At 64.4% G+C, this 57,042-nt stretch carries 50 protein-coding genes (1 of these 50 cut by a window edge); 14 read left to right on the forward strand and 36 right to left on the reverse strand.

Annotated elements, in window-relative coordinates; translation table 11 throughout:
• The first annotated feature begins 40 nt into the window (after positions 1-40).
• Positions 41-964, forward strand: coding sequence for a YihY/virulence factor BrkB family protein (locus ACRWQA_RS11790; RefSeq protein WP_434232196.1), 924 nt, complete (start codon positions 41-43; stop codon positions 962-964).
• 2 nt (positions 965-966) lie between these two features.
• Here ACRWQA_RS11790 and ACRWQA_RS11795 read toward each other — a convergent pair whose 3' ends face one another.
• The 17 genes from ACRWQA_RS11795 to ACRWQA_RS11875 form a co-directional block, all read right to left on the reverse strand.
• The gene (locus ACRWQA_RS11795) at positions 967-1,185 is read right to left on the reverse strand and encodes a LapA family protein (RefSeq protein ID WP_263583695.1); all 219 of its coding nucleotides are present in this window, start codon (positions 1,183-1,185) and stop codon (positions 967-969) included.
• 119 nt (positions 1,186-1,304) lie between these two features.
• Complete coding sequence (locus ACRWQA_RS11800) at positions 1,305-1,904, reverse strand: HupE/UreJ family protein (RefSeq protein ID WP_434232193.1); 600 nt, start codon at positions 1,902-1,904, stop codon at positions 1,305-1,307.
• A 41-nt stretch (positions 1,905-1,945) separates the two neighbouring features.
• On the reverse strand, positions 1,946-2,584 hold the full coding sequence (gene ureG, locus ACRWQA_RS11805) for an urease accessory protein UreG (RefSeq protein WP_434232190.1): 639 nt from the start codon (positions 2,582-2,584) through the stop codon (positions 1,946-1,948).
• Positions 2,585-2,607: 23 nt separating this feature from the next.
• Positions 2,608-3,300 (reverse strand): urease accessory protein UreF, encoded by a 693-nt coding sequence (locus ACRWQA_RS11810; protein ID WP_434232213.1) that lies wholly within the window; start codon positions 3,298-3,300, stop codon positions 2,608-2,610.
• Complete coding sequence (gene ureE, locus ACRWQA_RS11815; RefSeq protein WP_434232188.1) at positions 3,290-3,847, reverse strand: urease accessory protein UreE; 558 nt, start codon at positions 3,845-3,847, stop codon at positions 3,290-3,292. Before ureE ends, ACRWQA_RS11810 begins: the two co-directional genes overlap by 11 nt.
• A gap of 249 nt (positions 3,848-4,096) precedes the next feature.
• Positions 4,097-5,806, reverse strand: coding sequence for an urease subunit alpha (gene ureC, locus ACRWQA_RS11820; protein ID WP_434232185.1), 1,710 nt, complete (start codon positions 5,804-5,806; stop codon positions 4,097-4,099).
• Positions 5,803-6,123 carry an urease subunit beta gene (locus ACRWQA_RS11825; protein WP_434232183.1) on the reverse strand — a complete coding sequence of 107 codons (321 nt, stop codon included), beginning with the start codon at positions 6,121-6,123 and terminating at the stop codon, positions 5,803-5,805. The genes ureC and ACRWQA_RS11825 overlap by 4 nt, the downstream gene beginning before the upstream one ends.
• A 10-nt stretch (positions 6,124-6,133) precedes the next feature.
• Positions 6,134-6,436, reverse strand: a complete 303-nt coding sequence (gene ureA, locus ACRWQA_RS11830) for an urease subunit gamma (protein WP_263583689.1) — start codon at positions 6,434-6,436, stop codon at positions 6,134-6,136.
• A gap of 17 nt (positions 6,437-6,453) precedes the next feature.
• Positions 6,454-7,347, reverse strand: a complete 894-nt coding sequence (locus tag ACRWQA_RS11835) for an urease accessory protein UreD (protein ID WP_263583688.1) — start codon at positions 7,345-7,347, stop codon at positions 6,454-6,456.
• A gap of 262 nt (positions 7,348-7,609) precedes the next feature.
• A complete protein-coding gene (gene urtE / locus ACRWQA_RS11840; protein WP_263583687.1) occupies positions 7,610-8,308 on the reverse strand; it encodes an urea ABC transporter ATP-binding subunit UrtE in 699 nt (232 codons plus the stop codon).
• Positions 8,308-9,147, reverse strand: a complete 840-nt coding sequence (urtD, locus tag ACRWQA_RS11845; RefSeq protein ID WP_263583686.1) for an urea ABC transporter ATP-binding protein UrtD — start codon at positions 9,145-9,147, stop codon at positions 8,308-8,310. Before urtD ends, urtE begins: the two co-directional genes overlap by 1 nt.
• Positions 9,144-10,286 carry an urea ABC transporter permease subunit UrtC gene (urtC, locus tag ACRWQA_RS11850; RefSeq protein WP_434227178.1) on the reverse strand — a complete coding sequence of 381 codons (1,143 nt, stop codon included), beginning with the start codon at positions 10,284-10,286 and terminating at the stop codon, positions 9,144-9,146. The genes urtD and urtC overlap by 4 nt, the downstream gene beginning before the upstream one ends.
• A gap of 3 nt (positions 10,287-10,289) precedes the next feature.
• Positions 10,290-11,906 (reverse strand): urea ABC transporter permease subunit UrtB, encoded by a 1,617-nt coding sequence (gene urtB / locus ACRWQA_RS11855; RefSeq protein WP_434227427.1) that lies wholly within the window; start codon positions 11,904-11,906, stop codon positions 10,290-10,292.
• A gap of 157 nt (positions 11,907-12,063) precedes the next feature.
• On the reverse strand, positions 12,064-13,389 hold the full coding sequence (gene urtA / locus ACRWQA_RS11860) for an urea ABC transporter substrate-binding protein (RefSeq protein ID WP_263583955.1): 1,326 nt from the start codon (positions 13,387-13,389) through the stop codon (positions 12,064-12,066).
• Positions 13,390-13,762: 373 nt separating this feature from the next.
• Complete coding sequence (locus ACRWQA_RS11865) at positions 13,763-15,295, reverse strand: tripartite tricarboxylate transporter permease (protein ID WP_263583684.1); 1,533 nt, start codon at positions 15,293-15,295, stop codon at positions 13,763-13,765.
• A complete protein-coding gene (locus tag ACRWQA_RS11870; protein ID WP_263583683.1) occupies positions 15,295-15,747 on the reverse strand; it encodes a tripartite tricarboxylate transporter TctB family protein in 453 nt (150 codons plus the stop codon). Before ACRWQA_RS11870 ends, ACRWQA_RS11865 begins: the two co-directional genes overlap by 1 nt.
• A complete protein-coding gene (locus tag ACRWQA_RS11875) occupies positions 15,747-16,733 on the reverse strand; it encodes a Bug family tripartite tricarboxylate transporter substrate binding protein (RefSeq protein ID WP_434227180.1) in 987 nt (328 codons plus the stop codon). Before ACRWQA_RS11875 ends, ACRWQA_RS11870 begins: the two co-directional genes overlap by 1 nt.
• A 194-nt stretch (positions 16,734-16,927) precedes the next feature.
• On the opposite strand from ACRWQA_RS11875, the gene ACRWQA_RS11880 reads away from it, so the two are divergent.
• Genes ACRWQA_RS11880 through ACRWQA_RS11895 form a run of 4 tightly spaced genes read left to right on the forward strand, consistent with a single transcriptional unit; the run spans position 16,928 to position 20,629 of the window.
• Entirely contained in the window at positions 16,928-17,530 is a 603-nt protein-coding gene (locus ACRWQA_RS11880) for an IclR family transcriptional regulator (RefSeq protein WP_263583681.1), read from the forward strand.
• Positions 17,527-18,189, forward strand: a complete 663-nt coding sequence (locus tag ACRWQA_RS11885) for a response regulator transcription factor (RefSeq protein WP_263583680.1) — start codon at positions 17,527-17,529, stop codon at positions 18,187-18,189. Before ACRWQA_RS11880 ends, ACRWQA_RS11885 begins: the two co-directional genes overlap by 4 nt.
• A complete protein-coding gene (locus tag ACRWQA_RS11890) occupies positions 18,186-19,559 on the forward strand; it encodes a sensor histidine kinase (RefSeq protein WP_434227183.1) in 1,374 nt (457 codons plus the stop codon). The genes ACRWQA_RS11885 and ACRWQA_RS11890 overlap by 4 nt, the downstream gene beginning before the upstream one ends.
• Positions 19,556-20,629 carry an ABC transporter substrate-binding protein gene (locus tag ACRWQA_RS11895; RefSeq protein ID WP_434227185.1) on the forward strand — a complete coding sequence of 358 codons (1,074 nt, stop codon included), beginning with the start codon at positions 19,556-19,558 and terminating at the stop codon, positions 20,627-20,629. Before ACRWQA_RS11890 ends, ACRWQA_RS11895 begins: the two co-directional genes overlap by 4 nt.
• Before the next feature lie 77 nt (positions 20,630-20,706).
• On the opposite strand, the gene ACRWQA_RS11900 is transcribed toward ACRWQA_RS11895, so the two are convergent.
• The 4 genes from ACRWQA_RS11900 to ACRWQA_RS11915 form a co-directional block, all read right to left on the reverse strand.
• A complete protein-coding gene (locus ACRWQA_RS11900) occupies positions 20,707-21,144 on the reverse strand; it encodes a septal ring lytic transglycosylase RlpA family protein (RefSeq protein ID WP_434227187.1) in 438 nt (145 codons plus the stop codon).
• 68 nt (positions 21,145-21,212) lie between these two features.
• A complete protein-coding gene (locus ACRWQA_RS11905) occupies positions 21,213-22,673 on the reverse strand; it encodes a sodium-dependent transporter (RefSeq protein ID WP_263583677.1) in 1,461 nt (486 codons plus the stop codon).
• 161 nt (positions 22,674-22,834) lie between these two features.
• Positions 22,835-23,935 (reverse strand): 4-hydroxyphenylpyruvate dioxygenase, encoded by a 1,101-nt coding sequence (hppD, locus tag ACRWQA_RS11910; protein ID WP_434227189.1) that lies wholly within the window; start codon positions 23,933-23,935, stop codon positions 22,835-22,837.
• A 250-nt stretch (positions 23,936-24,185) separates the two neighbouring features.
• Positions 24,186-24,794: a LysE/ArgO family amino acid transporter gene (locus tag ACRWQA_RS11915; protein ID WP_263583675.1), complete on the reverse strand. Its 609-nt coding sequence runs from the start codon at positions 24,792-24,794 to the stop codon at positions 24,186-24,188.
• Positions 24,795-24,889: 95 nt separating this feature from the next.
• Here ACRWQA_RS11915 and ACRWQA_RS11920 point away from each other — a divergent pair, with 95 nt between their 5' ends.
• The gene (locus ACRWQA_RS11920) at positions 24,890-25,822 is read left to right on the forward strand and encodes a LysR family transcriptional regulator ArgP (protein WP_434227191.1); all 933 of its coding nucleotides are present in this window, start codon (positions 24,890-24,892) and stop codon (positions 25,820-25,822) included.
• A 21-nt stretch (positions 25,823-25,843) separates the two neighbouring features.
• Here ACRWQA_RS11920 and ACRWQA_RS11925 read toward each other — a convergent pair whose 3' ends face one another.
• From ACRWQA_RS11925 to ACRWQA_RS11955, 7 genes are all read right to left on the reverse strand, one after another.
• Positions 25,844-26,149: an MTH1187 family thiamine-binding protein gene (locus ACRWQA_RS11925; protein WP_263583673.1), complete on the reverse strand. Its 306-nt coding sequence runs from the start codon at positions 26,147-26,149 to the stop codon at positions 25,844-25,846.
• 48 nt (positions 26,150-26,197) lie between these two features.
• Entirely contained in the window at positions 26,198-32,209 is a 6,012-nt protein-coding gene (proA, locus tag ACRWQA_RS11930; protein ID WP_434227193.1) for an anti-phage protein ProA, read from the reverse strand.
• Positions 32,210-32,407: 198 nt separating this feature from the next.
• Positions 32,408-33,523: a Wadjet anti-phage system protein JetD domain-containing protein gene (locus tag ACRWQA_RS11935; protein ID WP_446326182.1), complete on the reverse strand. Its 1,116-nt coding sequence runs from the start codon at positions 33,521-33,523 to the stop codon at positions 32,408-32,410.
• 3 nt (positions 33,524-33,526) lie between these two features.
• Complete coding sequence (locus ACRWQA_RS11940) at positions 33,527-38,431, reverse strand: hypothetical protein (RefSeq protein ID WP_434227197.1); 4,905 nt, start codon at positions 38,429-38,431, stop codon at positions 33,527-33,529.
• Positions 38,428-39,264, reverse strand: coding sequence for a hypothetical protein (locus ACRWQA_RS11945; protein ID WP_263583669.1), 837 nt, complete (start codon positions 39,262-39,264; stop codon positions 38,428-38,430). The genes ACRWQA_RS11940 and ACRWQA_RS11945 overlap by 4 nt, the downstream gene beginning before the upstream one ends.
• Entirely contained in the window at positions 39,261-40,673 is a 1,413-nt protein-coding gene (locus ACRWQA_RS11950) for a hypothetical protein (protein ID WP_434227199.1), read from the reverse strand. Before ACRWQA_RS11950 ends, ACRWQA_RS11945 begins: the two co-directional genes overlap by 4 nt.
• A gap of 108 nt (positions 40,674-40,781) precedes the next feature.
• Positions 40,782-41,363: an endonuclease dU gene (locus ACRWQA_RS11955; RefSeq protein WP_434227200.1), complete on the reverse strand. Its 582-nt coding sequence runs from the start codon at positions 41,361-41,363 to the stop codon at positions 40,782-40,784.
• Between the two features lie 60 nt (positions 41,364-41,423).
• On the opposite strand from ACRWQA_RS11955, the gene ACRWQA_RS11960 reads away from it, so the two are divergent.
• The gene (locus ACRWQA_RS11960; RefSeq protein ID WP_434227202.1) at positions 41,424-43,430 is read left to right on the forward strand and encodes a RecQ family ATP-dependent DNA helicase; all 2,007 of its coding nucleotides are present in this window, start codon (positions 41,424-41,426) and stop codon (positions 43,428-43,430) included.
• Here the strand turns inward: ACRWQA_RS11960 and ACRWQA_RS11965 are convergent.
• Positions 43,403-44,965, reverse strand: coding sequence for a sigma-54-dependent transcriptional regulator (locus ACRWQA_RS11965; protein WP_263583665.1), 1,563 nt, complete (start codon positions 44,963-44,965; stop codon positions 43,403-43,405). The genes ACRWQA_RS11960 and ACRWQA_RS11965 overlap by 28 nt on opposite strands.
• 304 nt (positions 44,966-45,269) lie before the next feature.
• Between ACRWQA_RS11965 and phhA the strand changes: the two genes are divergently transcribed.
• The 3 genes from phhA (at position 45,270) to ACRWQA_RS11980 (ending at position 47,035) form a co-directional block, all read left to right on the forward strand.
• Positions 45,270-46,100: a phenylalanine 4-monooxygenase gene (gene phhA / locus ACRWQA_RS11970; protein WP_263583664.1), complete on the forward strand. Its 831-nt coding sequence runs from the start codon at positions 45,270-45,272 to the stop codon at positions 46,098-46,100.
• A 70-nt stretch (positions 46,101-46,170) separates the two neighbouring features.
• Complete coding sequence (locus ACRWQA_RS11975) at positions 46,171-46,515, forward strand: 4a-hydroxytetrahydrobiopterin dehydratase (protein ID WP_263583663.1); 345 nt, start codon at positions 46,171-46,173, stop codon at positions 46,513-46,515.
• A 253-nt stretch (positions 46,516-46,768) separates the two neighbouring features.
• Positions 46,769-47,035 carry a ComEA family DNA-binding protein gene (locus ACRWQA_RS11980; protein WP_263583662.1) on the forward strand — a complete coding sequence of 89 codons (267 nt, stop codon included), beginning with the start codon at positions 46,769-46,771 and terminating at the stop codon, positions 47,033-47,035.
• Between the two features lie 94 nt (positions 47,036-47,129).
• Here the strand turns inward: ACRWQA_RS11980 and ACRWQA_RS11985 are convergent, their stop codons facing one another.
• Positions 47,130-47,891 carry an SDR family oxidoreductase gene (locus tag ACRWQA_RS11985; RefSeq protein ID WP_434227204.1) on the reverse strand — a complete coding sequence of 254 codons (762 nt, stop codon included), beginning with the start codon at positions 47,889-47,891 and terminating at the stop codon, positions 47,130-47,132.
• Positions 47,892-48,141: 250 nt separating this feature from the next.
• On the opposite strand from ACRWQA_RS11985, the gene ACRWQA_RS11990 reads away from it, so the two are divergent.
• The 4 genes from ACRWQA_RS11990 (at position 48,142) to ACRWQA_RS12005 (ending at position 51,725) form a co-directional block, all read left to right on the forward strand.
• Positions 48,142-48,660 (forward strand): FxsA family protein, encoded by a 519-nt coding sequence (locus ACRWQA_RS11990; protein WP_263583660.1) that lies wholly within the window; start codon positions 48,142-48,144, stop codon positions 48,658-48,660.
• Between the two features lie 222 nt (positions 48,661-48,882).
• Complete coding sequence (locus ACRWQA_RS11995; RefSeq protein ID WP_104204123.1) at positions 48,883-49,176, forward strand: co-chaperone GroES; 294 nt, start codon at positions 48,883-48,885, stop codon at positions 49,174-49,176.
• Positions 49,177-49,235: 59 nt separating this feature from the next.
• Positions 49,236-50,879: a chaperonin GroEL gene (groL, locus tag ACRWQA_RS12000; RefSeq protein WP_263583659.1), complete on the forward strand. Its 1,644-nt coding sequence runs from the start codon at positions 49,236-49,238 to the stop codon at positions 50,877-50,879.
• Between the two features lie 111 nt (positions 50,880-50,990).
• Positions 50,991-51,725 (forward strand): RNA methyltransferase, encoded by a 735-nt coding sequence (locus ACRWQA_RS12005; protein ID WP_263583658.1) that lies wholly within the window; start codon positions 50,991-50,993, stop codon positions 51,723-51,725.
• Between the two features lie 229 nt (positions 51,726-51,954).
• Here ACRWQA_RS12005 and ACRWQA_RS12010 read toward each other — a convergent pair whose 3' ends face one another.
• From ACRWQA_RS12010 to ACRWQA_RS12035, 6 genes are all read right to left on the reverse strand, one after another.
• A complete protein-coding gene (locus ACRWQA_RS12010) occupies positions 51,955-52,950 on the reverse strand; it encodes an Lnb N-terminal periplasmic domain-containing protein (protein WP_434227207.1) in 996 nt (331 codons plus the stop codon).
• Between the two features lie 118 nt (positions 52,951-53,068).
• Positions 53,069-54,037: a branched-chain amino acid transaminase gene (locus tag ACRWQA_RS12015; protein WP_263583656.1), complete on the reverse strand. Its 969-nt coding sequence runs from the start codon at positions 54,035-54,037 to the stop codon at positions 53,069-53,071.
• Between the two features lie 15 nt (positions 54,038-54,052).
• Positions 54,053-55,171 carry a class II histone deacetylase gene (locus tag ACRWQA_RS12020; protein WP_434227208.1) on the reverse strand — a complete coding sequence of 373 codons (1,119 nt, stop codon included), beginning with the start codon at positions 55,169-55,171 and terminating at the stop codon, positions 54,053-54,055.
• Positions 55,168-56,109, reverse strand: a complete 942-nt coding sequence (gene lhpI / locus ACRWQA_RS12025) for a bifunctional Delta(1)-pyrroline-2-carboxylate/Delta(1)-piperideine-2-carboxylate reductase (RefSeq protein ID WP_263583654.1) — start codon at positions 56,107-56,109, stop codon at positions 55,168-55,170. The genes ACRWQA_RS12020 and lhpI overlap by 4 nt, the downstream gene beginning before the upstream one ends.
• A gap of 1 nt (position 56,110) precedes the next feature.
• Positions 56,111-56,467, reverse strand: coding sequence for a RidA family protein (locus tag ACRWQA_RS12030; protein WP_263583653.1), 357 nt, complete (start codon positions 56,465-56,467; stop codon positions 56,111-56,113).
• 65 nt (positions 56,468-56,532) lie between these two features.
• Positions 56,533-57,042 carry the 3' end of a histone deacetylase family protein gene (locus ACRWQA_RS12035; protein WP_434227210.1) on the reverse strand. 525 nt of this gene lie beyond the right edge of the window, so 510 of the gene's 1,035 nt are visible here — the last part of the coding sequence; its start codon lies off the right edge, out of view — the gene reads right to left on this strand; its stop codon occupies positions 56,533-56,535.

Raw genomic sequence — 57,042 nt, forward strand, 5'->3', positions numbered from 1 at the left:
CAGCAGGAACCCCCAACCGGCACCAGGAGCAATGCTCACCATGCCTCGAGACCGCAGGTCGCAGCGCGTCATGTTCGTCCTGATTCCACGGACCGGCGCCTTCCTGTGGCGAGTTCTGGCTGCCTTCCTACGCAATCGCGGCATCCTGCTGGCCGGTGGGGTCGGCTACAACATCCTGCTCTCCATCGTTCCGCTTTTTGCCTTGCTTGCCGTACTGCTGACGCGAATCGTGGATGAGAACGTGTTGCTCGACGTGCTCAGCGTACAGTTGATTCACCTGGCTCCCGCCCATGCCGATGGCCTGATGGAGGCAGTACGCGCCCTGCTGGAATCGCGCGACGTGATCGGATTGTTCGGCATTCTGATGCTGCTGATCTTCAGCTCCTTCGTTTTTCGCATGCTGGAAGATGCCTTGGCGATCATCTTTCATACGCCGGAAGCCCATCCCAAGCGCAGGATCTGGGTCTCGGTGCTGCTTCCCTATCTATTCATGCTGGTGCTGGGTGCCGGCCTGGCTGCTCTCACCCTGATGGTGACCCTGGCCGAAGCCATCGGTACCCTGTGGCAGGTGGCGCTTGGGCGCAACATGCCCCTCGCAGGCCTCTCCGGCCCGCTGATGAACCTGTTCAGCTTCATTGGCGTCTTCCTGCTCTTCAGCGCCATTTACAAAGTGCTTCCGGTCGTCAAGATCGCACTGAAGAGAGCGTTGATAGGTGGCTTCGTCGCGGCACTTCTGTGGGAGGGGGTTCGCTTCCTGCTAATGTTCTATTTCCTCAACGTCTCGCTGGTCAACGTGGTCTACGGCTCGCTCGCCACCCTGATCGTGGTACTGCTCACGCTCGAAGTGGGGGCCATGATCGTGCTGCTCGGCGCCCAGGTGATCGCCGAACTCGAGCACAATGCCCGTCGTGGCCTGCCGTGGTACGTCGATCCACGACGCGCAGCGGTAACGCATGTGGATTGACCTCAAGAGCGCGAACGGCGAGTGCGTAGGCGAGCCAGCAAGTGGAATAGAGCCTTGCCACTGACCATACCCAGTACGTAGATCGCCAACAGCAGCAGCGCCAGCGGCATCCGCGCGCCCCAAGCCAGGAAGCGTACCTCGACCAGGACAATATTCTGCACGAAGAGAATCGCGACCAGCAGTGTGATGAGGATCTTTATCGCCAGCAGTAGCGTATCCATGCGCCCTCCTTTCCCGAATCGGCTCCCTTCAAGCTGGGCGGCGGCGCGTTTCCTGTCAATTATTGCTCATACGACACACCCGGCCGGAGCCGGGCGTGCCGCTGGCCTGCTCGCGCTACTCAACCAAAGGCGAACAGCGCACCGGCGGCGGCGATCGCCACGCCCAGAGCCCTCAGGATGCAGTTCTCACGCGCCATGAGGAATGCACCCGCCGCACGGCCCGCGTAGCTGATGGCAAGGGTCGCCAGGGTGAAGCCGGCCAGATAAGCCAGCATGGAGGCGCCATGCGGCATCTCGCTGCCGTGGGCATGGCCGTGGAACAGCATGAACAGCACCACCACGCCGGCACCGATGGCGGCGGGTACCTTAACCAAGGCGGCAATCATCACACCGGCCAGCAGCACCGTCATGGCGATGCCGAACTCCACGCCCGGAAGCGCAAAGCCGGCCCATGCCAGCCCCGCCCCCAACAGCATGCCGCCTGCGGCAAGCAGCGGTGCGGCAAGGCTGAAGGCGCGGCTTTGGCGCAGGCTCCACAGCCCCACCGCCAGCATGGCCAGCAGGTGGTCGAAGCCCAGTAGCGGATGAGACAGGCCAGCGACGACGCCGCCGTGGGGGTGTTCATGCCCAGGGTGGGCCATGGCCAGGCCGGCAACGAGCAGCAAGGCCGGCGCAGCAACCAGGGCCAAACGCGAGGTAGTAACGTAGCGATGGATCATGGGACGATCTCCTTTCCGATGACTAGCGAAGGCACGAGTGGTCAGGCGTTGGCCGGCCGGGCCTGGAGCCGACGCTCCGGCAGCATGCCGCGGTCGAGAATGAACTGAATGATCGCCTCCAGGCCGACGCCGTCGTAGAGGTTGGTGAAGACGAACGGACGCTCGCCGCGCATCTTCTTCGAGTCACGCTCCATCACCTCCAGCGAGGCGTGTACCTGCTCGGCAATATCGATCTTGTTGATGATCAGCAGGTCCGACTTGGTGATGCCCGGCCCGCCCTTGCGCGGGATCTTGTCGCCTGCGGAGACGTCGATCACGTAGAGGGTGAGATCGGAGAGTTCTGGGCTGAAGGTGGCCGAAAGGTTGTCGCCGCCCGACTCCACCAGCACCAGCTCGAGGTTCGGATGACGTGCCTGGAGTTCGTCGATGGCGGCCAGGTTCATCGAGGCGTCCTCGCGAATCGCCGTGTGCGGGCAGCCTCCGGTTTCCACGCCGAGGATACGGTCGGCCGGCAGCGCCTCGTGACGCAACAGGAAGTCGGCGTCCTCGCGGGTATAGATATCGTTGGTGACCACGGCAATGTCGTAGTGGTCGCGCAGCGCCAGGCAGAGTTGCTTGAGCAGGGCCGTCTTGCCGGAGCCCACCGGGCCGCCGACGCCGATACGTAGGCAATGTGTCATGTCGTTCTCCTGGTTATTGAGCACTAACTGCGAAATAGCCGTGAATACTGGGTTTCGTGCAGGGCACTGGCCAAGGCCAGGCCGGGCAGTGCCGGGCCGAGTTGGTCGTCACCAAGCTCGAGCGCTTCATCCACCGCGGCCACCAGCACCGGGCGCAACCGTTCAACCAGACGCTGGGCGGCGGTATGCCCCAGCGGCAGCGCCTTGCAGGCCACCGCCAGTTGGTTCTCGAGCCAGGCCCAGGCGAAGCCGAGCATGGCCTGGCGCGGCGCCACCCCACGCACCTGGGCGGCCCAGGCGTATACGGTGACGTAGCCGGCCCCCGGCGGCATGGGTACGTCTACCGGCATTAATGACAGGCTGCCGAGCAAACGGGTCAGAGACGCCCCCAGGCGTGAGTCCTCCGCCGCCAGCTCTGCAGTTTCGCGGTTGGCGGCAAGCCACTGGTCCCATTGGACTATCGCCTCGCCATCTTCTGCTGCCCAGGCTTGCTGCAGGCGCGCCAGGGCCGGCAATTCACAGCGCGTCGGGCCGTCGTCGAGCACGCCGATCAGCCACTTGCCGAGGCTTTCCTCGTCGCTGACCCAACCCAGTTCGAAGGCGCTTTCCAGGCCTTGGGAGAAGGCGAAGGCGCCGATGGGCAACGCCGGGCTGACCAGTTGCAGCAGCCCGAGCAGCGCCAAGTCGCCACCCTGCCCGACCGGCTCAATGGGCATGACTGTGGCCATGTCCATGGAGGTGGCTGTGTTCATGCTCATGCGAATGCTCGGTGTCATGGTGATGAGCATGGGCATGAGCATGGGCATGAGCATGGGCATGGCCGGGCTGGTTGTACGCGCCGGGCTCGGGGTCGAAGGGAGCCTCGTGCCGCTCAAGGATCGCCCCCAGCAGCTCGGCCAGCTCTTCCAGCACGTGGTCCGGCGGGAAGCGTACGTAACCTCCCCGCTCATCCTCCCCGAGCGCCAGCTGCACGTGGCGGTTGCCCAGGTGATAGGCGAGCCGCGCCAGCGGCAAGCCGGCGGCTACGCGCGCCGTGACCACCGGCTCGACGGCCGCCCGGATCCGCACGATCTCGCCGCTCTCGGCGCGCAGGCCCTCGCCGTCGCGCAGCACCGGGCCGCGGTCGAGGAACAGGCCCAACTCACGGCCGGCGTCGCTCATTGCCTTCAGCCTGCCGCGAATACGCAGCTCATAGGGCAGCGTCAGGGTATCGGTGGCCTGGCTTGCCTCGATGGGCCCCAGGCGTTCGATCAGTTTCAGCATTGCTATTGCCTCGTTGAATTCAGGCCATGAACCGTGCCGGCGACAGGCCGGACCCCGCTGGGCCACCTCGCGCGACCGCTGGCAGCCCGGTCGAGACGACGCGGTCGATCTTCAGGGAAGAAGATCGAGGAAAGCCGGCACAGGGATGTGCCGTCTTTCCGACCGCGGGAGTCCGGCCGGGATGCCAGGGTTTCGGGCGCGTGGCGTGGCGAGCGCGGGGTTCCGGCCATGACGCTTTCCTCAAATGCATCAAAACAGGTGGTAACGCTGCGCCAATGGCAGCTCGGTGGCCGGCTCGCAGGTCAGCAGCTCGCCATCGCAGCGCACCTCGTAGGTCTGCGGATCGACGCTGAGCTCGGGGCAGGCGTCGTTGAGCTTCATATCGCCCTTCCTTACGCCCCTGACATCTCGGCAAGCCGCCAATTGGCTCTGCAGGCCCAGGGTTTCCTTGATGCCGGCGTCCAGCGCCGCCTGGCTGACGAAGGTCAGTCGCGTCTGGCTCGCCGCCCGGCCGAAAGCGCCGAACATGTAGCGGTAGTGCACCGGCTGCGGCGTGGGGATCGAGGCATTGGGGTCGCCCATGGGTGCAGCCGCGATCATCCCCGCCTTGAGGATCAGCGCCGGCTTGACACCAAAGAAGGCCGGTTTCCACAGCACCAGGTCGGCGAGCTTGCCCACCTCGATGGAGCCTACTTCATGGGCGATGCCATGGGTGATCGCCGGGTTGATGGTGTACTTGGCGATGTAGCGCCGTGCGCGGAAGTTGTCGACGCCGAGTGCTTCGTCCTCGGGCAGCAGGCCGCGCTGCACCTTCATCTTGTGGGCGGTCTGCCAGGTGCGGCACACCACCTCGCCGACCCGCCCCATGGCCTGGGAGTCCGAGGCGATCATCGAGATCACGCCCAGGTCCTGCAGGATGTCCTCGGCGGCGATGGTCTCGCGGCGAATGCGTGAGTCGGCGAAGGCCACGTCCTCAGGAATGTTGGGATCGAGATGGTGGCACACCATCAGCATGTCGAGGTGCTCGTCGATGGTGTTGACCGTGTAGGGCCGCGTGGGGTTGGTCGACGATGGCAGCACGTAGGGCTTGGAACAGGCGGTGAGGATGTCCGGCGCGTGGCCGCCCCCGGCGCCCTCGGTGTGGTAGGTGTGGATGCCGCGCTCCTTGAAGGCAGTCAGCGTATCCTCGACGAAGCCCGACTCATTGAGGGTGTCGGTATGGATGGCGATCTGCACATCGTAGCGCTCGGCCACGCTCAGGCAGTTGTCGATGGAAGCCGGTGTGGTGCCCCAGTCCTCGTGCAGCTTGAGACCCATGGCGCCGGCCTCGAGCTGGGCTTCCAACGCCTCGGGCAGGCTGGCGTTGCCCTTGCCGAGAAAGCCGATGTTCATCGGCAGCTCGTCCACCGCCTGAAGCATCTTGCCGATGTGCCAGGCGCCCGGCGTGCAGGTGGTGGCGTTGGTGCCGGTGGCCGGCCCCGTGCCACCGCCGAGCATGGTGGTGATGCCGCTCATCAGCGCCTCCTTCACCTGCTGGGGGCAGATGAAGTGAATGTGCGCGTCGATGCCGCCCGCGGTAAGAATCTTGCCCTCGCCGGCGATCACTTCGGTACCTGGGCCGATAACGATATCCACGTCGGGCTGTGTATCCGGGTTGCCGGCCTTGCCAATGGCTGCAATGCGACCGGCCTGGATACCCACGTCGGCCTTGACGATGCCCCACCAGTCGAGGATCAAGGCATTGGTGATCACGGTGTCCATCACCGAGTCGTCGAGGCGCTGGCTCTGGCCCATGCCGTCGCGAATCACCTTGCCGCCGCCGAACTTGACCTCATCGCCGTAGTGGGTGGCATCGCTCTCCACTTCGATCCACAGTTCGGTGTCTCCCAGACGCACCCGGTCGCCCACCGTGGGGCCGTACATATCGGCATAGGCCTGCCGGCTGATGCTGGTACTCATGCCTCACCTCCATCCAGCGATCCCATCACGTCGCCGCGAAAACCGTAGATATGGCGCGTGCCGGCGAAGGGGATCAGCGCGACTTGCCGCGCCTGGCCCGGCTCGAAGCGAATTGCCGTACCCGCCGCCACGTCCAGGCGGTAGCCACGTGCCTTATCGCGGTCGAAAACCAGTGCCGGGTTGGTCTCGGCAAAGTGATAGTGGGAGCCGACCTGGATCGGCCGGTCGCCGGTATTGGCGACCTCGACGGAGATCCGCTCGCGACCGGCGCAGAGTTCGATCTCGCCGTCCTGCAATTGGTACTCACCGGGGATCATAGGGCTCTCCTCACACAATCGGTGTATGCACCGTCACGAGTTTCGTGCCGTCAGGAAACGTGGCCTCTACCTGCACCTCGTGCACCATTTCGGCCACGCCCTCCATCACCTCGTCGCGGCCGAGAATCTCGCGACCGTAGCTCATCAACTCGGCCACGCTGCGGCCATCACGAGCCCCCTCCATGATCTCGAAGCTGATAAGCGCCACCGCTTCCGGGTAGTTGAGCTTGAGGCCGCGGGCCCGACGTCGCTCGGCGAGTTGCGCGGCCGAGAACAGCAGCAGCTTGTCCTTGTCTCTTGGTGTCAATTCCATGCAAGTCTCCTGGTCAGTCAGGTAAACCAGATACGGGGAGGATGGGCAGGCACACCGGAAAGCAAAGGCCTGAGGCAAGTCCAGGCCTGCTGACACAGCTCCCAGGCCTCATTGCGCTCATGCCCCAGGTAGCGCAACAGCATCACGCCATGGCGAACGGTCACGGCCCAGCGCGGGCTCGCCGCCATGGCGTCGCGAAGTACTTCGATGGCGCCAGCCTCGTCGGCCAGCCCCACGGCCCACAGCGTGGCCTGCACGCTGGCTCCGCCCTGCCCCCAGCGCCCCATGAAGCGCGGGTGGCCGGGATCGAGCGGCTGGCGCTCGAGCCACAGCGGCTTACCGTCGCGGAGCAACTGGAAGCGCTGCTCGATGCGGCCCGAAGCGTAAGGCAAACGGCTTGCCGGGCGGCCCAGGGCCAGTACTTCCCAGCCCAGGCAACGGGCAGCGCCAGCGAGATCGATGTGCGTCGTCTGCTCGCCACGCGAACCGTCGAAGGCGATGGTTTCCTGGGGCAGCCATTCGAGAACGCCGCCGTCCTCGACCCGGAGCCTGGTGTGCTGTGCCCAGGCCACGCCATGACTGTCGGCACGGTAGAGCTTGTTGGCAGCGGGCGTGGTCAACAGCGCATGAGCGCCGGCTTCGACCCTTGCCGAGATAGCCAACGCATCGCCACTGACCAGGCCACCCGGGGGGTGCAGCATATAGACGTGACAGGCTCGGTCGCGCCCCTCGGGATAAAAGGGACGCTGCACTCGCAGCGGGCCGACATGGCGAGCCATCACCATGCGAGTCACGTCCTGCTGCAGGGCAAAGCCAAGCTGGAGCGAAGCTTCCCAGCGACGGCCGGCATCGAAGCGGTGACCGGAAGCGCAGGGAGGCTGTAGCGTCGTGGCGTCGAAGCGAGCCGTCATCGGCAGCGGCCTTCTGTCTAGGGTTTTGCCTCCTCTCGAGGCGTTGCCCTATTCTTGGCAACCGCTGTACCAGAATGGTGGATGACCGAAAAAAACAAGCATATTCATGCGCTTATTTTGTATACACAAGCGCTCTTGGCCCGAGTGGACGCACCATCATGGCGCAAGGGAACCAACAGCATGCACTGCCACGGCGCACCGGTCCTTTCCCTGGTTAGCACAATGGTGCAAAGGCTTGGTCGCAGGACACCTCAGCGAATGATTACACCGTCAAGTGCTCCTTGATCAGCGCATCGGTCAGCTCGCCGATCTCGCCCTTGGCTACCGGTCGGCCGCGATCCATGATCGCGAAACGGTCGGCGTACTTGCGGGCGAAGGGGAGCTTCTGTTCGACCAGCAGCACCGTCAGGCCGTCCTCGCCGATCAGCTTGCGGATCACCTCGCCGATGAGCGTCACGATATTGGGCTGGATACCCTCTCCCGGCTCGTCGAGAATCAGCAAGCGCGGCTCGAGTACCAGCGCCCGGCCAATCGCCAATTGTTGCTGCTGTCCACCGGAGAGATCACCGCCGCGGCGCTGCTTCATCTCCTCGAGTACGGGAAAGAGTTCATAGATGCGCGCCGGAATGGTGCGTCGACCGTCACCGCGCGCCGCCAGCCCGGTCCGCAGGTTCTCCTCCACCGTAAGAAGCGGAAAGATCTGGCGCCCTTGGGGCACGTAGCCGATACCCAGGCGCGAGCGATCCTCGACCCGCTGGCGGGTCAATTCCACGTCGTCAGCGTAGCGAATGCTGCCAGAAGTCACTGCGACCTCACCCATGATGGCCTTCATCAAGGTGGTCTTGCCCACCCCGTTGCGCCCCATCACGCAGGTGCACTGCCCCGCCGACACGCTGAGATCGAGGTCCCACAGGGTGTGGCTCTCGCCGTAATATTGATTGAGCTTGTCGATCGAGAGCATCAGACCGTCTCCTCTTCGGCTTCGGCGCCCAGATAGACCTCTACCACGCGTGGATCGCTCGAGACCTGGTCCATGCTGCCTTCTGCCAACACGCTGCCCTGATGCAGCACCGTCACCTTGCGCGCGATGGAGCGCACGAAGCCCATGTCGTGTTCCACCACCACCACAGACTGCTTGCCGGCCAGACCGGTGAGCAGTTCGGCGGTGCGCTCCATCTCCTGCTCGGTCATGCCGGCCACCGGCTCGTCCACCAGCAGCAGCCGCGGCCGCTGCATCAGCAGCATGCCGATTTCCAGCCACTGCTTCTGTCCGTGGGAAAGTATGCCTGCCGGGCGCTGGCGCAGCTCGCTCAGCCCGATGTTGGTCAGCACCTCGCCGATACGGTCACGAATTTCACCGCTCATGCGGGCCGTCAGCGTGGGCAGTATGCGCTTGTCGGCGGCCATGGCCAGCTCCAGGTTCTCGAATACCGAAAGCGCCTCGAACACCGTGGGCTTCTGGAACTTGCGCCCGATGCCCAGGCTGGCGATCTCCGGCTCGTTCATGGTCAGCAAATCATGACGACTGCCGAACCATACCTTGCCGCTGTCGGGTCGGGTCTTGCCGGTGATGATGTCCATCATGGTGGTCTTGCCAGCGCCGTTGGGCCCGATGATGCAGCGCAGCTCACCATCGTCGATCGTCAGGTTCAGGTCGTTGATCGCCTTGAAGCCATCGAAGCTGACCGTGACGTCCTCGAGATAAAGAATCGGCCCATGGCGTACGTCGACGGGCGATTCGGCCGGCACCAGGAAATCGAAGACACGGTCACGATTGGCCAATGAACCCAGGATGTTCATGCCGCCACCTCCTTGCCGGAAAGCGAGCTTTCACCGTCATGGCGGCGATGAAGCCGCAACGCCAGCAGCCCCGCCACACCCTTGGGCAGGAACACCGTGACCAGCACGAATAGCCCACCCAGGGCGAACAGCCAGGCGTCGGGCATTACACCGGTGAACACCGTCTTGGCGTAATTGACCAGTATCGCCCCGATCACCGCACCGTAGAGGGTTGCCCGACCGCCCAGCGCCACCCACAGCACGATCTCGATCGAGAACAGTGGTGAGAACTCGCTGGGATTGATGATGCCTACCTGAGGCACGTAGAGCGCCCCGGCCAGCCCCGCCAGCATGGCCGAGACCACGAACACGAACAGCTGGAAGCGTTCGACCCGGTAGCCGAGGAAGCGCGTGCGCGCCTCGGCGTCGCGGGTCGCCACGCAGACCCGCCCCAGTTTGCTCGTCACGATCGCCCGACACAGCAGGTAGCCCAGCGCCAGGGCCACGCCGGTGGCCAGGAACAGCCCAAGCCGGGTATCACCGCTACGCAGGTTGAAGCCGAGGATCTCGCGAAAATCGGTCAAGCCGTTGTTGCCGCCAAAACCCATCTCGTTGCGAAAGAAGGCCAGCATCAGAGCGAAGGTGAGCGCCTGGGTGATGATCGAAAGGTACACCCCGGTGACCCGCGAGCGGAACGCCAGGAAACCGAATACCAGCGCCAGTGCTCCCGGTGCCAGCAGCACCATGAGGAAGGCGAACCCGGCCATGTCGAAGCCCAGCCAGTACCAGGGCAGGCTGTCCCAGTTGAGGAACACCATGAAGTCGGGCAGCACCGGGTGGCCGTAGACGCCGCGGTCGCCGATCTGACGCATCAGGTACATGCCCATGGCGTAGCCGCCCAGGGCGAAGAAGGCGCCATGGCCGAGGCTGAGGATACCGAGATAGCCCCACACCAGATCCACCGCCACCGCCAGCAGGGCGTAGCTCAGGTACTTGCCGAACAAGTTAACGGTATAAGCACTGACATGGAGCGGATGCCCAGCCGGTACCGCCACATGCAGCAGCGTCACCGCCGCCATGGCGGCCAACAGCACGCCGAGGAAGATCAGCGTCGAGCGCTCGCCGAACGGCCGCAGCAGCCAGAATCGAGAAGAATCCATGGATCAGCCCTCCGCCGCCCGGCCCTTCTGCGGAAAGAGTCCACGGGGGCGCTTTTGTATGAACAGAATGATGAATACCAGCACGATGATCTTGGCCATCACCGCACCGGCCCACGGCTCCAGCACCTGGTTGATCACACCCAGCGAAAGCCCCGCCACCAGGGTGCCCCACAGGTTCCCCACCCCGCCGAACACCACCACCATGAAGGAATCGATGATGTAGTTCTGGCCCAGGTTGGGGCCCACGTTGGTGAGCTGGGACAGTGCCACCCCGGCGAGCCCCGCCACCCCGGAACCCAAGGCAAAGGTCATGATGTCGACCCGGGTGGCGCGGATGCCCATGGAGCGCGCCATGGCACGGTTCTGGGTCACCGCCCGCACCTCGAGACCGAGCCGAGTTCGGCGCATGATCAGCATCAGCACGGCAAACACCACCAGGGCAAAGCCGAGCACGTACATGCGGTTGAGCGTGAGAGAGAGTGCATCGTTGACGGCGAGCGAACCGCTCATCCATTCCGGCGTAACCACGGTGCGGTTGAGCGGCGAGATCGCGGTGCGCACCAGTTGCTGCAGGATCAGGCTGACACCGAAGGTAGCCAGCAGTGTCTCCAGCGGACGTCCTTTGAGGAACTGAATGACGCCGCGCTCGATGGCGATGCCGGCCAATGCCGCGACGAGGAAACCGGCGGGAATCGCCAGAATCAGCGCCAGCCCCGGCTGGCCAGGCAACAGTTGTTGCATGGCCCAGGCGGTGTAGGCGCCGAGCATGATCAGCTCGCCGTGGGCCATGTTGATCACGCCCATCACGCCGAAAGTGATGGCCAGGCCGATGGCGGCCAGCACCAGCACCGACCCTAGCGACAGGCCGAAGTAGAGCGTCTCCACGGCACGGTTGACCTTGAGCATCTGCTCGATACTGTTCAACGCCTCGCGGGCGGCATCGGCCACCATCGGATCATCACCGTTCATGGCGCGATTGAGAGCCACTCGCACACGGGGATGCAGGCTGCCGCGCAGGTCGCCTATCGCCTCGATCTCGCCCTGTTCGAGCCGATGAATGGCCAGGGCCTGCACCAGGCGCTCGCGCACTTGTACATCCGGCTCTTCCTCGATTACCTCGGCCAGCGGCCCCGCCAGGTCGTCATCGACTTCACCCAGCAGCCGCTCGGCGGAAGCCCGCCGCAGCCCGACGTCGGCGGCATAGAGATCGACCACGGCAATGGCGCTGCGCAGCTGGTTGCGCAGGGCATTGTTGATACCCACTCGCTCGAGCTCCCGGCGCGACATCTTTCCCAGCGCCTCGCCGGTCAGGGCATCCTGTACCGGCCATTCGCGACCTGTGTTCTCGAGCACCACCACGAAGCGGCCTTCGTCGGTACGCTGCAGGCGCCCGTCGAGCAGTGCTTGAAGCCAAGCGCGGGCGCGGGAGTCGTCGCTACGCACGATGGCCTCGATGGCCTCACCCTTGGCGGAAAAGGAGGATACTTCCAATGCCTCGAGCAACTCGATCGTATCGTCATCGCCGGCAGCAGGCTCACCCTGCGCCGCAGCGGGAGTGGCCAGCGTCAGGCCAAGTGCGAGCGCGAGGGCAACAGCGAGGACAAGCAACCACGAGCCCATCGTCACGGACACGCGATCACCGCGGGAGGCAGCGCTGCCGGCCCTCGCCCCGGCCGCCGCTGGCCCGGGCATGGGGGGATATCTCATCGGAGAGTTCCTCGTGATCGGTAGAGAAGGCGTGCTCCCCCGCTGCCACATGGCAGCGGGGGATGGGTCTTTACTCGGCCAGCGCCGCTTCGGCTTCTTCCGCAGCGGTACTGCCGCCACAGCTGCCATTGGCCACGTTGAAGTTGCCGCACTCCATGGGCTTGCGCCAGTCGGCGATCAGGTCACGCGAACCCGGCAGGTAGTCGGACCAGGCATCGCCAGCCACGCTGGAAGGCGTCTGCCAGACGATGTCGAACTGGCCGTTGTCCTGAACCTCGCCGATCAGCACCGGCTTGGTGATGTGGTGGTTGGGCATCATCGCCGCATAGCCGCCAGTCAGATTGGGCACAGTCACGCCGATGATGGCGTCCTTGACCGCATCGACGTCGGTGGTGCCGGCCTTGCGCACCGCCTCGGCCCACATGTTGAAGCCGATGTAATGCGCTTCCATGGGGTCGTTGGTCACAGCTTCCTCGTCGCCGACGTAATCGATCCAGGCGTCGATGAAGTCATAGTTGGTATCGCTGTCGACGCTCATGAAATAGTTCCACGCCGCCAGGTGACCCACCAACGGAGCGGTATCGATGCCGGAGAGCTCCTGCTCGCCCACCGAGAAGGCAATGACCGGAATGTCGGCGGCATCGATGCCCTGGTTGGCCAGTTCACGATAGAACGGCACGTTGGCATCGCCGTTGATGGTCGAGACCACTGCCGTCTTCTTGCCCTCGCTGCCGAAGCGGCGCACCTCGGCGACGATGTTCTGCCAGTCGGAGTGACCGAACGGCGTGTAGTTGATCATGATGTCCTCGTCGGCGAGGCCGTGCTCCTCCTTGAGGAAGGCTTCGAGGATGCGGTTGGTGGTGCGCGGGTAGACATAATCGGTGCCGAGCAGCACGAAGCGCTCCACGCCCACCTCGTTGATCAGGTACTCCACCGCCGGGATCGCCTGCTGGTTGGGCGCGGCTCCGGTATAGAAGACGTTCTCGGAGGACTCTTCACCCTCGTACTGCACCGGATAGAACAGCAGGCCGTTGAGCTCTTCGAACACCGGCAGCACCGCCTTGCGCGACACCGAAGTCCAGTTGCCGAACACCACATCCACCTCGTGCTGCTCGAGCAGCTCGCGGGCACGCTCGGCAAACAGCGGCCAGTTGGAAGCCGGGTCCACCACCACCGCCTCGAGCTGACGCCCCAGCAGGCCGCCCTGCTCGTTCTGCTGCTCGATCAGCATTTCGACGGTGTCCTTGAGGGTCGATTCGCTGATCGCCATGGTGCCGGACAGCGAATGCAGGATACCCACCTTGATCGGATCCTCCTGGGCCAGCGCCTGGCCGGCCGCACCGAAGGCGATCGACGCAAGCAGCGCTGCAGCAGTGGGACGAAGCGGGAAAGGCATGATGCGACGGGAAGCGTTCACTCGAACCTCCTTGCGCCCTCCTGCGGGAGGGACTTGTTGTGAAGGTCCTGCACGGCCGACATTGGCCGTGCAGCACTCGGCTCCCTGCCTTTGCAAAGCTTGCGCCATCATGCGGCATAGTCCGAAGAACGCTTTATCTACAAACCATTACGGATACCTTACAGAATTGGGTAAGCGTCCTGGCGCACCGCTGTCGTGCAAACCAGTGGCCAACCTTGCGCCGGGAAAGATCGCCTGCACCTCAAGGTCGCACCAAGCCGGTGCGTCTCGCCCGCCCTGAACGAAGCTCCCTAAACGAAGTCAGGGGCGCCGATCGCTCGGCGCCCCTGACGGATGGGTTGGTATTGTCGACTCAGTCGCCTTCTGGATTACCGCTGGCGACGGCTGTCGTCACTTTCATGCGACGCCGCAGGATGGGTCCGACGATGTAGGGCAGGATCAGCCCCACGCCGGCGAACACCCACAGTCCGATGGCCAGGCCGCTGTTCCACAGGATGGTCCAGTCGCCGTCGGAAATGTCCATGGCGTGGCTCAGGTTCTTCTCCATCTCCGGCCCCAACAGCAAGCCGAGGATGACCGGCACCAACGGGATCTCGAGCTTGCGCAGCACATAGCCGGCGACACCGAAGGCCACCATGAAGTAGAGGTCGAAGGTGGTGTTGCTGATCGAGTAGATGCCGACAAAGGCGATCATCGTCACGCACGGCAGCAGGTACATCGGCGGCACCGACAGCAGCTTGACGAAGATGCCGACCAGGGGAATGTTCAGTATCAGCAGCAGGAAGTTGCCGATCAGCAGCGCCGCGATCACGCCCCACACGATGTCCGCGTTCTGGGTGAACATCAGCGGCCCGGGGGTGATGTTGAGCGAGATCAGCAGCGCCAGCAGCACCGCGGTGGTGCCGCTGCCCGGCACGCCCAGCGTCAGCATGGGCACCAGGGCGCCGCTCGAGGCACCATTGTTGCCCGCCTCGGGGCCGGCCACGCCGCGCGGGTCGCCCTGGCCAAAGAAGCCCTTCTTGCCCACCACCTTCTTCTCGAGGGTGTAGCCGATGAAGCTGCCAAGCGATGCTCCGGCACCGGGCAGAACGCCGGCGATGAAGCCGAGGACACCGCCGCGCAGACTCGACGGCAGGATGTTGCGAATGTCGGCCCAACTGAGCTTGAGCTTGTTGACGACCATCTTCTTCTTGCCGCCGCCGGCACGCTCCTCGATGAAGAACAGCAGCTCCGAGATGGCGAACAGACCGACGATGGCGATGATGAAGTCGATACCCTCGTAGAGCTCCAGGGTACCGAAGGTGTAGCGCTGCACGCCGGTGGAGTCGATACCCACGGTAGCCACCATCAACCCGAGGCAGGCCGCCACCACCGTCTTGACGGGGTTCTTGCCGGTGATGCCGCCCAGGGTGGCGAACGCCAGCAGGAACAGCGCGAAGTACTCGGCCGGCCCGAAGGTCAGGGCGAAGCGGGCCAGCACCGGTGCCAGCAGGATCAGGCCCACCGTTGCAACCAGGCTACCGATGAAGGAGGCGATGGCGGAGATCGCCAGTGCCTCGGCGGCCTTGCCCTGCTGGGCCATGGGGTAGCCGTCGAGGCAGGTCATCATGGCCGGCTCGTCGCCGGGAATATTGAGCAGAATCGAGGAGATCCGCCCGCCGTACATGGCCCCGGCATAGACCGCCGTGAGCATGATCATCGCCGTTTCCGGCGCCAGCCCCAGGGAGAAGGCCAGCGGGATCAGGATCGCCACCCCGTTGGCCGGCCCGAGGCCCGGCAGTGCCCCGATGAGGGTCCCGAGGAAGGCCCCCATCAGGGCGAACATCAGGTTATGCGGGGCGAGCGCCACCCCGAAGCCATCGATCAGAAAGCCGAGGGTTTCCATCAGCTCACCTCCAGGAACGAGAGCAGACCCAGCGGCAGCGCGAGGTCGAGGGCGAAGTTGAACAGCAGGAAGACCACCACGCCCGCTACCGCCCCGACCAGGTAGGCGCGCAGCGGCTCGGCCCCCATGCGCCAACACAGGGTGCCCACGGCCAGCGTGGTGCTGATGATGAAGCCGAGCGGCTCGAGCAGCATGGCGTAGAACACCAGCACGACCACGGCGACGACCAGCTCGACGCCGGTACGGCTCCAGGGCCAGGCATTGTCCGGGTCAGGCCGTACGATCAGGTAGAGGCTCGACAGCCCCAGCACCACGGCCAGCAGTGTAGGAAAGGTATCGGGTCCGATCGCCTCGGACCCACCGAACGGTTCGGGAAACTGGCTGGCGCCCCAGCCGTACGCGACGGCCAGGGCAATCAGCAGAACACCGAAAATGCGGTCGTTGAATGTCATTACTGAATCAGCCCGATATCCTTGGAGAGAGTCTCGATGTCGTTGATCTGCTCGGTGACGAAGGTCTCGAACTCACCGGCGCTCATGTGGAATGGCATCAGCCCGTTGTTCGTCATGATGTCCTGCCACTCCTGGCTCTCGTAGATGGTGTCCATGGCGTCGACCCAGTACTGCTTGGCCTCGTCGGAGATATCCGCGGGCATGTAGAAACCGCGCCAGTTGGGGCCGACGGCATCGATACCCTGCTCCTTGGCGGTGGGAATGTCGGCGAAGTCGCCGGGCAGGCGCTCGTCGGACAGCACCGCCAGCACGCGCAGGTCGCCCGATTCCAGGAAACCCTGAGCCTCGCTGATGTCGCCGGTGAAGGCATCCACGTGCCCGCCCACGACCTGAGTCATGGCCTCGCCGCCGTTGTTGTACGAGAGATAGGCGATACGCGGCAGATCCTCGACGCCTGCGGCGTCCGCAGCGATCAATACCTTGAGGTGATCCCAGCCGCCCTTGGCGCTGCCGCCAGCGAACTTGACGCTGCGTGGGTCTTCCTTGAGCGCCTCCATCAGCTCGGGCAGGTCGTCGTAATCGGAGTCGGCAGCCACGGCAATGACGCCGTAGTCGGCGCCCAGCGCTCCGATCCAGTTGACCATGTCGGCGGTCATGCCGGGAAACTGACCCTGGGCCAGGCGGGTGGTGGTGGCGGTGGAAGCGGCCACCAGCAGTTGCTCGTCACCGGCGCGCTTGGACACGGTATGGGCGAAGGCAACACCGCCGCCGGCACCCGCCATGTTGACGGTTTGCACGCTGCGCGGCACCAGGTCCAGTTGCTCCATCACGTTGCCCACGCTGCGGCAGGTGAAATCCCAGCCGCCGCCGGGATCGGCCGGGGCGAGACATTCCACTTTACCCTGTGGCTCGAAAGCCATGGCGCTGCCTGCGCTCAGTGTGAAAGCGGCAATAGCGATGAGTTTGAGTGGCGTTTTCGTGGACATTGTTGTTGTCCCTCCGGTCTTGGCGTGTTGTGGGAATGTGACTTGCAGTCTTTCATGGGCTACCTTACAATTCTGTAAGGCAGAACAACGTTCTTCAGGGTAGAAACTAGGCGCGTCGACAGGCAGCGTCAATGGACGGGATCGCAATTGCGACCAAAGTTCAATAATGCCTCAAGACCCAGGAGACCCATGACATGGCCCAGGATCGCGTCGAGGCCGTCGAGCGCGCACTGACCGTACTGGAAGCGTTCGATGTCGATCAGGAAGCCTTCACCCTGGCCGAACTCGCCCAGGCGACCGGCTACTACAAGAGCACCCTGCTGCGCCTGCTCGGCTCATTGGCCCGTTTCGATTACGTGCAGCGCAGCCGCGATGGACGCTGGAGCCTGGGTAGCGCACCGCTTCGCCTGGCGCGACGCCATCCCCCCAGCCGTCATCTGACCACCCGCGTCCAGCCACTGCTCGACCGCCTGGCCGCCGAAACCGGCGAGACCGCCGCCCTGCTCGAGAACCAAGGGCGCCATGTCGAATGCCGCCTGGTTGCCCTGCCCGACACTGCGCTGCGACATGAACTGCGCCCGGGTAGCCAGTGGCCTCTGGCCGCGAGCGATGATCCTCGCCCCGAGCTGCCTGGCGGCGACATGCTGCTGCATGCCCTGCCCAGCGTTCCTGGCGAGCCCAGGCGCTGGTTGACCCTCTCGGGCCCGACGAGCCGCCTCGACGCGCGTAGCGAGGCCGCACTGAGAGCGGCACTGGATGAATTGGCGGCCGTGGGCGAAGTGGAGGCCATGACATGAACCTGCTGCTCGTGGAGGACGACCACCTGCTGGCCGAAACCCTCCAGGACGCCCTCGCCCTGGAGGGTTACGTGGTGACGCATCTGGCCGACGGCGACGCCGCGCGCCGACACCTGGAGAGCCCCCAGCACGACCACGCATTGGTTCTGCTCGATCTCAACCTTCCCGGTGCCAGTGGGCTCGAGGTGCTCGAGACGCTGCGGCGCCACGACCGCGACACGCCGGTGCTGATACTCACCGCCCGCGGTGCGGTGGAGGATCGCGTACGAGGGCTCGACCTCGGCGCCGACGATTACCTGGCCAAGCCTTTCTCGCTCGAAGAACTCGAGGCCCGCGTGCGTGCGCTGTTGAGGCGTCGGGCAAGAGGACAAGAGCTGCGCGTCGGGGCACTGCATTTCGACGGTCTGGCACAACGCTTCACCCTCGCCGGTGAAACCTTGGCCCTGCCACCCCGCGAGCAGCGCCTGCTCGGCTGCCTGATGCGTCACGCCGGCGAGCCCGTCGACAAGGCGCGCCTCGCCGACGAAGCCTTCCAGGGCGAACCCATGGGTGAAAACGCCATTGAGGTCTACGTGCATCGGCTGCGCAAGCGGCTGGACGGCAGCGACGTCGCCCTACGCACGGTTCGCGGGCTCGGCTACCTGCTGGAGGCGACGTGAAACGCGGCGACAGCCTCTATCGCAGACTGCTGGCCTGGTTGCTGCTGCCGCTGTTGCCATTGGGCGGCCTGATGGTATTCCAAGCCTGGGTGGATGCGCGCCACACTGCCGACCGCGCCTTCGACCGACTGCTCGAAGCGGCCAGCCTGGCGATTGCCGAACAGGTCCAGTGGCAGGACGACCGGCTGTGGCTCGACCTGCCCCCGGCAGCCCTGGATATGCTCGCCACTGACGCCGAGGAACGGGTCTTCTACAGCCTGGTGGATCGGGATGGACGCTTCATCACCGGCAACGCCGAGCTGCCAGGCGACGAGCGCGGCGACAGCGAGGAAGGCGACACCCTGCTCTACCGCAACGTCGAATGGCAGGGCATGACGCTACGCCAGGGTGTGCGCCGCTCCCGCCTGGAGGACTGGCGCCTCAGGGAGCGCTTCGAGATTCGCGTGGCGCACAGCCGAGAGGGTCGCGATGCGCTGACCCACGAGCTGCTGCGCGCCAACCTCGCCTACATTCTCGCCATGGCCCTGGTTGCCGTCGTGGTCCTGCTGGTGGCGATCCGCTCAGCACTGAGGCCGTTGACGCGCCTGAGGCGCGCCATTCGTGCCCGCGACCCGCGCACCCTGGAACCCCTCGACCTCTCACTGCCCCGCGAGTTGGCCGAGCTGCGCGAGACCCTGAACGAACTGCTGGCACGCATGCGCCGGGTGCGCGCCAACCAGGAGCGCTTCATCGGCGACGCCTCGCACCAGTTGCGCACCCCGCTGGCGGGGCTCTCGGCCCGAGCCGAACTGGCCCTGCGCCACGACGACCCCGCCCGCTGGCGCGACGCCCTGAGCGCCATGCAAGCGACCAGCGCACGCACTGCTCGGCTGGCCATGCAACTGCTATCGCTGACTCGGCTCGACAATCCCGAGTACCGCCCCGAACTGACGCCCCTGGATCTCAACGACCTCGCCCGCCAGGCGATTCGGGACCACTGGGCCGGATGCCATCGCCAAGGCATCGACCTCGGTGTCGAGTGTGCCCCTCGGCCCGTCCGGGTCCATGGCATCGACTGGCAACTGCAGGAGGCCTTGAACAACCTGATCGACAATGCCTGCCGCTACGGTGGCCGGCGCATCACGGTGCGCACCCATGTGCAGCCGCCCATGCTGGAAGTCGAGGACGACGGCCCGGGCATTCCCGAATCTCGCCGCCTGCTGGTGCTACGCCCCTTTCATCGCGGCGAGGAGGGAAGTGAAGGTTCCGGGCTAGGCCTGGCCATCGTCGACAGCATTGCCCGCGCCCACGGCGCACGGCTCGAGTTGGCCCAGGGCTCGGACGATCGCGGACTCATCGTACGCCTGCGCTTCAGCGAGGAGGACCCATGATCCGCTTCCTGTTCTGGTGGCTTGTCGCCCTGTGGAGCCTGGCCGCCGCGGCCGAGGAAACCCTGCATTACCCTGCCGAGCCAGAGGCCGGGGCGCCCCAGCCGTTGGTCATCCATGCCGCCCTCGACCTGCCACAGGTACGCCCCGTGCTCGAGGCATTCCATCGGAGCCACCCGCGCATCGAGCTGACCTATCGCAACCTGACGACCCTGGAACTGCATCAGCGCTTCCTGGACGCCCCGGATGCCGCCGACGTGGTGCTCTCGTCCGCCATGCCCTGGCAGTATCATCTCGCCAACGACGGCCATGCCCAGCCGCTCGAAAGTGACGTGGCGCGGCGCTGGCCGGCGTGGGCCCAGTGGCGCGGCGAATTGTTCGCCTTCACCTTCGAACCGATCGTGATGGTAGTGCATCGCGACCTGATCGAACGCTTCGGCGAGGTGCGCAGTCATGGCGACCTGCTCGAGCTGCTGAGCGACCACGCCGACGCCTTGGCAGGCCGTATCGTCACCTACGACCCGGTACGCAGCGGCGCGGGATATACCTATGCCATCGAGGAGTCGCGACTCTCGCCGCGCTACTGGGATCTGGTCTCGGCCCTGGGACGCGCCCGCACGGTGCTCACCGGCACCACCGGCGAGATGCTCGACGGACTCGAGGAGGGACGCTACCTGCTGGGCTACAATCTGCTCGGCAGCTATGTGCGCGATGCGGTGGCCGACAACCCACAGCTGATCATGGTGGTACCCGAAGACTATGCGCTGGTCACCCAGCGCCTGGCCTTCATTCCGCGATTGGCGCCGCACCCCGAATCGGCCGTCCTATTCATGGAGTTTCTGCTCAGCGAAGACGGCCAGCGCGTGATCGCCGAACAGACCCACCTGGGGGCCATGCACCCCGCCCTGTCAGGCCCGGGCACCGCCGATGCCCTGCGCGACGAAGTCGGTGACGCCCTGCGCCCGATAGCGATCGGCCCCGGCCTGCTGGCCACCCTGGACCGGCTCAAGCGCGAGGCCCTGCTGGCCCGCTGGCGTCGCGAGTTTCAGCGCGAGGTGCCGCCGCTTCGCTGAGCGCCATGGCGAGCCCCACCACTGCTTTCTCCATCAGGGACACGGCGTTGGGAGAACACGCACCGGGTGAGGTCGCTTCACTCAGGTGACAGCCGCACCTCCGCCACCCCCTGCCCGAGCATGTTGAGTTCTTCGGCCGCACGTCGAGAGAGATCGATGACACGACCGCGCACGAAGGGTCCGCGGTCGTTGATGCGCACCACCGTCTCGCGGCCGTTGTCCAGCCGCGTCACCCGGACCCGGGTGCCGAACGGCAAGCTGCGGTGCGCCGCCGTCAGCGCGTTGCGATCGTGGGCTTCGCCACTGGCGGTGCGCCGGCCATGGTAGCGGTCGGCATAGAACGAGGCCTGCCCCTGCTCGCCGTTCCAGCCCGAAGGCGCAGATACCCGCTCGCCGCCGCGGCTCCCATCGCGTCCGGCGCAGCCGGCAATCAAGAGCAGCATCATGAGCGTCAATGCGCCTCGCAGCAGACGAGGCGCAACCGGGCCGGTACCGCAAACCTTGTATGAGATCATTCTCTTGTCTCGATTAAACGTCCCGGCCCGACATTAGCGGCTTGCCCCGGACGGGGCAAGCCGCTAGCTCAGCCGGCCAGCGTCCGCCGCAGGCGCGGGCTGGCCAGCTCGCCGATCAGGGTGATCAGCACCAGCACGCCCAGTAGCCACGGCCAGTGCAGGCCGAACTGCAGGCGTGCAATGCCCAGCGCATCGACGAAGATCACCAGGATGCCCAGCGGGCTGACGTAGCGCACCATGAACAGCCACAGCGCATGCCAGTGTGGCGCCAGGCCCAGCTCCTCACGGAAGGTCTCGCTCTTCAGCACGAAGCCGGCCAGCAGCACCATGCCCAGCCCGCCCAGCGGCATCATCCAGCGCGAGGTGAGATAGTCGAGCCAGTCGAAGAAGTGCTTGCCCGCCAGGGTCCAGTCGGCGCCGACGTTGAACGACAGCATCGCCAGGGTACTGACCAGCCACAGCACGATCCCGGTGCCCCAGGCGGCAGTACGACGGGTAATACCCTTGTTGTCGACCAGCCAGGAGACCGTGGCCTCGACCATGGAGATCGACGAGGTCAATGCCGCCATCGAGAGCATGATGAAGAACAGCACGCCGAAAAGCGTACCCATCGGCATGGCCTGGAAGGCCAACGGCAGGCTCATGAACAGCAGCCCCGGCCCACCTTCGGGACTCATGCCATTGGCGAAGATCACCGGGAAGATCGCCAGACCGGCCATCAGCGCCACAAGCGTATCGGCCACCGCCACGCCGAGAGTGGTACGTGCGATCGAAGCGCCGGCGGGCAGGTAGCTGCCGTAGGTGAGTATCGCACCCGAAGCCAGTGACAGGGTGAAGAACGCATGACCCAGCGCGGCCAGCATTCCTTCACTGGACAGACTGCCGGTATTGAACGAGAACAGGAAGCTCCACGCATCGCCGAAGCCGCCCGAGAACACTCCGTAGCCGATCAGGATCAGCAGCATGATCACCATGCCCGGCATCATCCAGCTCACGCTCTTCTCGATGCCCGCCTGCACGCCCTTGCCCACGATCAGCATGGTCGCCAGTGTCACCAGGGTGCTCCAGAAGCCGAGGTTCAAGGGGTTCTCGTTGTTGGCGACGAAGATTGCCGCCATGTCGTCGACGCCGGAGCCATTCAGGCCGCCGCTCAGCATCTTCCACAGATAGGAGAACGACCAGCCGGCCACCACCACGTAGAACGAGAGGATCATGAAGCCGCACAGCATCGCCATCCAGCCCAGCAGCGACCAGACCGAGGAGCGCCCGGATTCGCTCACCACCCGCCGCACGGCATCGATGGGGCTGCCGCGGCCGCGCCGACCGAAGGCGATTTCGGTCATCATGACCGGCACGCCCACCGCCAGGATGCACACCAGATAGACCAGCACGAAGGCGCCTCCGCCATGCTCACCGGTCATGTAGGGGAATTTCCAGATATTGCCCAGGCCGACAGCGGAACCCGTCGCCGCCAGTACGAAGCCCCAGCGGCTGAGCCACTGGACACGGGGTTGTTGTTGAGTCGTCATCAGATCACCAGAGGAAATCGTTGTTATCGCTCGACGCAGCAATATGCACGCTGCAATCCATGCGATGCAACGTTATTTTTGTAGAAATGGCTTGTTTTCAGTCGTTTCATATCGAATACGAAACGGCCCCGCCCATGGGGTATGGGCAGGGCCGGCGGCAATTAATCCGCCTTGAGCACACCGCGACGGATCTGATCCTCCTCGATCGATTCGAACAGGGCCTTGAAATTGCCCTCGCCGAAGCCGTCGTTGCCCTTGCGCTGGATGATCTCGAAGAAGATCGGGCCGATCACGGTCTCGGTAAAGATCTGCAGCAGCACGCCCTCGCCTTCGCCACCATCGATCAGCAGGCTGAGTTCACGCAGCTCCTCGACGTTCTCCTGGTGGTTGGGCACGCGCGCGTCGACCTTCTCGTAGTAGGTGTCCGGCGTGGAGAGGAAGGTCACGCCATTGTCGCGCAAGGCACGTACCGTGGCGTAGATATCGTCGGTGGCCATGGCCAGGTGCTGGATGCCCTCGCCATTGTACTCGCGCAGGAACTCGGCGATCTGCGAGGTATCGTCGGCCGACTCGTTGATCGGGATGTGCATCTTGCCGCACGGCCCGGTCATGGCCCGGGAATGCAGGCCGGTCTTCTTGCCCTTGATGTCGAAGTAGCGGTTCTCGCGGAAGTTGGCGATCTCGGTATAGAAATCGGCCCATACGTCCATCTGGCCGCGGTCGACGTTGTGGGTCAGGTGGTCGAGCACCTTGAGGCCCACGCTGTTGTTGTTGCGCGAACGGCCGGGAATCGCCTCGAAGTCGATGTCGTAGATGGTACGTCCTTCATTGTCGACCTTGTTGTCGACGAAGTAGAGCAGCGAGCCGCCGATGCCGCGAACGGCGGGAATGCCCACCTCGCCGGGTCCGACTGGATTCTCCATCGGCTCGGCGCCGTGAGCCACGGCGTAATCGAAGGCCTGCTTGGCGTCGGCCACCTTCCACGCCATGGCGCAGGCACAGGGGCCATGTACGTGAGCGAACTCCGCGGCATGACTGTTCGGCTCGGCGTTGAGCACGAAGTTGACGTTCTCCTGCTGGAACAGGAAAACCTGCTTGGAGCGGTGCTTGCGCGTCTCGGTGAAGCCCATGCGATTGAACAGTGCACGCAGCGCCTCGATGCCTTCGGCGGTCGGTGCGCTGTACTCGACGAACTCGAAGCCGTTGGTACCGATGGGGTTCTCTTGGCTGATCGGGGATACGGTCTTGGCGGGTGCGTTCATGCTTACCTCCAGGGGATTTGCCCTTGTTATGTCGTGCAGTCATGGATGCCGAACTGGTGCCCCCAGCCTAGTGCGCACGGTCCCCCATCGAAACGCTCCTTTACGACCTGGAGCGTGGACGGCAGAGGTCCCTTCTCGCCCTTATCGTAAGAAAAACCTTACGGCCCTCTGAACTCCATGAAACCAGCCCTGCTCGTGGTGCGTCAGCCTGACACTTCGTAAAGATATCTTTACAACTGTCGTCGCTCCCCTAAGGCATCATGGCGCCACTCGCCAACCGCCACGCCACCCACGCCAGGATAAGTCCGATCACCAAGTCGATGGCGCGCCATACCCGTGGGCTCGCCAGCCGCGGGGCCAGCCAGCCGGCCGCGGCCGCCAGGCCGAAGAACCAGCCGAACGAGGCCATCGCCGCGCCGATGAAGAATCCCAACGGACTCGGCTGCACCGCGCCGATGGCTCCCAGCAGCACCACGGTTTCCAGATAGACCTGAGGATTGAGCAGGGTCACGGCAAGTGTTGCCGCCAGCGCCGCCTGCCAGGATTGCACGCTGCCTCCACCGGCTGTCAGTGCCTGGCCGGTCAGGACCCGGCGCAGGGCCAGCCAGGCCTGCCACGCAAGAAAGGCAGCGCCGGCCCAACGTGCCACTTCCATCAGCGCCTCCTGCTGGGCAATCAACACACCAAGCCCCAGCACGCCCAGTCCCACCAGCAGCCAGTCGCACAGCGCGCAGACGCCGGCCACCAGCCAGGCGTTCTGGCGGCGCAGGCTCTGTTGCAGCACGAAGGCATTTTGCGCCCCGATGGCGACGATCAACCCCGCACAGATCAAGAGTCCATTGAGCCATGACAACCACATACTGTTTTTCTCCCTGGCAAGTCGTAGTCACCAAGGCTAAGCTCGCCATGAAAATTAAAGAAATGAATAAAGCGACTGGGGGATAAGTAGAATCGATGCTCGATTACAAACTGCTGGAGGCACTGGTAGTCGTGCTCGACCAAGGTGGCTTTGAACGTGGCGCTCGCCATCTGGGCCTGACCCAATCGGCGGTTTCCCAGCGCATCAAGCTGCTTGAGGCACGCCTGGGCCAGCCGGTGCTGGTGCGAAGCCCGCGCCTAGCCCCCACGCCACTGGGCCGACGCCTGCTCAACCACGCCCAGCAGGTACGCCTGCTCGAGAGTGACCTGCTGGGCGAGGTGCCCGCACTAGGTGGCGGCGAGCAGCGCCTGCGTCTGGCCATCAATGCCGACAGCCTGGCGACCTGGTGGCCAGAAGCCATTGGGCGTTTCTGCGAGCACTACCGGGTATTGTTCGAACTGGTGGTGGAGGATCAGGAGGTAGCGCTCAAGCGCATGCGCGATGGCGACGTGGCCGGCTGCATCTGCGATTCACCCACGCCGGTACAGGGGGCGCGCAGCCACGGACTGGGCAGCATGCGCTATCGCGCCCTGGCCAGCCCCGCCTTCATGGCACGCTATTTCGCCGATGGCGTGACGCCGGAAGCGCTGCGCCAGGCACCGGCCATCGTCTTCGGCCCCGACGACCGCCTGCAACATCGCTTCCTGGCCATGTATGGCGTGGAGCCCCCCTTCCCCCACCACCTGTGCCCTTCGTCGGAAGGCTTCGTCGGCCTGGCCCTGGCAGGACTCGGCTACGGCATGGTGCCGGAGCGCCAGGCCGAGCGCGAACTCAGCGAAGGGCGGCTACAGGAGATCGACCCCGGCCCGCACCTGGCCGACGGTCGCCTGGTCGACCTGTCGCCGGGCTATGTCATCGACGTACCGCTCTACTGGCACCACTGGCGCCAGGGCGGCAAGATCCTCGACGCCCTCACCGACCACCTGTTGCGGCTGGGCGACGCCTGGCTGGCGCCGCTGCCGACCTGAACGATGTTGCGTGATGACGGCTCAAGAGTTGCGCAGTTTGTTCTCGACGCTCGACACCTTGTCGGCCATGGACTGCTCGCGGTCGGTGCGTGTACCCAACTTGATGGTGGTAGTGATGCGCGGTGCGCCCATCTCGTGCACCACTTCGTGACAGCGTTTGACCACCGCCATCACCTCGTCCCACGGCCCCTCGATGTTGGTGCCGTAGGCGTGCATGTGGTGCTCGAGGCCCGAGGCCTCGATCACCCGCTGGCAGGCGGCAATCTGCGGCGAGACCGATACCCCAACACCCAGCGGGACGACGCAGAGATCGATGATGACGTGCATTGCGCCTCTCCCTTTATCGATTCCATCCTTAAAAAACTTTCAAGCACATCAGAGGTGGTCAAGATAAGCTGCAAGACTTTCGATCTCGGATCGGAGCCGAACCGTAAGGCGCCCGGCATCGATACGTTGAGCAACTAGTCGTATAACGTCCTCACCTGAAGCACCATCCAGCATAACATCGCGGACCAACCCTAGCTTCTCAGGAAAAGGTATTTCTCTCCATTCACGAGTGGCGTTATCAAGGATCATACCGCGGAATGACATGACGCTCTGCGGAGCCATACCAGCAGGCCAAAATACCGTATGTTCATCAGGAGTTCCGACATGAGCCCGGTGTTCATGAATGGCACGCCAGATTGTCTGACGAATCTGTCTACCCGTACGCTGAAAACCATGCGCCCTAGCGATACAATCTCCAATCCGCTTGAACGTCACCGGCCCCTCGCGATCAATGATATCGAGGGCAATGGCCCGGATCCGTGACTGATACGTAGTCTCATGAAATTGATCTGGGGCGATCTCCTCGGCGGCTTCCTCTAAAGAAGTATCCTCGAAGCCCCCCCCTAGGAACGGCCCCTTAGCAATGCGACGCGGAACTTCGGGCTCAGCCGGACCGGCTAGCGGTAGCTTCGTAGAGTCAAATACTTCTCCTTGAACTTTCGTCGGGTAGTCCTCGACATTAGCCTCGTCCTCTGAGATGCCAATCTCGTCCTCCGATTCGACTTCCGTGTGCTGTACTTCCTTCCCCGCACAACGTCCATCTTCTTCTGCTACGCGCTCCCGATCCGTTTTGAGAAGGTCGGCAAGCTTGTCATTAAGCAGCGTAATAGCGGTGCCAGGGTCCTGAAAAAAATCAGTCGACCAGACCCGAAATAACCGCCAGCCAAGATTCTCCAGAATTATCTGTCGCACCCGGTCGCGGTCCCGCGCCGAGGGAGAGCTATGATAGGTCGCCCCGTCACACTCGACTCCAGCCAAGAATCTTCCTGGCTCGTCGGGATGAACAATGCCTAAATCGACTCGAAACTTGGAAACACCGATTTGCGTTCTGACCGACCATCCGTAGCCACGAAGCTGCTCGGCTACGGCCATTTCAAAATCGGAATCATAGGCATGATCGCCGCCCACCGTTTGTATCGCTTCGCCGATGGCCACAGGACCACGCGCGGCGAAGTCGATATAGTGCTTGAGGTCCTTGACCGCCTCGGATGAGGTCCGGGTGAGATCAATCATGGAGGCATCAAAGCTAGCAAAGATCACGACCTCTGTCGTGGCGCGGGTAATCGCCACGTTGAGTCGGCGCTCTCCTCCCTGTTTGTTGAGCGGGCCGAAATTCATCGACATGGTTCGTGCACCCGGTTCGCTAGGACCGTAGCCAACAGATAGCAGGATCACATCTCGCTGGTCACCCTGTACCGTTTCAAGGTTCTTCACGAACACAGGATCCTCACAGCTGGGGTCGAAGAAGGGCTCGAGATCGGGATCGGCGCGACGCTCCTGGTCGAGTAAGTCCTCGATGAGGCGCTGCTGCTCGGAGTTCAACGTGACCACGCCGACCGAGAGCTGATTACGTGTTGGATCGCGTAACCGGGCAACGATTTCTTTAACCACACCTCTCGCTTCGACCTCGTTGGTGCGCGCCTTTCCCTTGGCATAGACGCCATCGACACGACGAAACGACACTGCACTTTCGGCGGTCTCAGCCGAGGGAAAGGTCACCAGTTGGCTGCCATAATAGGCGTGGTTTGAGAAGGTGATCAGACTTTCGTGCCGGCTGCGGTAGTGCCCCGTAAGCCGGTGATGTGGCATGCGCGCAGCGAGCGCCTCATCAAGTATGCTCTCGAGATCGCGAACCTCCTCATTATCGCTATCTTCGGCACCACGCGAGAAGAAGTTGGTAGGTGGCATCTGCTTTGGATCGCCTACCACAATACAGCGCTTACCGCGTGCAATCGCTCCCACGGCGTCTGGAACCGTGATCTGACTGGCCTCATCGAAGACTACCAGATCGAAGGCCTTCTCTGCCGGCAGGAATTGCGCTACCGAGAGTGGCGACATCATAAAGCACGGTGTAAGCGTGGTAAGTGCGTCGCCCATCTCCGAGACGAGTTGGCGCACCGGCTTGTGGCGCATCTTCTTCTGCAACTCGCGGGATAGCACCCCGTAACCCGGATCGGCGCCACCAGCGTCACGCTTAGGCACGCTGCCGGAAAGCTTTGCGCGAATATAGGAAGAGGTCAACTTGGCTACTTCTCTGTCGAGCTCGCGGAATGTCCGGATCAAGTCGTCGTGGCGGACTGAGGAGAAGCGCCTCAGTTCAGATCGAGCGTCAATCAGGATTGGCGCGAGCCAGCAGGCATACGCTGTGCGCAGCATCTCTACGGTCTGGCTTGGCTCGACGCTGCCCGATTTCAGCGCGGTGACTAGCGTATCGAGCCCAGCTTGGCGTGCCTCGCGGCTGATCGCGATCCATTGGCACCATGTATTGAGTCGCCGTTCACGCTCAATGATCGCAGTGCTGCTTTTCGCGAGTATGTCCAAGTCGACAGGGCCAAAGTCGATGCCATCACTCGAGACAGCCCGATACGCCTTGAGCTGCGTATCGAACTCCTCCTGGGCTCTCACCAGTTCTCTCGCCGTTGAGGCTAGCGGCATGCCGGGCTCGAGCATGTCTCGTCCTTGGCAAAGAACGCGGGCAAGAGCAGTGCGAGTCTCGACGTAATCGCGCCCGAAGCTCGCGAGATTTGCTACGGACTCGCGAAGACGGCAGCCTGCATCAATAGCGTGACGCAAACGTTCGGGATCGGTATCAAGACCTTGCCAAGGCGTGCCGGTGGGCAATGCCTTGACGGTCTGTTCCATCTCTCCACGCAGCCGGGATAGATTCGACAACACAGGGATGTCTTTCTCCGGCTCTGTCAACTGACGGGCATCGAGACTGAACGCCTTGCGCAACTCTTTGCGCAACTTTCGGCGTGCCATTGTACTCAATGGCCAAGGCTTTTTCTCGATCTGGTCGACCCTAATCATCCAGCTATCGTACGGCTGCTCAGGAATTCTCACGTCGGGATAGTTAGCCGAAAGACTCTTTCGATCACTAGTATATTTATCGAGGCTCTCTGCGAGGGTATCGAGTGTCTTCAGCGCTTCGCGTCCATCTGCCGTTAGGGAAAAACCAAGATCCTGGCGTGCGCAGTCAGGAACAACAGCCGCGACTGTGGCAAGAGCTGCACTCTCCAAGGGATCCTCTCCAGCGTCCGCAATCCCGAGCTTGTCGGCGAAAGACTTTCTACAACTCTTGAGATCGGCAATGGCAATACCCAGAGAGCGTGCCTCTTCGACTATTTCCTTAGCCCAGGCATAAGACCAGTCGATATGGGTAACCTCGCTGAACGTCTCAACATCCTCGGGCTGTAGCTGCTCGAATTGCTGACCGAGGCGCTTAGCGATCTCCTCCAGGTTCGCGAGGGCTTCCGGCGTCGAAATATAGCCCGCCCCTTGTGGATCTCGCTCCCAGTTGAGACGAAATCGATGGACGTCCCCATAGCGCATGGCACGTCCAATCGCTTCCCGTGGGCTCATGCCACCCGGCCCCGGGTGGTGGAGGGCCTTGACGAGGCCGTTTAGTTCAGTGCGTATCTCGCCAAGCTTGGCTGTCTTTTGCTGCCACTCCTCGGCCGACCGGACGCCCCGGTTCTCCCAAGCCGCGCCAAGCTGGCTGAGAACAGCGCGCTTGTTGGCCTTGGCGGAGTGCAACTCGAGGCAGAAATCGCCCAGGCCACAGGCGTTAAGACGCCGATAGACGACATCGAGCGCCGCCATTTTCTCGGAAACGAACAGCACTCGCCTGCCGAGACCGAGATTGTGTGCAATGATGTTGGCAATGGTTTCCGACTTGCCGGTGCCTGGCGGCCCCTCTAGAACGAAGTCACCCTCGCCGCCGGAGGCATGGATGGCAACGATCTGGCTGGCATCGGCATTGAGAGGGGCGAGAACCTCGGTGGGATCCACCTTTTTGTCTATCTCGCGCGGCTCCATAAAGCTCGCACCGTTCTGGTAGGGCTCGCGCGGATGATCGATGATATGTTGCACGAAAGGCGCTGCCTTAAGTGCGTCAGTGCGATCGGAAAGATCTTTCCACATGAGGTATTTGGCGAAACTGAAGGTCGACAGCACGACCTCCTCGACGACCTCGAAACCAGAAACATCGCGAACCTTCGCGCGAACCTGATCCCAGACCCGGCGCACATCGATTCCGCTTTCGTCGGCAACGAGTTCGCCGTCGAGGCCGGGGATGTCGATATTGTAGTCCTGGCGCAGCATCTGCAGTAGCGTCAAATTGAAGACCGGCTCGTCCTCGTGGCGCGATAGGTAGGGGCGCGATGCGGCGCTTGCACGGTCGATTTTCACCGGTAGCAGGATCAGCGGCGCCCGGAATGTGCGTTTGCTGTCGCCGGTGGGGGACCAGCGCAGTATGCCGAGGGCGAGGAACAGCGTGTTCGAGCCGCCTTCTTCGAAGTCAGCCTTGGCCTTGCGGTAGAGTTCAATCGCGCCCTTCTCGAGACTCCGCGCATCGACATTGGCGACGATCTCGTTTCGGGCCAGCGCTTCTTCGGCGAATTTTTCTGCAAAATCCTCACCGGTCCGCAAATGATAGAGATTCTTGTCCGACTGATCGCCTCCCCGCGACTGTTCGGGAGGTGTAATGATCTTGATCTTCTTTCCTTCGGCTATCTTGTCCTCGAGATGTGCCGGATCGGGACAGAAGATCGGGATCGTGGTGTTCGATATCTGGAGGTTAAGCAGTCGGTTGCGCTTGGACAGATCGAGCAGGCTGCGCTTCCAGCGGTCGAGACGCTCCTCAGGGGTTGCGTTGACGATATCGTCCTCGACGACGACTTCCTCGAAAGGCGGTAGGTCGGGCGCCTCATCGAGCGGCGGAGCATCGCGCACGGGTGCCGTCCCCTCTGTGGCTGTTCCTGCCGAGAGTCCCGCCAGGCTGGAGAGCGGTTGCATATCGCGACCGCGTGCTTGACGGATGTCTATCGCGTATATGAAGTTATCCTCGTTCTCCTCTGCAACCTGGCGCCGACCCTCGGCAATTGCACGGGAGAAGGGTAGAGGGTGTCCCGACGTGGCCATCGTGGTTTCGAATAGGACCAGTTCCTCCTGATCAATGGCCTTTCGAATCTCCATCGGGTCTTCAACCGTTAGTGATGGAAGGCTCTGCGGCTGCAGCCAGGCACCAGTCAGAGCATGGCCTTCAGTGAAGACGACGACCGGATAGAGTCCAGCCTGCTCGATTGCCGCCGCGAAAAGCAAGGCAGTATCGAGACAGGTGGCCAGGCCGTGCTCCTCGATCATCGACGGGAAGCGGATCTTCTGGCCGTTGCGCTCGAAGCTCGCCGGTGGGTCCGCATAGGTGATGTTGCGGCTCGAAACTGCGGCCCAAATCCCTGACAGGATTTCCCAGCTACGTTTGCGAGACTTCGATTGGTAACCCTCAAGTGATCCACGCTTACCGGAGCTTTCGAGGATTGTCGCGGCTTCCTTGAGAACGCGCTGAACCGCTGTGTCGTTGGGCATCACAAAGGCGGCAAGGAGCTCGGGCATGTATTGTGATCCACCCCACTCATTGCGTGCCAGTGCGTCGATCCGATAGCGGTCCTCAGCTAAGATTTTTTCGCCCTGCCGAAGCTCAAGATGAATCTCTCCGCGCGTTCGCTCGGTTAGGCTGTCAAGCATGCCGCCTGAGATCGTCACGCGGCGATCCCGCGGACGGAATTCCGACTCCGGCTCGATCCGGTCGATCGTCCAAGCCCGGTCGCCAAGAATCTTCGGCTCGCAGGACAGGTGCAGCATCAGATCTTCAAGAGGGTGATCGAACGGGTTCGATAGAACCAAATCGGCAATGACGGCGATATCGCATTGGTGGCTTGCAAATGTGACTCGGCGTGCAATCTCAGCGCGAATTTCACACTTAGGCTCGACATTGATGATGTCGTTCTCAACGGGGTCTGGATCAGGCGTGGGGACGGTATCGTCATGGTATGAGTTCATTGGCAACAAAACTCCTTCAAGCGAACTTTATTAGTTGGAAACCATGACGAAGTAACTGATTACAACTCTGCTTTGGTAAAACGATACTACAGCAACGCATAAAGACCAATTTAGATGAGTTACGCCAGCTTTCGATAACCCCTCTATTCTTTCCTGTTCTCAGCTTAGATTTGTTTCGTTATGTAACCAACACTTAAATCATAATGTAAACGGATGCAAGCGCGCCAGGGTCCTTTCCTCTTGCTCGGCACTGAGCACTTGCCCAGCGAAGGAAAGGCACAAGCCATCCGGTAGCCACTCTTGGTCCAAGCCGCACCGCCAAGTTTCGGCCGGGCGCTGGCCACCTTTGCCCATTAGATGGTCCAGGGGGTGGCTTAGCCCCTCCTCCATAGCCTGAATCATGGGTGCATAGAGTGCAGACAGCCTCAGCTTAGGTTCCCGTGCCTTGAGGCGCTGGTATATCCGCAGCCCTTCGGGGTCGAGATCACCCCAGTAGGTGGAGCTGGGTAGAGCCAGTAGGTCCGGCAGGGTGACGCCGGCTGCACCCTGGCCGACCAGGCGCACCCAGTCTCCACTTTCCAAGGCGTTGGCCAGCGAGAGGCCATAGCCGAACGTGCAGATCAAGGCCAGGCGCTTGTCACACCCCACACGGCAGGCCTGACTGAAACTCTGCGCGTTCTCGATCAGCAAGAGCCCCTCGGGCTGTTCGGGCACACTGGCCAGCAGCCAGGTCTCGGCGGGTTGGAAGCGGGTCGGCTCGATATCGAACGCGCGCACCAGCTCGGTGGGCAGCGCCTCAAGCAGCTTGCTGCTTCCCAGCAGATAGCGCGCACTGGCCACGTAAGGGCTCAGTTGGTAGACCCCCGGCAGATCGTTGGCCAACCGCCTGAGGCCCTCGGCCAGTGCCAGTTGGTCCTCGATGCTCCATTCACGCAGCTGAGATTCTAATGCTCGCCTCCAGGCCTGTTCCTGCGCAGCGCTCAAGCCAAGCCGATTATCGACATCAGGCAGATCGGCCTTGAGCTGCTCTATACGAGCCTCAGCGAGCAATATCGTGGCGTTCCATCGTTGATGCGGGGAAATTCTTCCGCCCTGTCTCAGTGAGATAGCACCTGCATCCAGCAGTTTTTCAAGAACCTCCCAAGCCTGATGCTCCGTCTCGCAGATTCCCTTCCGCTTGAGGGATCTGACAAGGGGTTCGGCTTGCCAGCCTTTTCCCTTACTACCATTCGCATAGACTCGCTGCCACACTCTCTCTAGCTGGGCCAGGACTTTCCTGGCCGCCTCGTTGAGCATCAGAGTGGCATCGTGCATCGCTTACTCCTGGGTCGCCGGCTCGCTGACATGGATGCCGAACAGGCTGGCCTCGCCGACGCTGCGTCCTACCGTTTCCGGTGGCGTTATGCGGCCGTCGCGCACCATCACGTGGCCGCCCTGCCCCTGGGCGCCGCCGATCACGCTGCCCACCAGGTAGGTGGGGAAGATATCGGGGTCGTTCTCGTAGTTGGGGTTGTGGATCAGGCCGATCATCTGGAAGCGCCCACGGGTGTTGCGCAGCGACTCCAGTGAGTCCTGGATCAGGCGGCGATGCGAGAGCTTGGAGAACAGGCCGTCGAGCAGGATCACGCTCTCGCGGCTGGTGCGTGCACGGCGACGATGATGCCCCGGCAATTCGCGCAGCTCGCGTTCGATGGCGAACTCCGAGAGCTTGACCAGCCACATCAGCGACACCGCCTCGCGCTGCCCTTCCGACATCTCCTCGTTGAGCGAGAACAGCCGCCCATGCGGGCGAATGGCGTCGTGCTTGAGGCGGATCGCCACATCGTGGAACAGGCCGCGATAGATGCGCCGGCGAATCTGGCGCAGCAGGTCGTCGTCGCGCCTGCGTGCCTCACCATCGACCATGCCGCCGTCACGCTCGGCGCGGCGGCGCATGGCCGCCTGGTGCTCGTCGATGTCGGCCAGCAGCGTGGCGATCAGGTCGCGCAGCTGGTCGGGGCCGATCAGCGAGGCCTTGACCTCGAAGAAGGCGCCGCCTTCGCCGCTGCTCTTGGCCACGCGCTTGAGGATGTCGAGATTGCCGGCGGCGTCCGAGATGATCGAGCTGAGCCGCTCCACCAGGGTGCCCTCGATCTGCTCGCGGGAGGCATGCAGCCGCTCGACCCGCACGCGATGCTCGTCGAGCTGGCCGGCGAGCTGGTCGTGCAGCCGCGAGAGGTCGTCCAGGGCCTCGGCGCTGGCATGCGTCAGCCCGGCCAGGCGGGCACGCTCGGTGTCGCTGAACAGCCGGCTGTGCGCCGCCTCGGCGAGTGCCTCGGCCAGCTTGCGCTCGCCGGCCTCGACCTGGCGCGCCTGACGTTCGCGGTTGCGCGCCCGCTCGCCCAGGTTGAGCTCGCCCAAGGCATCGACCAGGGTCTGCTGACAGGTTTCCAGCGCTTCGACGTCGAGCTCACCCTGTTCGTTCCTCTCACCAACCATGGCATGCCAGGCGTCGAGCGCTTCATTGCGTACCTCGAGCTCAGCCGTGTCGACGGGCCAGCGGCTGGCCTCATCGAGATCGACCAGTGCAGCCAGGCGTCGCGGCCAGCCCTCGGGCAGCTCGCGCAGTACCCGCAGCCACTCCACGGCCAGTTGGTCGACGCAGGCCAGCGCGCGGCGCTGCTCGGCCAGGCGCGCCTCCAGCACATCCCGCTCTGCCGAAAGCATCTTGCGCTTGTCGCGCAGTTCACCCAGTTCACGCTTGACCCGGGCTATCTCGCGTTCGAGCTTCTGGCTGCCGCCGCCGGCGTCGCGCACTTCCAGATAGGCGCGAATACGCGTGAAATCGAAGTCGGCGCGCCGGGTCGCCCGCGACTGCGACGCTTCCAGTTCGGCCTGCACCTCACCTGCGCTGGCCATGAAGTCGACGCCTCCATCGGCCTCGAAGCGCGCCAGGGCACGCAGCCGATCACGCTCACCGTCGCTGAAGATGCCGCGCAGTTGGGCCTCGGTCTCGACGACTTTCCGTGCAAGCGCCTCTTTCTCTTCCTCCGCGCTGGCCAGCCTGGCCGCGGCCTCGGCCAGGTGACGCTCGAGTTCGGCAAGGCGCGTCTCCAACGCCTGGAGCCGCTCGACGCCGCCGGCGTCGCTGAACTGCTCGGCGGCCAGCCAGGTCGGCCCGTGCGCCTCCAGCTCGCGGGCGGCCCGCTCGCGCTGGGGCGTAAGCTCGGCCAGTGCCGTCTCGGCCTCGAGCCGCGCCTCGGCGGCTTCCTGCTGGGCGATCTCGCCGCCCTCCTGCAGGTAGCGCTGATAGTCGTCGATGCAGGCCAGCGCGGTGTCGCTCAGCCGCGGGGCTAGCTCGGCCTCACGTTCGGCCAGCGCCGCCTGTTGCTCAGCCACTGCCTCCAGCGCCACCTCGACGTCCGCCTCGTCGGCTTCGCGGGCACGCAGCGCCAAGGCGAATGTCTCGCCATGGGGATCGAGCCGTTCGCACTCGATGGCCAGCGCCTTCTGCCGCTCGCGGTCGGCGGCCAGCCGCTTCTCGGTGGCCTCGCGCAGCGCCTCGAGATAGCTCGGGTCCAGCGCGGCCTTGACCGCCAGGGTTTCCACCCCGGCCACGGCACCCAGCGGCGGCTCGCCCAGGGCCAGCAAGCCGGCAAGCGCCTCAGCCTCGAACACCGGTACCGCCAGGCCTGCCTCTATCAGCGCGGCGGCGGCGGACTCAGCCGCCTCGCGCCCGGCCACCACCGGCGCGAACAGCACACCGGCGGCCTGCACCAGCCATTCGCGGCGCTGCTCGGGGGTATGCGTCTCGACGTTGAGTACCGCATGCAGCGGCTGCCAGGCGATGCCGGTATCGTCCAGGTGGCGATGGGCCTCGGCCTCCACCACGCGCCGCTCCAGCGGGTCGCCGGAGAGGCTCTCCAGGTAACGTTCGCGGGCGGCGATATCGGCTTCCAGCGTCTCCGCTTCCCGCAACAGCCGCGGGTAACGGCGCCGGGCATCGGTGAGCCACTTCTCGGGCACCAGCTCGCTGCGCTCGGCGAAGTCGAGCCGCGCCCGGTGCAGCGTGCGCAGGCGGCTCTCTTCCTCCGTCAGCCGCTGGCGCTCGTCGGCCAGTTCGCGTTCGCGCTCGCGCAGTCGTGCGCGCAGATGCACCGGTTCGTCGTCGCCGTGCAGCTCGCCATAGCGGCGTGCCGCTTCGGCCAGCGGCGCCAGCCGTTCCAGGATGCGCTCGGCATCCTGGCGGCGCTGCTCGGCCTCGCGCGAGTTCGTCTCCAGCTCGGCCAGCGCCGTCTTGCGCCGCGACCAGAAGCCGCCGACTTCCTCGCCCGGCCAACCCTCGACGAAGGCGCGCCATGGCGCCTGGCCACGGGCCAGCAGGCCCTGTTCGCCGGTCAGACGTTCGCGCTCGCCGTTGAGTCGCTCACGCTCTGCGCGCGCGGTCTCGAAGGCGGTGGCCACCTCGTCGCGACGAAGCGTCAGCTCATCGAGCGCCTCGGCCAGCTCGGCCTCACGATCGAGTTTCTCCTCCAGCCGCTCGGCCGGTGCCGTGCCGGGGCACTCACGGCGGAAAGCATCGTGCCAGGCGGCGACCTGCTTGAGCTCGCCGACGCGGCCCAGGTGCGCGTTGAGGGCGCAGCGAGCGTCGGCGGCCTCGGCCTTGGCCGCCTCGGCGCTGGCCTCCGGGGTTTCCAGCTCGGCTTCACTGAACAGCCCCTCGGAGAGGGCCTGGGTGTAGAAACTCTGGTTGTCGACGAAGTCGCGCTGCTGGGATTCGAGCCGCTCGCGCTCCTGCTCCATATCGTCGCGGCGCTCGTCGAGGGCCGTCAGGTCGCGGGTCAGTTCCTCGAGATAGACGCCGTCGCCGATCACCTCCTCGCGGAAGCGGTTGCCGTCGGCCGCCTCGAAGGCGTCGGCCCCCTCGTCCAGGGCGGAAAGTGCCCGGTCGCGGGCCGCATCGTCGGCTAGAGCGTGGCTTTCGGCTAGCCACTCGCGGGCGGCCTTGAAGCTGACGTGACCCACATCGCGGTTGAGCGGCCATGCTGCTTCGGGCAGGTGGATCAGGCGCCGATGCACGTCGACCCGGGCGCCGCGCTCGGAGAGCGCCTGGCGCACCGCCCGCTCGGAAAGGCCGGAGAGGGTGGCCAGTAATGAGGTGGAGACCCGAGGGCGCGACGTATCGCCGGCGATCCAGGCAAAGCCATCCAACGGAGCGGCCCCGCGCTCTTCGGCGTCATCCTCAGAAACGGCGCGGGGCAGCCCGGGCAGGCCCAGCAGCGCCTGGCCACCCAGCAGTGCTTCGCTGGCCGCCAGCCCCTGGTCGAGTTCCTCCAGGCGAGAACGCGCATCGCGAAGGGTCTCGCCCTGCTCGCGCAGCTCGGCCAGGCGCACCACCTTGTCGCTGGCGCGGCGCTGGTCGCTCTCGGCCTCCTCCAGGCGATGGCGCAGCTCGGTGATGTTGGTGCCGGAGTTGAGGATGACCTCCTCGATCAGTTCCTCGCTCTCGTCGGTCTCGCCGCGGGTGGCGCCGGATAGGATCTCGGGCGCCAGCACCTCGAAGAAGAAGGCCTGGTCGGCCTTCTCGCCGGCGCGGGGCTTGATGGCGTTGAAGATCTGGCTCTTGTCGGCGCCGCCCTCCTTCTGGAAGGCGGCGAGCTGGGCCAGCTCGCGGCGCGACACGTGGGCGCCCACCGCCTCGAGCCACTCCTCGCGGTTGTGGGTCAGGCGCACCCCGCGCTCGGCCATGACGGCCTTGACGTCGCGGTTGGCGTAGAGCGCCAGCTTGCCGTCGAGGGTGAGGTGATGCACCGGCACGTCCTCGAGACGCCCGGCGTAGTGATAGAAGGAGAGCCCGCTGCCGTCGCTGTAGCCGTAGAAGCCGAACACGAAGGTCTCGCCGGCCACTTCCTCTCCGGCCACCGCCAGCATGTCGTCCTGGCGCTCGAGCCCGCTGCGCGAACGGAACTCCACCCGCAGGTGACTCCAGCTACGCCCTTCGCCACCCACCGACGAGGGCGAACACTTGCGCCGGGTGCGCGAGAGCAGCGTGCGGTCGCGCGACAGCAGGCCGATCAACGCCTCGGCCAGCGTGGTCTTGCCGAAGCCGTTTTCCATGCTGATGGCGCTGGACTGGCCACGCAGGTCGAGCAGTACGTGGCGCATCTTGGCGTCCCAGGGCGAGGCGACGTCACCGTGCTTGTTGAGCAGGTTGGCAACCTCGATACGGTTGATCACGCTCATGCCTGGGTCTCCTCGCGCTCGTCGATGGGCGCTTCATCTTTCTCTTCGGCATGCCGGCTCGCCACGCGGCCCTGGGCCAGCGCATGCAGGTGGGCGAGCTGGTGGATGCCGATCTGCTCACTCTCCAGCGCCCCGAGCAGGGTCTGCTGCCAGACCTCGCCGCCGCCCTCTTCGCTGGCCGTTGCGGAATCGGCCTCGCGCAAACCTTCGAGCAGGCCGGCACGCACCTGCAGGTCGATGAAGGCGCGCACCCGGCGGCTGATGTCCTCGCCGCGCTCTTCGAGCAGTGCCCGGCTTGCCTCCGGCGCCTCCTCGCCCAGGGCGCGCAATGACTCGAGCTGGTCACGCATCAGCTCGACCAGCTCGGCCCCGGCGAAGGTGGCCTCCTGGTAGCGGCTGACGTCTGAGAGAGCGCGGTTGTAGCGGGTATAGAGCAGCGTATGCATCAACAGCCACAGCTGCAGGTACCACTGGGCCAGTTCGGCGCGGCTCTCCTGGCGCAGCTTGAGCGCCTCGAATACCGGCTCGCGGGTGTAGAGCGGCGGCTGTTCCAGTTCCGGGTCGGGCAGCAGCGCGTAGTAGCGCGAGCCCGGCGCGATACCCGGATAGTCACCGGCCTCGAAGGCCTTGAGCCTCAGCCCTTGTCCGCCCAGGAAGTCGCGCAGCGCCTCGCGCTCGGCCTCGCTGGCGTCGTCGATCAAGGCGCAGACGTCACGCTCGGAGAGCTGGCCTTCGCGGGCGGCACGGCGCTTGCGCCCGCCGCCCGGGGTGCGTTCGGCGCTGCGATAGCGCAGCAGGTAGGCGACCACCTCGCCCATCTCGGTCATGTTCATACAAGTTCTTCCTTAAAAAAGCCGAGGGACGGGGTCACGACCCCTTCGATGCGACGGCCATCGTCGAGCCGGAGCTCGAACGGCGTGGCCTCGATACCCACCGCCAATCCAGGGTCGAGCAGCTCGGTGTCGACGAAGGTGTTGAGCAACTGGGCCAGGCAATCGCCCTCCTCGAAGCGGTGCCAGCCCTCGGCCAATGCCTCGGGCAACGACAGTGGCGCCTGCTGGATGCGCTTCCGCAGCGCCGGGCCGCGCGCCTCGAGGAAACGCGCCAGCAGCGGATCCTCGGGGGCGGCGTCTCCGGCTTCGTCGAACACCAGCGCCGAGGCGCTGGCTTCGGCGCGGCGGCTCTCGAGCAGCGGCACCAGGGGTGCCAGGCGCGGAAAAGTGGCCTGTACGTGCAGTGGCATCATGCGCGCCACCACGGCATCGCGAAGCGCGGCCGCGGGCGGCGCTTCGAGCAGTTGGCGCGCCATGTCCTGGAAATCGACCACGCCCATGGCCTGGATGCGCCCCTCGGCGATGTCGGCAAGCAGCTCCGAGAGCCGCCGCGAAAGGTTCTCAATGGCGTTGAGTACCCGGCCGAGGGCGCTGGAGAGCACGCGCAGGTCCCACTCCTCCTCCTGCGCTTCGCGCCAGCTCTCGAAGCGCTCCATCAGCCGCGGGGTGGCGAGCTGGGCGCGGGCATCGAGCAACGTCTGCTGAATATTGGTCAGCGCGTTGTGATAGTGCCGCTCGTTGTCGAGCAGCGCGGCCAGCTTGCCCTCGCGGGTGGGGTTCTCGCGCACCCGGCGCAGCTCCTGGGTCAGGGCGCGGATCGCCAGCAGGATCTGGTTGGTGATGTCGGGAATGCGGGCGAAATCGCCCCGCGCCAGCGCGGCCAGCACCTTGGCGGCGTCGTACTCGGAATAGAGCAGGTCCTCGACCTGGCTGGCCAACGTCACCGCCTGGCGGCCGCTCGGCGTGAGCCGCACCTGGCCGGTCTGGCCCTGCTTCTCGACCAGCGCCGTACGCTTGGTGCTGCGCCGGGCGCGACTCTCCCCCATCACGCTCGCATCCGCGCTCGGGGTCGCCTGGCGCGCGGCCGGGGACGACTGCCGAAAGTGAATCTCGCTAGGCGTGGCCAGCAGGTTGATGACGAAGCTCAGGTCGTCATGCGGCAACTGCGGATAAATCTCGCGCAGGTGATTGAGGCAGCGGGTCTGCGAGACGAAGGCGCTGTTGGTGGCGAAGTCCTCGTCGAGCAGGTAGTCGAGCAGCAGGCAGCCGAGGTCGAGCCAGTAGCCGTCGCGCAGGCCGCGACGCTGTTCCTGGCTGACCTGCACGAAGGGCGAGCCGGGTTCATGGGCGCTGTCGTGCAGGTCGATCAGCCGCGTCGTGGCTATCAGCAGCTTGCTCCAGGCGGTCATGAGGTCTTCCCTGCGGGCGAAGAAAAGAGGGGGCATTATGCCAAGCTCGGCCTCTCGGGTCATGGCACTAGAGCATTGTGTTTTACACGCAGCGATGAATGAGACGAATCAGACCCGTCCGCTGCTCTCCCCCGTGGTCACGCCGCCGGCGATCAGGTGCGCCACGCGCAGCGGCTCGGGCACGCTGCCGTGGGGCGTGGTGGCGCGAAGCACGTGTTCAGCCTCCACGCGGCTGAGACCCACGCGCTGCACATAGACGCCGGCGAGCAGCTCCATCTCGCCCAGCCGCTCGACCAGCGCCCACTTGCGCGCACCGCCGGGAATCCGTTCGAGCAGTGCCCGACGCATCGCGTCTTTGCGTGGCGCCCGGCGAGCCACCACCAGCACCGGCAGGCCCAGCTCGGCGTGCAGGCGCACTGCGTCGACCACATTGAAACCGGCAAGTGCCACGCCCTGCAGCATGACGAGCTGCAAATGCGCGGCAAAACGCGTGCCGCCGGCGAGGCGAATCAACTCGCGGGTGCTGTTGACGCCATCCCGACGTACCTTGCCGGAGAGCACGCCTTCCAGGCGCAGCCCGGAGAACACCGCGCCGACGATGGCCACGTCGCCGCGGTGCCCGCGCGGGAACGGACAATCGTCGAAGCCGACGATATGCGAGAATGTGCGCTCACGCCTGGTGGTTGCCATGGCCTCCGCCTCAAGTCGATAGAATTCAGCGTTTAGAACAACAGTGCAGGGAGTGCCTACATGATCGATCAGACGTTACAGCGGGTCTTCGGCTATGACGACTTCCGCCTCGGGCAGCGCCCGGTCATCGAAGCAATCACGGCGGGCCGCTCGGCGGCGGCGATCTTCCCCACCGGCTCGGGCAAGTCGCTGTGCTACCAGCTGCCCGCCCTGCACCTGCCCCACCTCACGCTGGTCATCTCTCCCCTGCTGGCACTGATGCAGGATCAGCTCGCCTTCCTTGCGCGCCACGGCATCGCCGCCGCCAGCATCGACTCGAGCCAGAGCCGCGAGGAAGCAGCCGCGGTCATGGAAGGCGTCAAGCGCGGCGCGATCCGTATCCTGATGATCTCGGTGGAGCGGCTCAAGAACGAGCGCTTCCGCGCCTTCATCCGCCGCGTACCGATCTCGCTGCTGGTGGTCGACGAGGCCCACTGCATCTCGGAGTGGGGCCACAACTTCCGGCCGGATTACCTCAAGCTGCCCCAGTATCGCCGCGAGTTCGGCATTCCCCAGGTGCTGCTGCTGACCGCCACGGCCACGCCGCGGGTGATCGCCGACATGCGCGAGCGCTTTGACATCGCCGAAGGCGACGTGACCGCCACCGGCTTCTATCGCCCTAATCTCAACCTGGAGGTGTCGCCGGTACCGGCCGAGATGCGCCCACGCCGGCTGGTGGATTGGCTGCGACCCAAGCTAGGCGTAGAGCCACCCGAGCCCACTATCGTCTATGTCACCCTGCAGCAGACCGCCGAGCGCCTGGCGGCCTACCTGAGCAAGGCGGGCATGGGTGCCATCGCCTACCACGCCGGGCTCGACGGCGAGACGCGCGAGCGCATCCAGCGCGACTTCATGGCCGGCCATACGCCCTGCATCGTGGCTACCATCGCCTTCGGCATGGGCATCGACAAGTCCGACATCCGCAACGTGGTCCACTTCGACCTGCCCAAGTCGGTCGAGAACTACAGCCAGGAGATCGGCCGCGCCGGCCGCGACGGCCAGACCTCCGACTGCCTGATGCTGGCCGGGCGCGATCACGTCAACGTGCTGGAGAACTTCGTCTACGGCGACACCCCGGAGCCCGATGGCATTCGCCGCGTGATCGACGAACTGATCGAAGCTGCCCGAGGCGGCACGATGCGCCAGTGGGAACTGGTGCTCAATTCGCTCTCCCAGCACAGCAATATCCGCCCGCTACCGCTCAAGACGCTGCTGGTGCAGCTCGACCTACGCGGCATCATCGCGCCGCGCTACAGCTATTTCGCCGAGTACCGCTTCCGCCTGCACGAGGAGCCCGAGGTTCTGGTCGCCCGCTTCGCGGGCGAACGTGGCGCCTTCGTCCAGGCGATCCTCGACGCCTCGCAGCGCGCGCGGACTTGGTTCAACCTCGACTTTGCGGCGCTCGAGGGCCTGGGTGGCGAACGCGGCCTCAACGTCGAGCGTGCCCGGGTGATCACCGCCCTGGACTACTTCGTCGCCCAGGGCTGGATGGTGCTCGAGAGCAAGCAGATGACCGAGGTCTTCGATGTGCTGCGCGACGACCTCGACCCTGTCGCCCTGACCGAAGAGCTGTACGCCTATTTCCGCGACAAGGAACGCGCCGAGGTCGAGCGTCTTCATGCAATGCTGGCGCTGTTCGAGAGCGAGGCCTGCCTCAGCCGCCGGCTCGCCGAATGGTTCGGCGATGACCGGGTACCACAACACTGCGGCCACTGCTCGGCCTGCCGCGGCCAGGTCGCGCGCCTGCCCGACCCCGAGCCACTCGAGCCTCTTTCAAGCGAGACCATCGAGCGACTCACGGGCGAGCTGGTCCAGCAAGTGATCGGCAACGGCGAAGCCCACCCCGTCACCCCCGACCTGCTGGCACGTTTCCTGTGTGGCCTGACCGGCCCCCTGCTGACCCGCCTCAAGGCAAGGCGCCTGCCTGGCTTCGGCGCATTGGAGGCCTATCGCTACGCGGAGGTGCGTGACCTTGCCGCCCGTACCACGCTGATCAACGATCAGACGTCGGTGGAACCGATGCCGTAACTGCGCAATTTGTTGGCCACGGTGGTGTGCGACACGCCGAGGCGCTTGGCCAGTTGCCGGCTGGAGGGGTACTGCGGATAGAGGGCGGCAAGGACACGCCGCTCCACGTCGCTCATGATGCCGGCCAGGCTGCCGTCGAGATCGATGCCGGAGAGACCCGGCGCCGCGCCCACATCCGGCAGGCGCAGATGAGCCGGCTCGATGGCATCGCCCTCGCACAGCGACACCGCCTGGAACAGCACATTCTCCAGTTGGCGCACGTTGCCCGGCCAGTGGTAGGTGGATAGCCGTGCCAGCGCGGCCGGCGACAGCCCGGGCATGCGGCAACCGATCTGGCGCGCGGCACGATCGATGAAGTGCAGTGCCATGGCCTCGATGCCGTCGAGGCAGTCGCGCAGCGGCGGTACCGCCAGCGACAGTACATTGAGACGGTGGTAGAGGTCCTGGCGGAAAAGGCCCTCGGCGCAAAGCTTGGGCAGGTCCTGCTGGGTGGCGCAAATCACCCGCACGTCGAGGTAGGTCTCCTCGTCGCTGCCCACCCGGCGAAAGCCGCCGTCCTGCAGGAAGCGCAGCAGCTTGACCTGCAGACGAGGGCTCATCTCCCCCACTTCATCGAGGAAGATGGTACCGCCCGCGGTCAGCTCCAGCAGGCCGAGCTTGCCCTCGGGGCGGGCGCCCTCGAAGGCGCCCGGCGCATAGCCGAACAGCTCCGTCTCGGCCATCGACTCCGGCAGCCCGGCGCAGTTGAGCGCCATGAAGGGCGCCTGCCCGCGAGAGCTGGCCAGGTGACATGCCCTTGCCAGCAACTCCTTGCCGGTACCGGTCTCGCCGTGAATCAACAGCGGAGCATCCAGCGGCGCCATGCGCCTGGCCTCGCGAATCAGAGCGGCCAACCGGGGGCTCGCCTGGAACAGCGCATCGAAGCCGCGCAGTTCCTGGCGTTGGACCTGGTAGATGCGCTCGCCGATGCGATCGGCGCTGTGCAGGGTCACCACGGCACCGGCCAGGGAGGCCACGTCGTCGTGGTGCTCACGGTGCAGCGGGGCGATGTCGGCGAGGAAGGTGGCGTCACGCAGCTTGATACGAAGGCCGTTGACCCGCGCATTGTTGCGTCGAATCAGCGCCGGGAGATCCACATCGGGCAGGTAGCGGTTGAGCGACAGCCCCGGCACCTCGTCGATGCGCACCCCAAGCAGCTGGCCGGCGGCACGGTTGGCGGCGACGATGTGCCCCTCCATGTCGATGGACATCACCGGGTCGGAAAGGGAGGACAGCAGCGCATCGAGCTCCAGGTGGCGTCGCTCGCTAGGCATCAGGCTGACCCGCCGCACGCCGAATACGCCGGGCACCGCCTCGAGCTCCGGCTTGAGCGTGGCCAGTTGGGCATTGAGCAGATTGGGGATGTGGAGGTAGATGGCGTTGCCATGCTCGCCCCCGACTTCGCCACGCGCGACATTGAGGCCGTAGTCGACGAAGTGCGAGACGATATCGCGCAGGATGCCGATACGGTTCTGGCAGTGAAACCTCAATCTCATGGGGCTTGGCCTCTGGGGCGTGATAGGAACGCAGTGGAGCGAGACCGTCGTCAAAATTACGTCAAGAGGACGTGACTCGGCTGTAAAGATAACGTGACACCCCGATTGACTCAAACTCAACCATGTCATGCTTTGGCGAAAGGTGGCTTGGGCGTGCAGGAAGTCGTCAGGTTTTCTTTACGACAGGATGCATTACCCGCCGCCGACGTGCCTTGAAGAGCAAAAAATTCGGGGCGTCACAGCCCTAGACTCTGGGTCAAAAGGTTCGCAAGACAAACACAAGACCAGCCGACCGGAGTGACCCATGACGTCATCCAACCCGCATCTCAGCGATATCGCCAGCAAGACCGGCTATCGAGCGCGTCTGCCCGACGACAACGGCTTCATCGACTGGCCCGAGCAGGACAACGCCACCTGGCAGACCCTGATGCAGCGCCAGCTCGGCATGCTCGAGGGTCGCGTCTGCCAGGAGTACCTCGATGGCCTGGAGCGACTCGCCCTGCCCGTGGACCGGGTTCCCCAACTGGCCGACATCGACCGCGTGCTCGAGGCCAGCACCGGCTGGCAGACCGCCCTGGTCCCGGCATTGATACCGTTCGACACCTTCTTCGAGCTGCTGGCCAACCGGCGCTTTCCGGTGGCTACCTTCATCCGCACGCCGGAAGAGCTCGACTATCTCAAGGAGCCCGACATCTTCCACGAGATATTCGGGCACTGCCCGATGCTCACCAACCCGGCCTTTGCCGAGTTCACCGCCACCTATGGCCGCCTCGGCCTTGCCGCCGAACCCAAGGAGCGGGTCTACCTGGCCCGGCTGTACTGGATGACGGTGGAGTTCGGCCTGGTGGACACGCCGGACGGTCGACGCATCTACGGCGGCGGCATCATCTCCTCGCCCAAGGAGACCCTGCATGCGCTGTCGGATGCGCCGGTGCACCAGCCATTCGACCCCATCGAGGCACTGCGCACGCCCTACCGCATCGACATCCTTCAGCCGCTCTACTACGTGCTGGACGATCTCTCGACCCTGCACGAGCTTTCACAGCAGGACATCATGGCCATGGTGCACCAGGCCATGGAGCTGGGCCTGCACGAACCGCGCTTCGAGCCGGCTCCCAAGGCGGCAAAGGCCTGAAGGCCCTTGCTCGACCATCCTGGCCGACTACCCTGACCCAAACCAACAACACTTCGACGAGGAACCAACAATGAGCCAGCTTTCCGAACAGCAGTGCGAAGCCTGCAGCTGGGATGCCCCCCACGTCAGCGATGCTGAGATCGAAACCCTCAAAGCCGATATTCCCAACTGGAGCGTGGTGGAGCGCGACGGCGTCAAGCAGCTCGAACGCGTATTCAAGTTCCGCAACTTCAAGCAGGCCCTGGCCTTTACCAACCGGGTCGGCGAGATCGCCGAGGAGGTGGGTCACCATCCCGCCCTGCTGACAGAGTGGGGCAAGGTCACCGTGACCTGGTGGTCCCACGAGATGAAGGGGCTGCACAAGAACGACTTCATTCTCGCCGCCCGTACCGACAAGGCCGCCGCAGAGGGCTGATGATTTCTCTGACCTCGCCCGATGCCGTGGGTGTCGGGCGTAGCCGCTTCAGCGCAAGCTCCACCGCTTTCATGTAAGAAATCTCACAATGGAATTGGGCAATTTCTCCCAAACATTATCGGCTTTTTCTTACATAGCGAATGGCGATATACCACTCTTTTTCCCTGCCTGACTCGTTTAGCTTGAAGGGCGAGACCTAACCGCGTCTCGAGCAATTCAAGTAGAAAACTTCCACAAACGAGGAAAACAAGAGATGAAGGGAGTCGTTCAAGCTGCCTTTCTGGCGCTGACACTGAGCTTTGCCTCGCTGGCCATGGCTCAGGATGTGGCACCGATCAACGTCAATACCGCTGATGCGGAATTGCTCGCCGAGCTGCCAGGCATCGGGCCGAGCCGTGCCCAAGCAATCATCGAGGATCGCGAAGCCAACGGAAACTTCGAAAGTGCCGACGACCTGACCCGGGTCAGCGGTATCGGATCAGCCACCGTGGACGGATTCCGCGACCAGGTCGCTTTCTAGAGTGGCGTAGTAGTGAAACGCAGCGAGGCCGGCATCACATGCCGGCCTCGCTGTCGTTCTGGGTAGGGGGTTTCTTGGGCTTTCTTCTTGACTGTTATAAACGCAGGCCACCGTCGCACTCGATTACCCGACCAGTGAAATAGTCGTTCTCGATGATGAACGCCACGCTCTGGGCGATATGGTCGGGATCGCCAAGCCGTCTGAGCGGCACACCGGCGGTCAGCTTCTCGAGCATGTCGTCACGCATCGAGGCGGTCATATCGGTCTCGATGAAGCCCGGCGCCACCGCCCCCACGCGAATCCCGTAGCGCGCCAGCTCCTTGGCCCAGGTGGTAGTCAACGCCACCACGGCCGCCTTGGCGGCCGCATAGTTGCTCTGGCCCATGTTGCCGGCTCGCGAGATGCTGGAAATATTGACGATCACCCCGTCATGACCCGCCTCGACCATTTGGCTGGCGGCTTCACGGCCACACAGGAACACACCGGTGAGATTGACATCGATGACGGACTGCCACTGCTCCAGCGACATGGTCTTCTCGACCTTGCCGTCCTTCGCCTTGACCAGCAGCGCATCACGCAAGATACCGGCATTGTTGACCAGGCCGCTGACAGGGCCCAAGGTGGCCGCCACGTCACCGAAGGCCTGCTTCACCGATACCTCGTCCGCCACGTTGACGCGAAAGGCTCCCGCCTCGATGCCTTCCGCATGCAACATGGATACCGCCTTGTCCAGTGCGTCGCTGTCCATGTCCAGCAGCGCCAGCGTAGCGCCCTGACGACCCAGGCGGCGCGCCATGGCGAAGCCAAGGCCCCGGGCGCCGCCGGTGATGGCAATCACGGTCTTGTCCAGTTTCATTCGCTGTCCCCTGTTAAGTAGTGAGCCGGTTCGTTGCCCGCTCGATTCAGGAGCAAGGGCATCCGTCCCGCTGTTCTCATATTCTTCTCGCCATGCTGTCTTTTCGGCAGAGAGCTCAATCGACTTGAGGGCGGAACCGATCTTGTGCACTGCAGCACAAGAATATCATGAACTCGCGCAAGACGACCAATACGCTTGAATTTGCCCCAATCGCCCCCATGATCTGCAGAACGCCACCCCCGGAGACGACATGCCGTTACTGATCTTCTTTGCGCTTTTCACCCTGCTCGACTTCATCGTGCTGTTCTCCGTTGGCAGCCACATCGGGCTCCTGCCCACCCTGGCACTGGTACTTGCCACCGGCTTCATCGGGCTCCACCTGATTCGCCGGCAGGGCACCGCCACCCTCGCCCGCGCTCGCCAACGCATGGCGCAAGGCGAGCTGCCCTCCAGCGAGCTGTTGACGGGCGCGGCGCTGATCTTCGGCGGTGCCCTGCTGCTCGCCCCCGGCTTTCTTTCCGATGCGCTCGGCCTGCTCTGTGTCTTGCCCGGCGCACGCCGGCTGCTCGCCCGCCTGCTGGCGCTGATCAACCTTCGCCTGCTTGGCGTGGCCCATCGCGGATCGCAAGCCAACCCGGGGCGCAGCGACGATTGGCACCGCCCCGAGAGCGATACACATGATCGCAGTGCGAATGAAGAACAACCGAGTGGCAATGACGGTCAGCCACTGGAAGGCGATTTCATCAGTCGCAACGAGCCGCGACGCTAGTCCGCATCAGCGAATCGCCCAGGCAAAAAATTTTACCGCTGGCCCTTGAAAGGGATTTGCCCGGCCCCATTTCTCGGTCAGCACAAGGCTACGGTGCCGAGTGGAACTCGGCATCTTCAACAAGGAAGGCGTCCTCGCCCTCCACCTTCCGGCTCGACCGGGAGGAAATGATGAACCGCCATGCATGCCATGGCACCACTGACCATCAGGAGAACGTGAGCAATGAACATCCGTCCCTTGCACGATCGCGTCGTCGTCCGTCGCGTTGAAGAAGAGCAAAAAACCGCTGGCGGCATCGTGCTTCCGGGCAACGCCCAGGAAAAGCCGACTCGTGGCGAAGTGCTCGCCGTCGGTAACGGCCGGATTCTCGACAACGGTGACGTTCGCCCGCTGGACGTCAAGGTCGGCGACACCGTGATTTTCAAGGAAGGCTTTGGCGTCGAGAAGCAGAAGATCGATGGCGAGGAAGTCCTGATCATGAGCGAGTCCGATATTCTCGCCGTGGTCGAAGGCTGAGCCAACGCACCTACTCCGTTCCCATAAGACGTTCACGAACTGACAGGAAGTAACGAAAAATGGCAGCGAAACAAGTCAAATTCTCCGACGACGCCCGTAAGCGCATGGCCCGTGGCGTTGACGTTCTGGCCAACGCCGTCAAGGCCACCCTGGGTCCGAAGGGCCGCAACGTGGTGCTGGAGAAGTCCTTCGGCGCACCGACCGTAACCAAGGACGGCGTCTCCGTCGCCAAGGAAATCGAACTGAAAGACAAGTTCGAGAACATGGGCGCACAGATGGTCAAGGAAGTCGCCTCCAAGACTTCCGACGTTGCCGGTGACGGTACCACCACCGCTACCGTGCTGGCCCAGTCCATCGTTACCGAGGGCATGAAGGGCGTAACCGCCGGCATGAACCCGATGGACCTGAAGCGCGGCATCGACCAGGCCGTCATCGCCGCGGTCAAGGAAATCGAAGCCCTGGCCGTGCCCTGCACCGATTCCAAGGCCATCGCCCAGGTCGGCACCATCTCCGCCAACGGCGACAAGCGCATCGGTGAGATCATCGCCGAAGCGATGGAAAAGGTCGGCAAGGAAGGCGTCATCACCGTCGACGAAGGCCGTGGCTTCGAGGACGAGCTGGAAGTCGTCGAGGGCATGCAGTTCGACCGCGGCTACCTGTCGCCCTACTTCGTGACCAACCAGGACACCATGGCGGTCGAGCTGGAAGACCCCTACCTGCTGCTGGTCGACAAGAAGATCTCCAACATCCGCGAACTGCTGCCGGTGCTGGAAGCGGTCGCCAAGTCCGGCAAGCCGCTGGCGATCATCGCCGAAGACATCGAAGGCGAAGCGCTGGCCACCCTGGTGGTCAACAACATGCGCGGCATCGTCAAGGTCGCGGCTGCCAAGGCGCCCGGCTTCGGTGACCGTCGCAAGGCCATGCTGCAGGACATCGCCATCCTGACCAACGGCACCGTGATCTCCGAGGAAGTGGGTCTGACCCTGGAGCAGGCCAACCTGGATCACCTGGGCAGCGCCAAGCGCATCACCATGTCCAAGGAGAACACCACCATCATCGACGGCGCCGGTAACGAGGGCGACATCGAAGCTCGCGTCAACCAGATCCGCGCGCAGATCGAGGAAACCTCTTCCGACTACGATCGCGAGAAGCTGCAGGAGCGTGTCGCCAAGCTGGCCGGCGGTGTTGCCGTGATCCGCGTCGGTGCCGCCACTGAAGTGGAGATGAAGGAGAAGAAGGCTCGCGTCGAAGACGCCCTGCACTCCACTCGTGCCGCGGTCGAGGAAGGCGTGGTGCCTGGCGGCGGTACCGCCCTGGTGCGTGTCCTGACCAAGATCAAGGACCTCAAGGGCGAGAACGAAGACCAGACCCATGGTATCGCCATCGCTCTGCGCGCCATGGAATCTCCGCTGCGCCAGATCGTCACCAACGCCGGCCAGGAAGCTTCCGTGATCTGCAACGAGGTGAAGGCAGGCGAAGGTAACTTCGGCTACAACGCCCAGACCGGCGAGTTCGGCGACCTGTTCGAAATGGGTGTGCTGGACCCGGCCAAGGTGACCCGTACTGCGCTGCAGTCCGCCGGTTCCGTGGCTGGCCTGATGATCACCACCGAGTGCATGATCGCCGACGACCCGGAAGAGAAGGAAGGCGGCCCGGACATGGGCGGCATGGGTGGAATGGGTGGCATGGGCGGCATGATGTAAGCAGCCCCACCCTTCGGCCTTACGGCCTGTAGGAACGAGCAAGCCCCGCCATCGTGCGGGGCTTGTGCTTTTTGGGCTACCATCACGCTTTTCCCGACAAGCAAGCCGACCATGCTCGCCAATATTCGTATCGTCCTCGTCCAGACCTACCACCCCGGCAATATCGGCGCCTCGGCGCGGGCCATGAAGACCATGGGCCTGACCGACCTGGTGCTGGTCAACCCCCGCTGCTTTCCCGATAGCGAGGCCTCGCGCCTGGCTGCTGGTGCCGAGGATATCGTCGACCGCGCGCGCGTCGTCGAAACGCTGCAGGATGCGGTGTCCGACTGCGTGCAGGTGGTAGGCGCCAGCGCCCGGCTGCGCAGCCTGCCTCTGCCCCACTTCGACGAACCCGAGGCAATGGCCCGCGAGTTGGTCGCCAATGCCGCAGACGACCCGGTAGCACTGGTATTCGGCCGCGAACGCTTCGGCCTGACCAACGATGAGATCCGCTGCTGCAGCCATCAGGTCAGCATTCCCGCCAACCCGGACTATGGCATTCTCAATCTCTCCCAGGCGGTGCAGGTATTGGCCTACGAGACGTTCAAGGCATGGCGCCAGCGCCCCGAGAGCCTGTATCGTCAGCCACGCCCCGTCGAGGAGCGCCAGCCGACCCGAGAGCAGCTCGATCATTTCCACACCCATCTTGGCCGCGTGATGCAGATCAGCGGCTTTCTGACCCAGCCCCATGCCCGCACCGAAGCCCAGTTGCAGGCACTGTTCGCCCGGGCACGGCCCAGTCGCAAGGAACTGTCACTGCTGCGCGGCCTGCTGCGCTCACTGGAAGAGTCAGCGAAGGAAGACTAATCTTGGAATTGCCTTTATCCGACCGTTTTTCACCACGCCGTCACGGCAATGTCACCTGCTGATGGGATAAAGGGTCATGCCCCGCAAGGGGAGAAGACAAGGGATACTGTCGAGCTGCGACACGGATGCGACCGGGCAGGAAGCCGGTGCAGGAATGTCGGCATGAAGGATCATGCCCAGGGAGACATGCGCCACGTGGCTTCACGCCCGTGGCGCTCTTTGTTGCTCGCTACTCTGCCGGCGCCTGCGACTCCCTGCCCAGCGCTTCCCAGCCCGGCACTCCCTGGCGGATGCACTGCGAGAAATCGGGAGCGCGATGCACCCGGCGCGCCTGCTCGTCGATTCGCCCGCCCTCTTCCAGCTCAGGCAGGGTATGCCCGGGCCACAGCCCACCGACCTTGAAGGCATAGCCCGGCAGCCTGTCGGTCACCAGCAGGCGATAGTCGAAAGGCAGGCGCGCCCCGATGCCGCGTGCCATGCCAAAAATCAGCGTGGTGCAGTTGGCGGTGATGGTGTTGTAGAAGCGCGGCGACTCGGCCAGTGCATTGGCCTCTTCGACATAGGCCAGCAGCAGCGAACGCATGGCGCTCGGCGACATGCGCAGCCGGAACAGCGAGACCCGTTCGCCGCGCACCTTGGTGCGCAGACCCACCGCGTCACGCTCGTCGGCGGCCACGATGGCAAGCTCGTACTGGCGGAAGAAGCCGCCGATCTCGGAGAAGCGCTCACCCTTGAGGCGACGCACCTCCACCGAGAAGACCACGAAACTCTCACCCTCGAAGCCGAACGATACCATCACGTGGGCGACTCCCGGTCGCCCCCAGCTCGAGACGATCATGTCGACCGAATCGAGCCTGTCGAGATCGTAGCTTCGCTCTTCCCAATGCACCGAGGCATCGTCGCGGGTCCGCCAGTCGAAATCGCGCACGTGATGCAGCGTAAGTCGGTTGTCCCGCACCTCGCCGGTGGCCAGGTAGCTCACGTCGTCGGACCAGGGACGGTCATGGGTCGGCTGCAGTCGAAACCACCAGAGGAACAGCGCCGTCAGCAGCAACAGCTGGGCCACGTTCGCCAGCCACTGCCCGCGCACACCCAGCAGCAACAGCGCCACGGCCACCATTCCCCACCCGGCCACGACCAAGCGTCGTCGTGTTCGTGACCCGGGCAGGCGAAACCACAGCGCGGCAGCTCCCCACGCCATGACCACGGCCAGCAAACCACTCACCAAGAAATCTACGATCGCCTGAGTCATTACGCCCCACTATCTTCGAGTTGCGGCCATATTAGCAGCCTGCATATGGCGATGCGCGTCTCGAAGTATCGGGCACACTCAGACGAATGGCTTAGATCGGGGTCAGCCAGTCGTGGAAGGTAGTCAAATCATCGCCCAGCTCTCCACGCGTAAGCCGGCGGTAGAGGCGTTGCAAACGAGCCGTCACGGAGTCCCCGGCGATAGGCTGCCCCGGGCGTGGCGCCCCAGCGCGCGCGCCGATATGACGCCCGTCGAGCTCACGTAATGGCAGGATCTCGGCGGCGGTGCCGGTGACGAAGGCTTCGTCGGCGATATACAGCTCATCGCGTGTGATGCGCCGCTCGCGCACCTCCAGCCCCAGCATGTCGCGAGCCAGGCGGATGACACTGTCGCGGGTGATGCCCTGCAGGCAGGAGGTGACCTCGGGCGTGTGCAGCACACCGTCACGCAGCAGGAAGACGTTGGCGGCGGAGGCCTCGGCCACGTAACCCTCGGGGTCGAGCATGATGGTCTCGTCGAAGCCCGCCTTGACGGCGGTATTGAGCGCCAACATGGAATTGACATAATGGCCGTTGGTCTTGGCCCGACACAGGCTGATGTTGACGTGGTGCCGCGCCCATGAAGACGTCAGCGCCCGCAGGCCCAGTGAGGCGGCTTCGGCCGAAATGTAGTCGCCCAGGTCCCAGGCGGCGATCATCACGTGCACGCTGAGGCCCTTGGCACGCAGGCCGAGCCCTTCCGCACCGAAGAAGATGGTCGGCTTGAGGTAGGCGTTGCTCAGCTCGTTGCGCACCAGGCACTGGCGCTGGGCCTCGATCAAACCCGCCTCGTCGAAGACAACCGGCATGTCCAGGGCGTGGGCGCTGTCGAGCAGGCGCCGAGTGTGCTCGGCCACACGGAACAGGTGCGTCCCCTGTGGCCCGGCATAGGCTCGTACGCCCTCGAAGCAGCCCATGCCGTAATGCAGGGTGTGGCTCAGTAAATGGGCCTGCGCCTCGCGCCACGGCAGCCACTCGCCATCCAGCCATATCCAGCCATCTCTATCGTAGAGCGGAGTCATGTCATCCTCGTCGATTCACAATAGCGCCACACGCCGCCAACACTCGCACCAGCCATCGATCAAGGCGCGCTGATGAGGCTGCAGCGACTGGTAAGCCCAGCCAGCGATCTCGTCGTTCTGCGGGTCGGGCACCGCGGTGCGGCTGCCTGACAGCACCTGGATCACCGCATGGCCACACAACGGCACGTAGCCCTCGGAGTAGCCGCCTTCGTGGATCATCACCAGCTTGCCGCCGCTGATGCGCTCGGCCAGGGCCTTGATCTGCTGGGTCATGGCGGCAAAGGCCGCGCTGTTGAGCATCATCTTGCCCAGCGGGTCCTTGGCGCAGGCGTCATAGCCGCAGGCCACCACGATCAGATCCGGTGCGAAACCGCCGATGGCAGGCAGCACCAGCTCCTGCATGGCATAGCGATAGGCGCCGATGCCACAGCCGGGCGGCATCGGCAGGTTGAGGTTGGCACCGTACCCCGCCCCCTCGCCCAGTTCATCGAAGTCTCCACTGTCCAGCGGATAGTTGCCGGCTTGGTGAATCGACACGGTCAGCACGTCGGGGTCGTCGTAGAAAGCCGCCTGCTGACCGTTGCCATGGTGCACGTCCCAGTCGAGTATCGCCACGCGCCTGGCCTGCCCCAGTGCCCGGGCCCGCATGACAGCTACCGGAATATTGCCCAGCAGGCAGAAACCGCGGCCGCGGTCGGCTTCGGCATGGTGCCCCGGGGGGCGGCACAGGGCATAGGCGTTGACCAGCTCACCGGTGGCCACCGCTTCCACCGCGGCAATCGCAAGGCCTGTCGACTGCCTGGCCGCCGCCAGGCTGCCTGGTGTGAAGGGAGCGCACTCACCGGCATCGCCGCCGCGGGTCATGTCGCCCTCCTCCAGCTCATCGAGGTAACGTCCGGTATGGAAGCGCGCCAGGTCTTCGCGGCTGGCCGACGGTGCCTTGCGTACATCGAGCTCGTCGATCAGCCCCGACACCTCGAGCAGGTTCTTGAGCCTTCGCTTGCTCTCCGGGCTCTCCGAGGCCGGCTGGGGCTGCAAGTACTCCCCCGGCTCCGAGAACACACCGATGGCGCCGGGGTCGTGCCAGAAGCAGCGCTCGTGCCAGAAGAACCCCGTCCTGCCACGCTCCTTCATGTTCGCTTCTCCAACTGTTCCCAAACCTCGATGGCGGCCGCCAGGTCCTCCAGCGACGCTCCTACCGACTTGAACACGGTAATCGCCTCGTTCGTGCTGCGACCGGCCTTCTCTCCGCTGACGAGTTCCGCCAGCTCGGCGGCGATATCGTCGAAGGCAAAGGCCCCTTCGTCGATGGCCTGCAGGATGTCGCCCGCCTCGCCGCGGGCGCCGGCGTAGGTATCGACAAATACCTCGCCACGGCGCAGGCACTCGGCGTCGGTTTCACGCATGCCGGGGCGAAACGCCCCGATCAGATCGAGATGGACACCCGGCGTGAGCCACTCGCCGCGAATAAGCGGCTCGGAGGAAAGCGTCACGCAACTGATCAGATCCGCTTCGCGAACCGCCGTCTCGAGGTCCTCTGCCGCCTCGCAATCGAAGCGGTCGGCGTATTCGGCAGCCAGGCGCCGCGCCTTCTCCGGGTTGCGACCCCAGATCCGAACGCGCTTGATCGGGCGCACCGCGGCGTGGGCCTCGATCACCATGGGGGCCAGCTTGCCGGTGCCTACCACCAGCAGCGATGCGGCATCCTCTCGGGCCAGCTCACGGGCTGCCAGGGCGGAGGCCGCCGCCGTCCGCCGCCGAGTCAGCTCACTGCCGTCGAGACAGGCCAATGGGCGCCCGTGGGCGCCCTCGCTGAGCAGGTAAACACCGGAGATGGCAGGCAGGCCGTGGTCGGCATTCTGAGGAAAGACGTTGACCATCTTCACGCCAATGTAGCCGGCCCGTTCCCAGGCCGGCATCAGCAGCATGGTGGCCTCGCCATCCGGCCGATGCATGGCGTGGTGATGGCGTGGAGGTGATTCCACCCCTTCACGGAACGTCAGCGCCAGGCGCTCGACCAGCGCCGACCAGGGCAGCGCGCCGGCGACTTCCTCGGCTGTGACGATGCGCATCTCAGGCCTCCGGCAGCGCCGCGACCACCATGATCTCGACCTTCCATTCAGGCTTGGCCAGCTTGGCCTCGAGCGCGGCGCGCACCGGCGGGCGACCCGGCACCACCCAGGCTTCCCAGGCCTCGTTCATCTGGCCGAACTCCGCCATGTCGGTGACCCACACCTGAGCCGAAATCAGGTTCTCCTTGGAGGTGCCGGCCTGGGCCAGCAGCTCGTCGATGCGGGCCAGGACCTGCTCGGTCTGGCCGCGCATGTCAGCCGTGGCATCGCCCGGCACCTGGCCCGCCAGGTAGACGGTACCGTTGTGCACGGCGATCTGGCTCATGCGGGCATTGCTTTCATGGTAATGAATGGTCATGTCGCTCTCTCTTGAAGGGAATGGGTGGATCAAGCCGTGGATGATTGCACGTTGGCGCTTTACCGTCAGCCGCCGGTGAAGCCCTGCATGAAGGCCGCCAGATTGCCGCCCAGGTGCTCGGTAGGATAACCACCCTCCTGCACCAGCACGGTGGGAAGTCCCAACCGACGCAGGCGTTGGCCAACCACGATGAAATCGTCGGTTTCGAGGGTCATGCCGGCCAGCGGATCGTCACGATGGGCATCCAGCCCCAGCGCAATCACCACCGCGTCGGGGCGGAAGACTTGCATGCGTTCGATCAGCGTCTCCAACGTGTCGAGGAAGACGGCGCCGTCACTGCCCAACGGCAGCGGCAGGTTGACGTTGGCACCGAGCCCTTCTCCCATGCCCTCCTCGTTGGCACCGCCCCAGAAGAAGGGATAGAAGTCGGTCGGGTCGACATGCAGCGAACCGGTCCAGACATCGCCCCGGTAGTAGAAGATGTCCTGGGTGCCGTTGCCGTGGTGCAGGTCCACGTCGAGGATCGCCACGCGCGTGAACTGCTCGCGCAGCACCGTGGCGGCCAGCGCCGAGTT

The sequence above is a fragment of the Billgrantia sp. C5P2 genome, from assembly GCF_051062895.2.

Coding starts and splice junctions, on each gene's coding strand:
- ACRWQA_RS11955 (WP_434227200.1), bottom strand. CDS start 41,363: ATGGCAACCACCAGGCGTGAGCGCACATTCTCGCATATCGTCGGCTTC.
- ACRWQA_RS11895 (WP_434227185.1), top strand. CDS start 19,556: ATGATCCGCTTCCTGTTCTGGTGGCTTGTCGCCCTGTGGAGCCTGGCC.
- ACRWQA_RS11810 (WP_434232213.1), bottom strand. CDS start 3,300: ATGCCCATTGAGCCGGTCGGGCAGGGTGGCGACTTGGCGCTGCTCGGG.
- ACRWQA_RS12020 (WP_434227208.1), bottom strand. CDS start 55,171: ATGAAGGAGCGTGGCAGGACGGGGTTCTTCTGGCACGAGCGCTGCTTC.
- groL (WP_263583659.1), top strand. CDS start 49,236: ATGGCAGCGAAACAAGTCAAATTCTCCGACGACGCCCGTAAGCGCATG.
- ACRWQA_RS12005 (WP_263583658.1), top strand. CDS start 50,991: ATGCTCGCCAATATTCGTATCGTCCTCGTCCAGACCTACCACCCCGGC.
- ACRWQA_RS11950 (WP_434227199.1), bottom strand. CDS start 40,673: ATGACCGCCTGGAGCAAGCTGCTGATAGCCACGACGCGGCTGATCGAC.
- urtA (WP_263583955.1), bottom strand. CDS start 13,389: ATGCCTTTCCCGCTTCGTCCCACTGCTGCAGCGCTGCTTGCGTCGATC.
- phhA (WP_263583664.1), top strand. CDS start 45,270: ATGACGTCATCCAACCCGCATCTCAGCGATATCGCCAGCAAGACCGGC.
- ACRWQA_RS12030 (WP_263583653.1), bottom strand. CDS start 56,467: ATGACCATTCATTACCATGAAAGCAATGCCCGCATGAGCCAGATCGCC.
- urtD (WP_263583686.1), bottom strand. CDS start 9,147: ATGAACATCCTGGGTTCATTGGCCAATCGTGACCGTGTCTTCGATTTC.
- ACRWQA_RS11995 (WP_104204123.1), top strand. CDS start 48,883: ATGAACATCCGTCCCTTGCACGATCGCGTCGTCGTCCGTCGCGTTGAA.
- ACRWQA_RS11905 (WP_263583677.1), bottom strand. CDS start 22,673: ATGACGACTCAACAACAACCCCGTGTCCAGTGGCTCAGCCGCTGGGGC.
- ACRWQA_RS11960 (WP_434227202.1), top strand. CDS start 41,424: ATGATCGATCAGACGTTACAGCGGGTCTTCGGCTATGACGACTTCCGC.
- urtC (WP_434227178.1), bottom strand. CDS start 10,286: ATGGATTCTTCTCGATTCTGGCTGCTGCGGCCGTTCGGCGAGCGCTCG.
- ACRWQA_RS11920 (WP_434227191.1), top strand. CDS start 24,890: ATGCTCGATTACAAACTGCTGGAGGCACTGGTAGTCGTGCTCGACCAA.
- ACRWQA_RS11915 (WP_263583675.1), bottom strand. CDS start 24,794: ATGTGGTTGTCATGGCTCAATGGACTCTTGATCTGTGCGGGGTTGATC.
- ACRWQA_RS12015 (WP_263583656.1), bottom strand. CDS start 54,037: ATGACTCCGCTCTACGATAGAGATGGCTGGATATGGCTGGATGGCGAG.
- ACRWQA_RS11870 (WP_263583683.1), bottom strand. CDS start 15,747: ATGACATTCAACGACCGCATTTTCGGTGTTCTGCTGATTGCCCTGGCC.
- ureC (WP_434232185.1), bottom strand. CDS start 5,806: ATGAGTACCAGCATCAGCCGGCAGGCCTATGCCGATATGTACGGCCCC.
- lhpI (WP_263583654.1), bottom strand. CDS start 56,109: ATGCGCATCGTCACAGCCGAGGAAGTCGCCGGCGCGCTGCCCTGGTCG.
- ACRWQA_RS11825 (WP_434232183.1), bottom strand. CDS start 6,123: ATGATCCCCGGTGAGTACCAATTGCAGGACGGCGAGATCGAACTCTGC.
- ACRWQA_RS11975 (WP_263583663.1), top strand. CDS start 46,171: ATGAGCCAGCTTTCCGAACAGCAGTGCGAAGCCTGCAGCTGGGATGCC.
- ACRWQA_RS11940 (WP_434227197.1), bottom strand. CDS start 38,431: ATGAGCGTGATCAACCGTATCGAGGTTGCCAACCTGCTCAACAAGCAC.
- ACRWQA_RS11880 (WP_263583681.1), top strand. CDS start 16,928: ATGGCCCAGGATCGCGTCGAGGCCGTCGAGCGCGCACTGACCGTACTG.
- ACRWQA_RS11800 (WP_434232193.1), bottom strand. CDS start 1,904: ATGATCCATCGCTACGTTACTACCTCGCGTTTGGCCCTGGTTGCTGCG.
- ACRWQA_RS11790 (WP_434232196.1), top strand. CDS start 41: ATGCCTCGAGACCGCAGGTCGCAGCGCGTCATGTTCGTCCTGATTCCA.
- ACRWQA_RS11985 (WP_434227204.1), bottom strand. CDS start 47,891: ATGAAACTGGACAAGACCGTGATTGCCATCACCGGCGGCGCCCGGGGC.
- urtB (WP_434227427.1), bottom strand. CDS start 11,906: ATGGGCTCGTGGTTGCTTGTCCTCGCTGTTGCCCTCGCGCTCGCACTT.
- ACRWQA_RS11935 (WP_446326182.1), bottom strand. CDS start 33,523: ATGCACGATGCCACTCTGATGCTCAACGAGGCGGCCAGGAAAGTCCTG.
- ACRWQA_RS11945 (WP_263583669.1), bottom strand. CDS start 39,264: ATGAACATGACCGAGATGGGCGAGGTGGTCGCCTACCTGCTGCGCTAT.
- ureG (WP_434232190.1), bottom strand. CDS start 2,584: ATGACACATTGCCTACGTATCGGCGTCGGCGGCCCGGTGGGCTCCGGC.
- ACRWQA_RS11885 (WP_263583680.1), top strand. CDS start 17,527: ATGAACCTGCTGCTCGTGGAGGACGACCACCTGCTGGCCGAAACCCTC.
- ACRWQA_RS11900 (WP_434227187.1), bottom strand. CDS start 21,144: ATGATCTCATACAAGGTTTGCGGTACCGGCCCGGTTGCGCCTCGTCTG.
- hppD (WP_434227189.1), bottom strand. CDS start 23,935: ATGAACGCACCCGCCAAGACCGTATCCCCGATCAGCCAAGAGAACCCC.
- ACRWQA_RS11795 (WP_263583695.1), bottom strand. CDS start 1,185: ATGGATACGCTACTGCTGGCGATAAAGATCCTCATCACACTGCTGGTC.
- proA (WP_434227193.1), bottom strand. CDS start 32,209: ATGAACTCATACCATGACGATACCGTCCCCACGCCTGATCCAGACCCC.
- ACRWQA_RS11865 (WP_263583684.1), bottom strand. CDS start 15,295: ATGGAAACCCTCGGCTTTCTGATCGATGGCTTCGGGGTGGCGCTCGCC.
- ACRWQA_RS11965 (WP_263583665.1), bottom strand. CDS start 44,965: ATGAGATTGAGGTTTCACTGCCAGAACCGTATCGGCATCCTGCGCGAT.
- ACRWQA_RS11875 (WP_434227180.1), bottom strand. CDS start 16,733: ATGTCCACGAAAACGCCACTCAAACTCATCGCTATTGCCGCTTTCACA.
- ACRWQA_RS11835 (WP_263583688.1), bottom strand. CDS start 7,347: ATGACGGCTCGCTTCGACGCCACGACGCTACAGCCTCCCTGCGCTTCC.
- ACRWQA_RS11980 (WP_263583662.1), top strand. CDS start 46,769: ATGAAGGGAGTCGTTCAAGCTGCCTTTCTGGCGCTGACACTGAGCTTT.
- ureE (WP_434232188.1), bottom strand. CDS start 3,847: ATGCTGAAACTGATCGAACGCCTGGGGCCCATCGAGGCAAGCCAGGCC.
- urtE (WP_263583687.1), bottom strand. CDS start 8,308: ATGCTCTCGATCGACAAGCTCAATCAATATTACGGCGAGAGCCACACC.
- ACRWQA_RS11990 (WP_263583660.1), top strand. CDS start 48,142: ATGCCGTTACTGATCTTCTTTGCGCTTTTCACCCTGCTCGACTTCATC.
- ACRWQA_RS11925 (WP_263583673.1), bottom strand. CDS start 26,149: ATGCACGTCATCATCGATCTCTGCGTCGTCCCGCTGGGTGTTGGGGTA.
- ureA (WP_263583689.1), bottom strand. CDS start 6,436: ATGGAATTGACACCAAGAGACAAGGACAAGCTGCTGCTGTTCTCGGCC.